Below are 56,829 nucleotides of genomic sequence, written 5' to 3' on the forward strand. Positions count from 1 at the left end.
GGTCACGACAATGCGCCCGCCCTTCGCTGCATTGCCGAATGCGTGCTTGAGCGAGTTGATGACAAGCTCGGTGACGATCAGTCCGAGATTCTCGGCCTTCCGACGGTCCGCGTTGCCCCCATTGCCAAGGACTTCAATCAAGATGGCCTGGTCATCGCCGATCATCGAACAGGAGATGGCCTCGCATAGATTCACCAAATAGGGGATCAATTCGACGGCCCCGCCCACGGTCGACACATGGAGGTACTTTTGCACGGCTGCGATCGACATGATCCTGTTATGCGCGTCCTCCAAAGCTCGCCTCGCTTCGGCCAAAGTGACCTTTCTGGCTTTCATGGAAATGATGCTTGCAATGATTTGCAGGCTGTTGGCCACGCGATGGTAGATTTCGTCGAGCAGAATGTCTTTCTGCCGGATCAACTCAGCGTTCTCGTGTTCCAGAAGACGCTTGCTTGTGACATCTTCAATGCTAAGAAAGATGTTCGCGGGGGACTCGCCCTTGTAAAATACTTCCCGCGCATTCAGCAGCATCGTTCGTCGCCCGAGCAGCCGAAAGTCATATTCGACTTCGTAATTCTCCATAGCTCCTTGCTCGGGTATGATTTGGCCCAGCAGCAAACGAAGCTGGGGGATGTCCCACTCCCCGCCTCCCAACTCATAAAGCGGCCTACCGAGGATATCGCCGATATCGAGCCTGAATGTCGTACAGAAGGCGCGGCTCGCGGCGATCAGCCTCAGATCCCGGTCGAGAACCAGCAGAGGTTCGCGAATGGTGTCGACAATTCCCTGGGCGACCGCTCTGGCGGCATCGTCCTCAACGAAGTCGGCCGGTTGCCAGGGTTTGTCCTTGGTGGTCGCCGCCAGAGCTGCCCGAATTTGCGGAATCATGTTCCATCTCCATGTTTTCCAACAGCGCCTACCAGCGCCTCCGCCATGCGCCGCCCCAGATTCCTCCCCATCGGCTTCTTCGGTGGACAAGCCTGATAATCAGAAGAAGCAATATCGCGCCGATCGCGGCATCAACGATCGCCGAAACAATGCCCGAGCCTAGATGGATTCCGAGCTGTGGAAGTATCCAGCTCGCAATGAAGGCGCCCGCGACTCCCACGATGAGATCGCCAAACAGGCCCAGACCTGTGCCTTCGACAATTTGGCCGGCGAGCCAGCCAGCCGCGATGCCGACAGCCAATATGACGACCAGACTATCGCCCGATATGTTCATTTTTGCGCCCTCACAATTGGACAATTCAGGCGGTAGCGCCATCGTAACAACGATAAACCTTGAGGCAGGATGGATACTGTGCAAAATTGCTCAGGTGCCGCTGGTTTATGCGACGTGCCGCTCACTAATAGGTGTTGACCACTTTGCGGAAAATCTGTGCAATTTTGTTCAGCGTGAACGATAATAACAGATAGGCTGCTGGGTGGATGCTCAGGCCTCGTGCGGCAAGTCCGATTGGCTTGACTGCCAGCAACGCAGATTCGTCCCGAAGATTTCACTTTGACCATCGGGACAACGCGGACAACCGCTTTGTTCAGTAGCTATTTCTGTTCATATCGGAATCTGAAGGCATTCCGCCGCCAGTGAATGTCGCCCTTCGCTGACAAAGAGCTGGACACGGGCCGTACGGTTTTGGGGATATGATACCTCGATTGAATATTCCTTTTTTGTCACCGTCGATGCTCTCAAGAGGGTGGAACCGCATCTCCGGTCTGACGAAGAAGGCTTTCTCTGTGCATTCGATGAGAATCGCGATCTGATTTGCCAGACGGCCGCAGCGGTGCATTCGCTGGATCGAAAGGGCCGCTACGAATTGGTGGGTGCGGATTTCAGCTAGATTCGTTCCGGACCTACCCGCCTCCATCACGACGGGCCGCCTGCCCAAAACGGGGTAGTTGATCTGTCAATCCAGCCCGGCAAGCTCATCGCGTGAAGGATTTCATGTGCATTTTCCGCGGGGCGAACATCAACACATAAGGCTATGCCAGCCGTCCGTTATGGCTATGCTGGTGGCAGATAGATCTGCACTTTCGCCCGAACGGAAGGCGCCAAGCATATGCTGAGCTGAAACACCAACCAGGCACCATCAACTTCATGCCAAAAGCCGCAAAGGGCTCGTTTGATCCAAAAGACTTTCTCGCCAAGGTTGGCGAGGGAAAAGTCATATTGAAATTTGACAAGAACCAAGTCGTTTTTTCGCAAGGCGATATCGCAGATACGGTTTTCTATATTCAAAAGGGAAAGATCAAGGTTTTCGTTGTCTCCGAACAGGGCAAGGAAGCCGTGGTCGGAATCATGGAGCCCGGACAATTCTTTGGCGAAGGATGCCTCAACGGCCATCCCGTGCGGATCTCTACAACCGTGGCTATGGAAGAGTGCCTGATTACCTCCATCGCCAAGAAGGCGATGCTGGCGACGATTCAAAGCGAGCCGAAGTTTGCAGAGCTGTTCATGGCGTATCTCCTGAGTCGGAACAGCCGCATCGAGGAGGATTTGATCGACCAGTTATTTAACTCAAGTGAGAGGCGGCTCGCGCGCCTCCTCCTGCTCCTGGCTAATTTCGGAAAGGAAGGCGCCCCGCAGCCGATTGCGGCACATATCAGCCAGGAAACGCTGGCGGAGATGATCGGTACAACGCGCTCCCGCGTCAGCTTTTTCATGAACAAATTTCGCAAGCTCGGCTTCATCACCTATAACGGGACGATCGAGGTTCATAGTTCGCTCTTGAACGCGGTCTTGTACGATAAGCCCGAAATAAAGCGGGACGAGTGAAGCTGCCGACGCCAAGCTGGTATCCAGCAGCAGATATTGTCCATCAGTCCGGTTTCATCGATCTTGCGTTTGCCAATTTATCCAAGAAGAAATACGCAAAACAGCACGGGCTGCGATACGCTGCGGCAATTGATGTCGAAATTATAGTTGCCGTTCCAGGCAACAAGCCCATCACAAGCGATAGCCACGGAACTTTTGTGCGGCGGACTCGTTGATGGTTATCACCGCGCCGTCCTTAGCTTCTACCGGTGACTGAGAGTGTTGTGCTCCCGCCTGATCAGGGACCGACACCGTGGCCATCTCACCGCATAATCCACCATTGAATGCGTCGTTTAACCCCAAGGCTTTTCTGGGTCAGGCTGGCCCTGGGAAAGTGCTCATAAAATGCAAGAAAAAAGAGGACATTTTCATTCAAGGGGATGTTGCGGAAACCATTTTCTATATTCAAAAAGGAAAAGTCAAAGTCACCGTGCTGTCCGAGCAGGGTAAGGAAGCGGTCGTTGGCATTTTGGCGCAAGGGCAGTTTTTTGGCGAAGGATGTCTTGATGGGGCAAAGCTACGCACCTCGACGACTCGTGCGATGGAGGAATGTCTTCTCACATCGATCACGAAAGCCATGATGATTGCCACACTCGAGACAGAGCCGAAGTTTTCCGCGTACTTCATGGCCTACCTCCTGTCCCGCAATAGCCGGATTGAAGACGATTTGATCGATCAGCTATTCAATTCGAGCGAAAGACGGCTCGCCCGGCTTCTCCTGCTTCTTGCGGATTTCGGCAAAGAGGGAGGCGCTCAACCTATCCCGGTCACCATCAGTCAGGAAATACTGGCGGACATGATCGGTACGACCCGGTCTCGCGTGAGCTTCTTTATGAACAAGTTTCGAAAGAAGGGCTTCATAAGCTACAACGGAAAAATAGAAGTTCACCGTTCGTTGCTGGACGCGGTCCTGCGTGACAAACCTCAAATCAAAGAAGACGAGTAACGAACGGAATCGTTCTTTGCGCGCGTAGCAAGCTGATGCAGCACCGGGCCGCCCGGATCGATGCAATGGTCGATGTCGAGAAAGTATTCCGATCAATCGCCCGGCAGAGTGGAAAACAAGACGCGCCGGCAGCAATGGCGCAACTCACGTCGCGGCCATGCTCATCCTCATAGCGGCCATCTGGCCGTCGCCGCAGAGGCTGTGCCGAAAGTGCTGCGGCAGGACAGCGCGCGATTGCTGCGGGAACGAACAGCGGCTCACCGCAGCAACGGCCGTCATATCGGATGATGAACGCCGCCTCACCAGGATTATTCGGCCGTCCAACCTCCGTCGACCATCAATGACGACCCCGTCATCAACGCCGATGCATCGCTTGCCAGGAAGACGATCGCGCCCATCAGATCCTCGATCGTCCCCAGTCGGCCGAGTTTTATTTTGGACAAGACCTCGGATCGGAAGTCCGGATTATCGAAGAACGGTTTCGTCATCGGCGTTTCGATGAAGGTCGGACAGAGCGTGTTGACGCGTATTCCGGAAGGCGCGAGTTCGATAGCCATCGCCCGCGTAAAGCCTTCCATCGCCCATTTGCTGGCGCAGTACAGCGACCTGCGTGCGCCGCCGACATGTCCCATCTGGGAGGACATGTTGATGATCGAGCCCGGCCGCTCCTCCGCCAGCAAGCGCCGGACCACAGCCTGCGTCAGGAAGTAGGCGGCGCGCACGTTCAGGTTCATGATGACGTCGAAGTCCTCATCGAGGACATCCGTCATCGGCTTCGGCCGGTTGGTTCCGGCGTTGTTGACCAGAATCTCGTAGGGCTCTCGCGCGCCGATCTGCCTTCTCATATCCGCAAGATCGGTGACGTCGAGCTGAAGCGTATCGACGGAATGCCCTTCCAGCCGGAGGGCCTCCGCAGCTTCCGCCAGTTCGCCCGCAGTCCTGGCGCAAAGGGTTACGTGTGCGCCCGCGGCGGCCAACGCGCCCGCGGCGCCGAGGCCGATACCGCGACCGGCCCCAGTCACGAGCGCTCTGCGCCCGTCGATTCGAAACGAAGGCGTCCTGAAGGGAATTGTCATCGATACCCCTGTTGCACCTGCCGGCTCGCGAGCCTGGTGAGCGTTGACGAAGACGATCTAGGTTCGGGCGGAGCTGCTCGCTGCCAACTCGACCTTGGAAGGCCGGGATTCGATTTCGCTTTCGATGGCTTCGATCGAGCGCCCCTTGGTCTCTATCCCGAAGATGATGAATGCGAGGCAGGCCAGCCCATACCAGGCGGCGAAGTAGAAAAACGCATTCTCAAACGAGACACCCGATGCGGCAGGTCCCGACGAGGTCGATGTGCCCACGATCAGTGCCAGTCCCATCGGACCGATGATCTTGCCGATGCCGCCGAAACCATAGGAGGCGCCCATGCCCGTTGCGCGAAGACGCATCGGCCAGACCTCGGCGGAATACGGCCCTACGATGGCAAATCCCCCTTCGCCGAAGAAGTAAGCCAGCATCAGCACCGCCAGGAACGCGACAAAGGATGCGGCGAGAGCTCCTCCGAACAGGGCGGCTACGACGAGCATCACGGTCGCTCCGACGGTGCAGAGAATGCCAGCCCGCCGTCGCCCGATCACTTCCGACAACAGTGAAAATGCTATTCGTCCCAGCAAGGCCGCCGCGGTCACAAAGATCATGTAGAAGGCCGCCTGGGTCGGCGGCACGCCCAGGAGCTGCACAAGCAGCGTGGGCGACCACAGCGTCAGGCCGTAATATCCCGTCTGCATCCCGAGATTCGAAATCCACGAAAGCGCGACGCTCTTGGGATAGTGGAACAGCTCGCTGAACTTCGGTTGACGTGCCTTGACATCCTCCGTCACAGCCGGAAGGCTCGCAGCATCGACCTGAAGCGCCCACGCGATCGATTTGCGTGCGTCGTCGGCGCGACCGTTATGGAGAAGCCAACGCGGCGACTCCGGAATCCACGCGCGAGCGGCAAGCGTGATCAAGCTCAGGCCGACGCACACCGCCATCAGTCCACGCCATCCGATCGATGGCGCCAGGAACGCGACCATGACCGAGCCGAGCAGGAATCCGATCGGCACCGCCGCCGTGACCAGGCCGCTGATCGAGCCGCGTTTCGATGTCGGCACGAACTCCTGGATCAGCGGCAGATCGACGCAATAGAGGCCGCCGGCGCCGAATCCGATCAAAAATCTGAAGAACGAAAGATAGATCCAGCCATAGGTGACGCTTTCCGGCGTGAAGATCAGCGCCCCGGTGCTGGCCGAGAACAATGCGATGGTCGAGATGAAGACCTTGCGTCGCCCTATCCTGTCGGCGAGCCAGCCGAAGAACGTGGCGCCGAGCATCGATCCGACGCCGGACGCCAGCAATATCACCGAAGACGTTCCGAAGGTGAGATGCCAGGGCTTGGCCAGGAAGGTGAGGACGAAACCGATCAGGAAATAATCGAGGAACTCGAGGATCAGGCCGAATGATCCGGCAAAAATGAGCTTCTTCTGATTGAGACTGAGGTGACGTTGACGGTCCAGGGCTGCGAACATGGGGTTTCCTCCGCTGTACAAGACAGCGCTCGCGCGATTGATCGCGCTGATTATTGGGGGCAATGGCCGGAGCGGACGATCCGCTCCGGTTTATCTGTTGACGGTGGCGACGGCCCTATTCGGCCGCGGCCCCGTAGGGAATGTTGCGGCCACCGTAGCGTCGCACCCGGATGTTGGCCTGCTCGGCATGCCCTACGAAACCTTCAAGCATGCAGAGTCGCGAGCAATACTCGCCGATCAGCGCGGAAGCCGCGTCCGTGGTCACACGCTGGTAGGTGACCGTCTTCAGGAATTTTCCGACCCAAAGACCGCCGGTGTACCGGGCCGCCTTGAGCGTCGGCAGCGTGTGATTGGTACCGATCACCTTGTCGCCGAACGCGACATTGGTGCGCGGCCCGAGGAACAGCGCGCCGTAGTTGGTCATATTTTTCAGAAAGTAGTCGGGATCGCGGGTCATGACCTGGACATGCTCCGATGCGATCCGGTCCGCTTCCTTGACCATCTCCTGTTCGCTTTCGCAGACGATCACTTCGCCGTATTCGTCCCACGCCTTGGCGGCGACTTCGCCGGTGGGAAGAATGGCGAGAATCCGCTGTATCTCGGACATCGTGTCGCGCGCCAGCTTCCTCGAATTAGTGAGCAGGATGGCGGGCGAATTCGGGCCGTGCTCCGCCTGCCCCAATAGATCGGTCGCGCACATCTCGCCGTCGACAGTCTCGTCGGCGATCACCAGGGTTTCGGTAGGTCCGGCGAACAGGTCGATCCCGACCCTCCCGAACAGCTGCCGCTTGGCTTCGGCGACGAATGCGTTACCGGGACCGACCAGCATGTCGACCGCCCCGATCGACTTGGTTCCGATCGCCATCGCTCCGATGGCCTGGACTCCGCCAAGACAGTAGATCTCGTCGGCGCCGGCGAGATGCTGCGCAGCGACGATGGCGGGCGCGGGCTTGCCGTGATAGGGCGGCGCGCAGGTCACGATACGGTCGACGCCGGCAACCTTCGCGGTGATGACCGACATGTGGGCCGAAGCGAGCAACGGATATTTCCCGCCCGGAACATAGCACCCCACCGAATTCACCGGGATGTGCTTGTGTCCCAGCGTCACGCCGGGGAGCGTTTCCACCTCGATGTCCAGCATGGAATTGCGCTGATGTTGAGCGAAATTGCGCACCTGCTCCTGCGCGAAGCGGATGTCCTCGATATCCCGCGAGGATAGCTGGCCGACGCAGTCCTTGATTTCGGACGAGGTCAGCCGGTAATCCTCACGGTCCCAGCCGTCGAACTTCACCGATAATTCGCGCACCGCGACATCACCGCGCAGTTCGATATCGCTCAAGATTCCCTCGACCGTAGCCCGGACCTTTGCCTGGTCCTCGGCACGCAACGCCGCGTCGCGCCCTCGCTTGAGATACTCGACCATACTGCTTCTCCCGCTTCTACTTGATTGCCTGAGGGTTGATCGGCGATCCGGCGCCTCCGGGCAAATGAAGCGGAGGCGCGGTGAAGAAGAATTCGTAGACGCCGTCCTCGGCGCAGTCCTGCGCCAATTCCTTCAGGTAGAAAATCTCCCCCATCGAGATCCCGAGAGCGGGAATGACGACCCAGTGCCATGGCTGATTGGCCTCGTTCGTTTCGTTGGGGCGCACTTCACACCCCCATGTGTCCGAACAGATGGCCGCGACGTCCTTCTCGCGAAGCCAATAGCAGGTCTCGAAAGCAAAGCCCGGTGCATCGCCGCCCGCGTATCCGTTCCAATCCTTTTTGGCGAGACAGCGCTCCTGGTGGCCGGTGCGCACAATTACGAAATCACCCTTGCGGACCTGCACCTTCTGCGCGGCAGCGCAGGCATTCAGATCGTCGATTGTAATGCCGTATCCATCGTCGAGCGAATCCACTCCCTTAAACCGGGCCACGTCAAGGAGAACGCCGCGTCCCACCATCTTGTCTCGGACCTGCTCGATGCCCAGCTTCCTCGCGCCGCGCGCGTCGACCAGCGACGCGTCGAAGCCATTGTACATCTTGTCGTCCAGGAAGATGTGGCAGAGTGCGTCCCATTGGGTCGACGCCTGGCAGGGCATATTGATCGCGTCATCGGCATAGCGCAGGTACGGTGCCGGCTCGTCCTGATTGCCGGACTTCGCGTCCGTGCCCGTCGCAAGCATCGTATGAATCGGATTCCAGCGGCCGCCGAAGAGACCAGATTGAATCGGCTCCTTCAGAGACAGCCCGAGCGCGAACACCCGCCCCTTCCGAATCAACCGCCCGGCACCGACGATGTCTTCCGGCGTCACGTTGTTCAAGGTACCGATCTGGTCGTCGGAACCCCATCGTCCCCAGTTCGAGAGTTTCTTTGCGGCTTCATAAATAGCGGCGCGGTCAACCTTCATGAGCTTCTTCCCTAACGTCCGTTGTTTATCGATTGATAACTTACATAGCTAGAAGCACATCATCAAGCTGAAATGTAGTGATGCACTGCACAATTTCACTTTCTGTGTCGTTATCGATTGATCAATTAAAAAGAAGAATGGCGGCCGGGGCCTCCGGCTGCATGCCGAGCCGTCCGACCGGGGATTGCCTGTGGATCTAGCCGGTCTAAGACGTTCGATCATACGAGACCGGCATCCGCTGCCGGAGAGCGGCCGGCCTCCATCGCACGGTTTGTCCTTGCGTCGGCCTGTGTGATAAAGGCCATATCTTTTCGGACTCGTGCGCCGCCTGCTCCGCGCAGACCATTCCAGCTAAGGATGCCGTTTAATGCGACGGACGTTGAAGGAATCGAAGAAGGCGCCGGAAAGAAGGCGCAATCCTTTGTCCGGCGGGAAAAGCAGCGGTGCCAAGCCGAGCGCTCGGTCCGCTTCGCAGAAGACCAAGCGTCTTCCCTTTGAACAACGTCGCAAGCTTATTGTAAGGAAAGCGGCCGAGTTCTTTGCGGAATCGGGCTTCGCGGCCACGACGCGCGAACTCGCCGACCATCTGGGAACGACCCAGCCGCTACTCTACAAGTACTTCAAAACCAAAAAGGACCTGGTAGACGAGGTGTATAAGAGCGTCTTCCTCGACGTATGGGATGATTCCTGGGACGACCTGCTGATCGATCGTTCGCGCCCTGTGGAAGAGCGGCTTGTCGAGTTCTACGCGCGCTATACCGATGTCATCATGAACCGCGGCTGGATGCGGATATATCTTTTCGCAGGCTTGAGGGACGTCGGAATCACGAGTTCATACATCAGGCTGCTGGAAGAGCGGATCATACGGAGGATCGCAGTCGAGATTTGTACGTTCTGCGGCATCGAGCTCACGACCGACAACGAATCCCATTACATCGAGATCGCCTGGAGCCTTCAAGGCAGCATCTTCTACTACGGCGTTCGCAAGTACGCTTACGGGCTGTCGCCGCGAACGGACAAGGATTTCGTCATCCGCAACATTGTCGGCATCTACGTGAAGGCATGGCCTCACGAGATGGTGGTGACGAGCCCTCCCCGCTCCGTCCAGCTTCTTTAGCTCCAGAATTGTTGCAGGCTGGTGCCTGTTTCAGGACGTGATGGGAGTTGGAGCTCTCTATCTTCCTCCAATTGGGCCGAGGGGGCGACCGGGCGATGTTCGCCGCGCTCCAAAATCTTCATCTCTGCTGAGCCACGGCTCGCTCACAAATCGAGCGTCATCTCCAGCCGCGCGCGTGATACACACGGCATGATGCGATCCTGCCGCTTCGACAAGGGCAGCACCTTGTCGCGATGGATGACCGAGCCCGATCGATAGCCGCATTCGCAGGAGCCGCAAACGCCGGCCTCACAGGAGGCCCGAATCTCGAAGCCATTTGTACGCAGCACATCGAGCAGCGACCGATCGGCCGGCACATGGAGGATCTGCCCGGTGGACGCGATATGCACATCGAACGGCTCCGGCTTAAAATTCTCGTCGGCCGTAGCCTGGAACGCTTCGACATGAACTTGCGAGGCTGGCCACTCGGCCTGCGTCAGCGCGGCTTCGACCGCCGCCGACAACGACTGCGGGCCGCAGGCATAGACATGCGTTCCATCGCGAGGCGATCCGAGCAGCCGCGGATCAAAGCGGCGCTGGTCCGCCGATGACCAAACCGAGAGGCGAGATCCGCAGATATCGCGCAACTCCGGCAGCAACGGAGCCCGGTCTTCCGACGGAACGCAGAAGTGAACCTCGAAATCCGCCTGTGCGGCTTTCAGGCTGCGCGCCATCGCGACAACGGGGGTAACGCCGATGCCCCCGGCGACAAGAACATGGCGGTATGCGGTGGCCGCCAATTCGAAATTGTTGCGCGGCGCAGACACATGCAGGATCGCCTCACTGGCGGCGCTCTCATGAACCCAGCGCGAGCCGCCACGCCCCTCCGCCTCGCGCTTGATCGCCACTTCATATCGACTGCAATCGGCGGGATCGCCGCAGAGCGAATATTGGCGAATGCGCCCGTCAGGTAGCCGCAGGTCGACATGCGCGCCGGCGGTCCATCGCGGAAGTGTGGGGCGCAGCGGATGCACCAATGTCAGGTGAAGCACGTCTGACGTCACGTGGCGGACCTCAGCCACGCGAAGCTTCATGATAATCCGAGCCGTCATTCGCCCCCGACCATTTCGATGACGTCGCCCGGCCGAATGGTTCCCCCCTTCTCGATCCCGCAGTTCAGCCCGGACCGGTTATAGAGAGGCAGAAACACCGGTGAGCCGAGCAATTCCTCCAAATAGCGGCAGGGAAAGTTGAGACGCCCGCCACGCAAGACCACATCGCCGATACGGAAACGGCGTCCGACGAGGTGGTTCAAGGGAACGCCGATGACAGTCAGATTGCGGCGATGGTCTTCCGGCGCCAAGCTAATGGGCCCGGACTGCAACGGCGGATCGTTGCGGGCTAGCGCATCGAGCGCTTCTTGTTCGATCAGGGTCACCTCGCGCACATCAGGCTTCGGCGAGTAGGTGCCGGTGCCGAGATAGTAGCGGTCGCCGACGATGCCGCGGCCCGCGACGCATTCGGCTTCCGTTAATTCTTCCATTTCGTAGCTTGCGGCGGGCGCAATATGGATATGCAGCAACCTTCCTTGCCAGCCATTGGCACCACCGGGCGTCTTTACGGCGACAGCCCCCGCAGGATGGTCGAATGCATCGACCATCCGAGGCACCGTCGTGGATGGTGGGTGGTAGTTCATGACGCGTCTTTCTCAACCCCTCAACGCGATGGCCTCGATTTCGACCAACGCATCCTTGGGAAGACGTGCCACTTCGATGGTTGAGCGCGCCGGCGGCGTATCCTTGAAATACTCCGCGTAGATGCCGTTCATCACGGCGAAGTCGTTCATGTTTTTGAGGAACACGGTTGTCTTCACCACGGTCGTGAACGACGCTCCGCCTTCCTCAAGCACCGCGGCGAGATTCGCGAGCGACTGACGCGTCTGCGCTTCGATGCCGTCCGGAAGATTCCCCGTCGCAGGGTCGATCGGGAGTTGTCCGGACGCGAAAACATGCGCGTCGGTCCTGATCGCTTGCGAATAGGGACCCGCCGCAGGAGCAGCCTTGGAGGTCTTTACAACTGTCTTTTCCATCATCGTTCCTCAGTTAATTAATGGGATATGCGTCGTCTCGGAGGTGATACGAAATGCTCTGGTCGGCTCCCTGAATTGTTCCGTTCTTCTTCGGACGCATGCGCACGTAGATCTGCAGCGCGATCAGCAGCACGGACAGCGCGATAAACACTGCACTGATCGGCCGCTCGACGAACACGCTGAGGTCACCGCGCGAGACCGTCATGGCACGGCGGAAATTTTCCTCGAAGCGCGGGCCCAGAACGAAGCCCAGCAGGATTGGCGCCGGGTGGAAGCCGAGCCGCAGCAGGACATAGCCCAGCAAGCCGATGACAGCCGTCTCGCCGACCTGGAATATGTCGTTGTTGGCGGCGTAGACGCCGATGCATACGAAGAATATCGCGCTGGGATAGAGGTACTTGTAGGGGATCGCGAGCAGCTTCACCCAAATTCCGATCAGCGGCACGTTGAGGATGACCAGCATAACGTTGCCGATCCAGAAGCTCGCGACCAGGCCCCAGAATATATCCGGATGCTCGTTGATGAGTTGCGGGCCCGGCACGATGCCCTGGATCATCAGCGCACCCAGCAAGAGCGCCATCACCGCATCGCCGGGAATGCCAAGGCTCATCGTCGGAATGAAATCGCCCTGCACCGAGGCATGCGTTGCAGCTTCCGGACAGACCACGCCTTCGATCATGCCGGTGCCAAACTTCTCAGGCGTCTTGGATATCTTCTTCTCGGTCGCATAAGCGACGAAGGACGCAATTGTCGGACCGGTGCCGGGAATCAGCGAGCACAGGCTTCCGATCAGCGTGCCGCGGAACATCGGCGCAATGGTGCGTCGCATCTCTTCCTTGGACGGCCGCATGTCCTTCAGCGTGACCTTGGCATATCCGGCATTGACGGCCGAGACCTGGTTGACGCTGTTCATGAACTCGCCGATGCCGAACAGGCCGAGCGCAAGCGCGATCAACTCGATGCCGTCGTCGAGATGTGTCATCCCGAAGGTGAAACGCTCGGAGCCTGTCTCGATATCGGTGCCGACGATACCCAGCATGAGGCCAAGCAGGGTCATCGCCACGCCCTTGAGCGGCGAGCCCCGCGCCAGCGTGGCTCCGGCAAGCAATCCGAGAAGCATCAGCGAACAGATTTCGGTCGGGCCGAATTGCAACGCTGCCTTCACCAGCACGGGTGCCAGGAAGATCATCTCGATGATACCCCAGGACGCACCGATGAAGGAGGCGAACACGGTGGCGCCAAGTGCCGCGCCGCCGCGGCCGGACTTGGTCATCGGAAAGCCGTCGAGACAGGTCACAGCGTGAGGCGGATGACACGGCAGGTTCAACAGGATCGAACAGATCGCCCCGCCATATTGCGCGCCATACATCACACCGGCGAGCATCAGAATGGCCCCGACCGGTTTGATGCCGTACGTCAACGGCAGAATGATCGAGATGGTGGCGAGCGGCCCCATGCCCGGCAGCACGCCCACCATGTTGCCGACCAGAACGCCGACGAGGCACCAGACGATGTTCTGCGGTTCGAGCGCGACGCCGAAACCGTACCAGAGATCGGCGAATGCGGTTCCGATCACAGCCCCCTCCACACGAAGACCGGCATCGGGATCTGCAAGGCGTAAGAGAAAAGGCCGACACCGAAGACAGTGATGGCCGTCGAGAGAATAAGGGTGCTTTTCAGCGTCGCCTCGCGAGCCCCCATCGCTGCAACGAACACGCAGGCGAAGGTGCCGGGAATCATGCCGAAATAGGTGCCAAACAGCATGAACGCGAACGGTGACGCGAGAATGCAAGCCCAGGCCCACCATTCGCGATGCTCAGGCAAGATGTCCTCATCCTCGCCCTCTGGCGAACGCAGGGCGGGTGCGGCGATCGCGATGCCGAGCCCCGCGAGGATGACGCCGAGAATCGTGGGCAGGAAGCCCGGCCCCATATGCGTCAAGGTTCCGAAACCGTAGCCCGGTCCCTTCAAAGCCATTATCAGGCCGAAGAGGATCATCAATCCACCGGCATAAAAATCGCGCTTGCGGACGAGATTACGCGCAAGCATGGCGAAAGTGTTGTGTCTATGAGTGACGCTCAGGGCCTTATCTCCGCTTGCTCAAGCTCAACCCGCCTCACGCATGAAGGCGGCGCCTGGCCTGCAACAACTCACGAAGCGCATTTCTTGAATCGCCGGGTACGTCACGTCTTCACATTGACCACGACACGGCCCCGTATCTGTCCCTCCAGGAGCTGACGGGCCGCAGTCACGACATCGCCTATCCCGATCTCGCTGACCGAGGCCTCCAGACCGGCCGGCTCGATCAGTTCGGCAAGCCGCTTCCACGCCGTGATGCGCTGCGGCTTCGGACGAGTGACACTGTTAATGCCAAGCAAGGCCACGCCTCGCAGGATGAATGGCGCAACCGATGCCGGAAGATCGAGGCCTTGAGCCATGCCACATGCCGCCACGGCGCCATCGGCCTTCAGGCCGGCGCAGACATTTGCCAATGTATGACTGCCAACCGAGTCGATGGCAGCAGCCCATCGCTCTTTTTGAAGTGGACGCCCGGGCTCCGACAACGTGGCGCGATCGATCACGTCCTTGGCGCCGAGACTTTCAAGATAGGGCCGTTCGTGCAGACGACCGGTCGCGGCCACCACCCGATAGCCCAGCCTGCTGAGAAGCATGATGGCGATGCCACCGACGCCCCCGCTGGCCCCCGTCACCAGCACATCGCCATCAGCCGGGGTGATGCCGTATTTTTCCAGCGCCATCACCGACAGCATCGCCGTGTAGCCGGCGGTGCCGATCATCATTGCCTGCCGCGTGGAGATGTCGTCAGGCAGCCGCACCAACCACTCGCCGCGCACGCGAGCCTTATTTGCCAATCCACCCCAATGCTGCTCGCCGACGCCCCATCCATTGAGAACGACGCGGTCGCCCGGCGAAAACTCCGGATGATCGCTCGCGCTGACGATACCGGCCAGATCGATGCCGGGCACCATCGGGAATTTGCGCACGACCGGACCGCGGCCGGTGATGGCGAGACCATCCTTATAATTCAGTGTGCTGTATTCAACGTCGACTGTGACGTCGCCCTCCGGCAGCCTGTCCCGGGGCAATGTGACGAGTTCGGCACGATAGCCCGGCTCGTCGTTCGAAATCAGAATCGCCTTCAACATCTCACTCGCCCACGCTTCACCTTCGGACACCGCGCATGATCAACGCGGAAGCCCGTTCACAAAACCCGCGATGAACGTGGCGAGCGGATCGCCGCTGCGCATCAGCCGGGCGCGCATCACTGCACCCTCCCAACCGATCCAGAAATATTCGGCAAGTTCCTCGCAGTCGACTTGCCGCCCGATTTCACCTGCCGCAACTGCCAGCTCCAGACAGCTCGCGACCCGCGTCTGCCAGCCTTGCAAGATACCGTTGAGCTGCACGCGATAGCCGTCCGGCAACGCCTCGACTTCCTGTCCCAGGTTGCCGACCAGACAACCGCGAGCGTAGCGATATTTCGCCATACCGGCCTTGGCATCCTCGACAAAATCGTGGAGCCGCTGCAGCGGCGCGCGCGCCTCGTTCGTCAATGCGCGATCGAGTTTGCGGCAGAAAAAGGCATCGTAAGCCTTCAAGACCTCGGCGCCGAATACCGCCTTGCTGGCGAAGTAATAATAGAAGGATCCCTTCGGCACGGTCGCGCGCTTCAACACCGCGTCGAGCCCCGTGGCAGTAAAGCCCTGCTCGGTGAGAATTTCCATTCCGCACCGGATCAGAACAGCTTTCGTTGCGACGTATCCGATCTCGTGCGAGGCACGATCGGCCGCGGCGCGTGACTGCGCTTTCTTGCTCATGTTTCCCTTCTAGACCGATCGTCTATAAAAACAAAGCTCATTGATCAGGCAAGAACTGACGCCGACGCGAAGCGGAAATGCCTATCGACTAACTCACAAGTACGCAAAATATGCAGATATTGCCGATATAATTCGCATATTGGAGCGAGAATATCATTGCATCGCTTGGGGTGCCTATGGGCGCACCGGGCCCGCTCAACATTCGATCACAGCGCATCCATGTTTCCCCGTTGACACAAGGTGTCATTGATTCCGATAGTCGGTCGCGCCGGTCAATTCAGTGAGGATTTAAATGCGATCACGACTTCTCATCGCGCTGTACATGGTCACGTCCCTGCTCGGCCTTGCTCCGGCACACGTCGTGGCGGCCGACAGCTATCCGTCCATGCCGATCAAGCTTTACGTCGGCTTCCCGCCGGGCGGTCCCACGGATATCATCGGCCGCGTGATCGGCCGAGAGCTGTCGAAACAGCTCGGACAGCCCGTGGTCATCGTCAACAACGGCGGCGCTGCCGGCATCATCGCGGCCACCACGGTGTCGAGAGCCGAACCTGACGGCTATTCCCTGCTCGTCAGCGTCGAATCCTCGCAAACGCGAGCCCAGGCGCTCTATGGGAAGCTGGCCTATGATCAGGAGAAGAGCTTCACCTTCCTGAGGAAGGTCGCCAAGCAGCACAGCCTGATCGTCGTGAACCCGCAGCTCCCGGTCCACAGCGTGGCTGAACTGATCGCCTACCTCAAGGCACATCCGGGCGAAGTGAACGTGGGCGAAACCTTCGGAACGTCGTCCCACATTGGCGGAACCCTCTTCGATATGGCCAACGACACCAAAGTGACATTCGTCAGCTATCCGGGCGGCGCGCAGCCCATCACCGACACGGTCGCAGGCACCGTTCAGCTTGGCTTCTTCACCGAAGCAACCGTTGCGCCGCTGGTGAAGGCGGGATCATTACGCGCGCTCGCTATTGCTGCGCCAGAGCGTTCCAAGGCGTTCCCCGATCTTCCGACCGCGACCGAAGCCGGGTCGAAGCCGTTTGATGCATCGCCGTGGTTCGGCGTCGTCGGCCCCGCAAACATGCCGCCGGACATCGTGAAAAAGCTCGGCGAGGCCCTCGATCGCATGACGGCGAGCAACGAATTCCAGACCGAGCTGGAAATACTCGGAGCCGTACCGATTCAGGGCACGACATCCGAGAGTTTCGCGCAAGATGTGGGACACGAAATCGTCGTCTGGAACCAATGGGCCAAGGACGTCAAAGCTCCGACCCTGCACTGACCGCACATGGATTTCTATCGCCAATACGACAGCCTGCTTTCCAGCGACGAGCTGTCCTTCGTCGAGAAAGCCCGTGCGTTCTGCACGGGCGCCTTTTCCGACCATCTGCTTCAAGCGCACATCGAGGGGATCCCGTTCGCGCGGGAATGGATCTCCCGATGGGCGGCCCTCGGCATGTTCGGGCTGCAAGCGCAGCGCGATCACGGCGGTCTGGGGGCGTCCTTTCTCTGCAAAGTTCGGGTCGCCCAAGAGATGGCGCAGCACGGCTTTGCCGCCGCCTTCTGCCTCAACCACCATCAGGGCAGCGTCACCCGGCTGTCTCAAACGGGAACACCGGCGCAGGCTCAGCGCCTGCTGCCAGACGCCCTGCGCGGGGAACGCCTCTACACGATCGCGATGACCGAACCCGGCGGTGGAAGCGATGCGGCCGGCATGTCGACCATCGCAACCAGGGTGCCGGATGGCTGGCGGCTCAACGGTAGCAAAAGCTGGCTGACCGACGGCCTGATCGTCGATGGGCTCATCCTGCTTGCCCGCGCAGCGAATGATACCGCCGATGACGGTGTCGCAAGCTTCTATGTCACGCTGGACGACGCGGCTACGTTCTCGCGCCGGGAAATCATGGTGCCGGGGGCGCGATCGTTTCGGCTGGCCGAGATTACGTTCAAGGACCATTTCATCCCCGACTGGGCGATGATCGCGGCGCCGGGACAGGCCCTGAAAGCCTCGATGGCGACCATCAACGCCGCACGGGTTCATGTCGCGGCAATGTGCGTCGCGACGCTGCGGGCTTCCTTAGCCGAAGCGGTGGCCTACTGCCAGGAGCGTCATACCTTCGGCAAATCACTGTTGCAGCATCAGGGACTGCGCTGGGAGCTGGCGAACGTCGCCACGCGCCTGGAGGCCGCTAATGCCCTGGTGTATCGGGCCGCCGAGCTGATTCAGCGCGGCGAGACGCCCGTGACCCTCGCCGCACAGTGCAAGGCGTTCGCCGTGGAGACCGCGATCTGGGGCGTCGACCAATGCATCCGCGCCATCGGCGCGACGGGAGCCAGCAGCGCCCATCGCCTCAACATGCACCTCGCCGAGATGCGAATGGCGGCCTACGCGGACGGCACCAACGAGATGTTGTTCGATCGCATCGGAAAGGGACTGGCGGCCGACTACCCGCTTCAGTCCGCAGCTCATTGATAAGGCAGGAGTTCTAATGCGCAACGTCGTTGTCGAAAACGCGCGCGAAGCTGTCGCCGGCATCAAGGACGGCGACACGGTGATGATGGGCGGCTTCGGCGGCGCGGGCCTACCGACCGGCGTGATCGAGGCGGTGCTCGACACCGGGGTGCGCGAACTCACCATCATCTCGAATAATGCCGGGGCGTCAGGCCCCGATCTCTCGCTGTGGTTTGCCGCGGGGATCGTGCGCAAGATCATCTGTTCCTATCCGCGCAATGCTGAAGCCTTCGCGCAGCGATACCGTGCCGGCGAAGTGGAGCTCGAACTCGTCCCCCAGGGCACGCTCGTCGAGCGGATCCGGGCCGGCGGCGCTGGACTTGGCGGCTTCCTCTCTCCCGTCGGAGTCGGCACCGTGTTTGCCGAGGGCAAGCGTGCGATCGACGTCGATGGCCGTGGCTATATTCTCGAGTTACCGCTGCGCGCCGATTTTTCGTTCGTGAAAGGACGCCAGGCGGATGCGCTCGGCAACGTCACCTACAACAAGACCGCACGCAACCATTGCGCCGTCATGGCCACCGCAGCGACGACCGTCGCCGTGGAGGTCGACGAGATCGTCGAGGTGGGGACCATGGACCCCGAGGCCATCGTCACCCCCTGCATCTTCGTCGATCGCGTCTATATGAGGAAGCCGCAATGAGTTCCTTGTCCCGCGACGCCCTCGCCCGCCTCGTCGCCGCGCATCTGCCGCAGCAGGGTTTTGTCAATCTCGGCATCGGCGCGCCATCCCATGTGGCAGATCATTTGCAGCCGGACAGCGGCGTTATCCTGCACAGCGAGAACGGTATTCTAAATATCGGGCCTCGCCCTCCGCAAGGCGAGGAAGATTGGGATCTCATCAACGCCAGCAAAATCCCGATCACAGCCAGGCCCGGCTGCTCTTATTTCGATTCCAGCCTGTCTTTTGCGATGATGCGCGGCGGTCACATCGACGTAGCCATCCTCGGCGCATTTCAGGTGTCGCAGAGCGGCGACCTCGCCAACTGGAGCACGGGCGAACGCAACGGATCGGTGCCGGGCATCGGCGGGGCGATCGATTTGGCTGTCGGTGCAAAGTCCATCTGGGTCATGATGGAACATACGACCCGCGATAAGGCCCCACGCATTGTCGACCGCTGCACCTATCCGCTGACAGCCGCCGGCGTGGTCAGCCGTATCTTCACGGATCTCGCCATTATCGACATCACACCGGATGGGCTGGTGGTCGATGCCCTGCTGGAATCCGCGTCGATCGAGACTCTCAAGGTCGTGACCGCAGCACCGCTGATCGCATCCGGCTCGATGCGGACCATCGGGCTTGACGGTACGATTGGCGGCATTTGATACGATCGATATCTTAGAGCATGCCCCTCTTGATCGCCGGGTATGCCCGCGCCTTCGATGAATTCGGGAAGGACATATTGACGCGTCCATGATTCCATTTACGAGCGCTTTGCCCCAATGCCTCTCAACCTGAAATTCCTGCGGCTCCAGCGCAGCATGACGCTTGAGCAGCTCTCAAGCCGAGCCGGCCTGACGCGCAGCTATCTGTCCAAGCTGGAACGCGGGCTCTCGGCGCCTTCGATCGGCTCCGCGATCCGGATATCCAACGCGCTGAGCATCAGCCTCGAGGAGATGTATGGGCAGGAGAAGGACCATGATCCCATCACGATCGTCAGGAGCAAAAACGGCAAGCCTGGCGATCCGGCCATGCACCTGTCCCTGGTGGCGGGAATCAATCCCGAGCGCGTCATGCGCGCCTTCATTATCCGTCCGAGCCGGACCGCCAAACGCGGGCGCATGATGAGCGAGCATGAGGGGGAGGAAATTCTATTCGTCCTGACCGGCAGGATCGAACTTGTGATCGGCAAGCGAAAAGAGGTGCTGAAGCCGGGTGACTGCGTGCAGTTTTCCTCGACGATGCCGCACAAGCTCACCGCCCTGACAAAAGAGCCGGCTTCCGCACTCGTCGTGATCGCCGTGAACGGCATTTTGTAGTCTTAGCTCGCCCAACTGCGCCCATTCGCTCCCGAAGCGCGATGACGTTTCACGTTGCCGCGGATGGAATCGGCGAGCGGCGTCTGCTCGCGACGGATGGCTCACAGCAGGGTCGCACCGAAATTGCGGTCGGGATCGATGTCCGATACCAGGCGGCCGGTCGGCTTCGCCGCCTCGCCTCCGGCGCGAGCGAGGAAGCGACCGGAGCCTGCTTCGACCGAACGCTTGCCGTCCGCGACGATGATGCGCCCGCGCGACAGCACGGTGACCGGCCAACCGCGCAGCCTGCGGCCGGCAAAAGGCGTGTAGCCGGCGAGGTCGTGCATCATCCCGTCGCCCAGCGTGATCTCGCGCTGCGGATCCCAGATCGCGATGTCCGCATCGGCGCCGACAGCAATCGAGCCCTTGCGCGGATGCAGATTGTAGATCTTTGCCGGCGCCGTCGCGGTCAGTTCAACAAATTTTTCGAGTCCCAGACGCCCCTTTGAAACCATCGCATCGAACAGCAGCGGCAAACGAACTTCCAGTCCCGGCAATCCATTCGCGATCTGCTTGAAATTGAGATTGGGACCAGCGCGCAATTTACCCGATACGTCAAACCGGTATGGCGCATGATCGGACGAAACAGTCTGGAGATCGCCGAGCGCGAGCGCCTGCCACAGCGCCTCCTGATCCGAGGCGCGGCGCGGCGGCGGGCTGCACATCCATTTCGCGCCTTCGACGCCCGGCTTGTCAAGATCGTCGGCGGTGAGAAAAAGATATTGCGGACAGGTCTCCGCGAACACCTTCAGGCCCTGCCCGCGCGCATCGCGGATCACCTTGGCGCCTTCGGCCGTCGACACGTGAAAGATCATGATCGGCTGATCGATCAGCGCGGCCATGCCGATCAGCCGGTTGAAGGCCTCCGCTTCCGAAACGCGGGCATGGCTGATGGCGTGATATTTGGGATCCGTATAGCCGCGCGCGAGCAGCCTCTTCACCATCCAGGAAATAATTCCGTGGTTCTCGGCATGGGCACAGAGCAGCGCGCCTCCGTCGCGGGCCGCCAGGAGAATGTCGAGCAGTGGCTCGTCCTCGATTTTCAGGCGATCATAGGTCATGAAAATCTTGATCGAGGCATGGCCCTGCTTGATCAGCGCCGGCAGATCGGTCTCCAACGTCTCCCTGGTCGGATCGGCGATGATCATGTGAAAGGCGTAGTCGATGACCGCGCCTTTTCGCGCGAGAGCATGATAATCTTCGAGCACCAGGGGCAGTTTCATGCCGACATGTTGAGCCGCGAACGAGATCACGGTGGTGGTGCCGCCGAAGGCTGCCGAAACGGTGGCGCTCTCGAACGTGTCGGCGTTCATGATGCCCGCGGCCGAAAGCTGCTCGATGTGAGCGTGGCTGTCGACCCCGCCCGGCAGAACCAGTTTGCCCCGCGCGTCGATCTCGCATGGTGCGCCCGCCAGCCCGCGGCCGATGGCGGCGATGGTCTCACCGGAAATGGCGACATCGGCCTCGAACAGGTCGCTCGCGGTGGCGACGCGCCCGCCGCGAATGATAAGGTCGTAAGCAGGCCCGGTCATGGCAAACTCCCAAATCCCGACTTCCAAGTCTTCGACTTGCGACAAGTCTTCACTGCAACAAGTCTTCGCTGCAAATTTTCGCTGCAAGCCTTCGCCGAATGGAAGCACAGATCGTGCCGTCACGCTCCCTTGCGCTGACGGAACAGGCAACGGCTCATGCCTCGTCGGATGGCACGGTCATTGCTTCCATTTCAGCTTCTGCCGATGCGTCATTCCGCAGGAAAGCACCATGTCCCGGCCGCGCATTCTCGTCATCAATCCGAATTCCAACCACCTGGTGACGCAAGGGCTGGAGCACGCCTTGAAGCCGCTTGCCTTCGAGGACGGGCCGGAGATTGTTTGCGAGACGCTGGCCGAAGGGCCTTACGGGATCGAGAGTCAGGCCGATGCCGACAGCGTGGCGATGCCTCTGCGCCGTCTCGTCGAGAGCGATAACCGCTCGGCGGCCTTCGTCATCGCCTGCTACAGTGATCCGGGCCTGCATGTCTGCCGCGAACAAACGGATCGGCCGGTTTTCGGCATCGCCGAATGCGGCGTGCTGACCGCGCTGGCGCGGGCGGAAACCTTCGGCGTTATCGCGATCGGCCAGCGCTCAATCCGTCGCCATAGCCGCTATCTGCGGCAGATGGGGTTGACGGGACGCCTGGCCGGAGAACGACCGCTCAATATCAGTGTGGCGGAGGCGGCGTCGGGCGAAGGAGCGCTGGCGAAGATGATCGAGGTCGGACGGCTGCTGAAGGACGACGACGGCGCCGGCGTCATCGTGATGGGATGCGCCGGGATGGCGCGCCATCGCAAACCGCTGGAGCAAGCGCTCGGCATTCCCGTGATCGATCCGACGCAGGCGGCGGTGACCATGGCGCTCGGCACCCTGCAGTTCACTCATCACTGATTTCCGTCGAACGGTTTACCCGCGCCGGACCGGTCATCTATAGCGTTTTCGAGCGAAGTGGATTCCGGTTCGCGTAAAGAAAACGGATCAAAACAAAACGGTAGAGCCCGGTTCTGATTCAATCAGAACCGATAAGGCTCTGATTGAATCAGAACCGATAAGGCTCTACGCTTCCGGCGGCGGCACCGCTCCGGTGCGGCTGGTGATCAGGCCGTAATGCTCGATGCGGCGGTGGCGGGCGAAGTTGAAGATCGTGCTCTTGCCGAAGACGGTCGCGTCGAGATCGCAAGGGTAAAGCAGAAGCTCGTCTTCTTCGGTCCTGGCCTCGGCGACAATTTCGCCGTCCGGGTTGACGATCAGGCTGCCGCCGATCAACGGAAAGCCATCCTCGATGCCGGCCTTGGCAACCGACACCACCCAGGTCGCGTTTTGATAGGCGCCGGCCTGCACGGACAGGCGATTGTGGAACAACCGCTTCTCGGGCCCCTCCTCGCTGCGCTGGGAATTGACCGAGGGCGTGTTGTAGCCGATCAGCACCATCTCGACGCCTTGCAGGCCCATGACGCGATAGGTTTCCGGCCAGCGGCGATCGTTGCACACCGCCATGCCAAAGATCCCGCCGAGGGTGCGCCATACGTTGAAGCCGAGATCGCCTGGCTCGAAGTATCGTTTCTCCAGGTGCTGAAAGGCGCGTTCCGTATCGAATTCCGAATGCCCCGGCAGATGAACCTTGCGGTATTTTCCGACGATTTTGGCGGATCTGTCGGTGAGGATGCAGGTGTTGAAATGATGCCCGTCCGGTGTCAGTTCGGCGTAGCCGAAACTCATTGCCATCTGGTATCGCGCGGCGCGCTCGAACAAAGGCTTCGTCGCCGCGTTCGGCATCTCCGGCTCGAACCAGCCATCGACCTCGGCCTGATCCTCCATGTACCAGCGTGGAAAAAAAGTGGTGAGGGCCAGCTCCGGATAGACAATCAGGTCGGCTTCCCCGGCCTTGGCTTCATCCATCAAAGCGATCATGCGCTTGACGACGGCTTCGCGGCTATCGGCCTTCTGGATCGGGCCCATCTGGGCGGCGGCGACGTTGATAACGCGCATGGAAAACTTTCCGGGTGCTTTTATTAGGCGTGTTGCATAAATATGGAGCAGCTTGAGGATGTTATTCCTCGGCATCCATTCCGGCTCAATCGGCGTCAGCAGTTAGAATTCTGGTTCACCGGGAGTCAATTCCCGGAGAACGCTGGCGGCTGGCATGCGTCTTTCACAGCCGGGCGATGACAGCGACGGGGCCGCCGCCGGCTGGGCCTTGATGCTCGGCTCCCCCTGAAACATAGACCGCGCCGGTTCCCGATAGGCCGGCGATCAGTCCGCCGACGGCGGCGCGGGCGTGCCGGGTCGCGCTGACATCCGTGTCCTCGAGCATGGTGTGACGAAATCCACGCACTCTGCCGCTTGGCGAGGCTTCCGCCTTGGCGAAAATATTGACCAGTTGACGGTTCGCCATCGGCTTGGAGCCCTCTCCGGCGCCGAGTCCGACGCATTTCAGCGCCTCGATCACCGCAGCGGAATCGATCGCGTCACGCATGACGGCGTGCCCGATCTCAAATGGACTCGCCGACGATGATGAATTGCCCAGCACGATGACCACATTATGCATGAGCTCTATCCCGGACGATGTGGACGCCACCGAGGAAAACAACTCGAAATTTCGCAGAACCTGCCCGTCGCCAATCTCGCCGTCGATCTCACCAAGCGCCATCGCGACCCCAAGCGCCGACGCGCCGCGCGAATACCCCATCGAACCGTAGGCGCTGCTTGTAACCGTCTTATTGCCGCGCGCGACCGCCGATTCGACGCGCTCACTCGTCAAAAGCGGACATTTGATCTGCACGAAATGAACGTCGTGTGGATCGGCAATGGCGGCATCGGCCATGGCCGTTGCCACGGCCTTTGCGGTCTCCTCGATCTGCGCGCTGCGGCCGAGTTCCTCGGGCAGGAAATCCCGCGTATGGGCGATCCCGATGCTGAGGCGTTTCCCGGAAATGCCCTCGGATGAACGATCGACACGCTCGGCGCGCGTAAAGACGGTGATATGCGGACTGAGCACGCCTTCCGTCCCGCCGGACATCACGAATGCGATCCGCTCTTCCACGCGATGTGGAGGCAGATCGACGTGAGGTGCCAGGGCTGCGCATAGCGCGGAAACGGCGTATTCCCGCGTGAAATCGTTGACGCCGCCATTGCCCTCGGTTTTTCCCAGGATCGCGAGGATCGCGCCCGGATCGATCTTGCCCGACTCGATGAGGCTCAGCAGGCCCGAGACATCGCCGGGGCCTTTTGTGGCGATGCGAACGACGTCCACCGATGTTGAGCGCATGCGATTCCCCTTCCCCGCGACGCCACGACCTCAACGGCCGCGAAAAACTTCACCGATCACCGGGGCTGACCACGGCAAGCGAGGTCGGCATCTTCGGGGTGAAGACAGGATATGGCAAGCCATGATGGCTCTGCCGTTTCGGGAGTCGCCCCGAGCGAATGCTTTGATCGTGCAGAGGCCGGCCATCGCCGACATCCGACACAGGACGCATTTTCGGCAACACTTCAATTATTTAAGCCCCTAAACCAAAGTCGCGCATCAACCGCATCAAACAATCGGGATTCGTTCGGTTTTCGGTACATTTGGCACATCTGTTGCATTTGCCTTCGCTGGACCTGCCGGCTCGCCCAGGTTGCCCGGATTCCCGGTAGACAATGCGGATTGATACAGATGACGACCACGGCGGCGCTAGAACTGGTGCAACTGACCAAACGATACGGCAGCGTGACCGCCGTCGACGCCATCGACCTCAAGATCCCGGCCGGCTCCTATTGTTGCCTGCTCGGGCCATCCGGCTGCGGCAAGACATCGACGTTGCGAATGATCGCCGGGCATGAATCCGCGACGTCAGGCGATATCATCGTCGGGCCGAAAAATGTGACGGATCTGCCGCCTGCCGCCCGCAACACGGCGATGATGTTCCAGTCCTATGCTTTATTCCCGCATCTCTCCGTTATCGACAATGTTGCCTTTGCCTTGAAGATGAAGGGCGTTGCCAAGGCACCACGCCATGCCGAAGCAAACAAACTGCTCGAGCTCGTCGATATGCAGGCTTATGCCGCAAGACTGCCGGCGCAGCTTTCCGGCGGCCAGCAACAACGCGTGGCCCTCGCCCGCGCCCTGATCACGTCTCCGCAGATCCTACTGCTGGACGAGCCGCTTTCGGCGCTCGATCCGTTTTTGCGGCTGCGCATGCGAACCGAACTGAAAAAGCTTCAACGCGAGCTCGGGATTTCCTTCATCCATGTCACGCACGGCCAGGACGAGGCGATGGCGCTGGCCGATATCGTGGTTTTGATGAACGGCGGACGAATCGAACAGCAAGGTTCTCCGCGCGAAATCTTCAACCACCCCCGGACGGAATTCACGGCGAAATTCATCGGCGGCCATAATGTCATTGCCGTCGGCGGCGAGACCTTCGCCGTTCGCAACGATCGCCTGCTGTTGAAAAAGCCGGGCGAGGCCGTCGCGGGTCCGTCGATCGCCGGTACCGTCAGCGAGGTCGAATACCAGGGAACCTATGTCCGCGTCGCGGTCGCCGCCGACGGCGGAGCCGACATCTCCGCCCAACTCACGGAAAGCCAGTTCGACGCCGCCAACTACATCGTCGGCGAACGTGTCCTCGCCACCTGGGATCCGGCGCTGGCGAGCCCGCTGAAGACCCGTAATCCTGTAACCGTCACGTCGTCCGAACAGGCGGCCTGACATCCTTGGAGACGAGCATGAGCAGTCGTTCGAAATCCCATAACGGTGTTAACCGTCGCGCCCTGCTGAAAGGCGCGGCCGGAGCGGTCGGTCTTGCGGCGGGTTCGGGTGCCATTACCGGCTTTCCCTATGTCTATTCGGCCGAGCCCAAAGTTCTGCGTTATCTCGGCACCGCGGTGAATGAAGGCGACGAGATCTCAAAGAAATGCCTGGAAGATACCGGGATCAAGATCGAATACATCACGGCAACGACCGACGATGTGACCAAGCGTGTGATCACCCAGCCCAACTCGTTCGACGTGCTCGATACCGAATATTTCTCACTGAAGAAACTGGTGCCGTCGGGAAATATTTTCGCGCTCGATGCCAAGAAGATCAAGGAATTCGACAACATCACCCCGGTCTTCACCAAGGGGCAGTTGCCGAACGGCAAGAAAATCGGCGATCAAGGCACGGCGCCGTGGAAGGTGCTTTATCTAGAAGGCCCGAACTCCAAGAAGTTCTCGACCACGCCAACCGAATTCGTGACGCTGATCCCGACGGTCTACAACGCCGATACGCTCGGCATCCGCCCCGATCTGATCAAGCGGCCGATTGAATCGTGGACCGAACTGCTCAATCCCGAGTTCAAGGGCAAGGCCTCGATCCTCAACATTCCCTCGATCGGCATCATGGACGCCGCGATGGTGGTCGAAGCCAGCGGCCAGCACAAATATACCGACAAGGGCAACATGACGAAGGCGGAGATTGATCTCACCATGAAGATCATGACCGAAGCCAAGAAGGCCGGTCAGTTCCGCGCCTTCTGGAAGGATTTCAACGAATCCGTCAACCTGATGGCCTCAGGCGAAACCGTTATCCAGTCGATGTGGTCCCCTGCGGTCACCAAAGTGCGCTCCATGGGAATCGCCTGCACCTTCCAGCCGCTCAAGGAAGGCTACCGTTCGTGGGCGTCAGGGTTCTGCGTGTCGAAGGCGGTTTCAGGACCGAAGCTCGATTGGGCCTATGAATTCGTGAACTGGTATCTGTCGGGCTGGGCCGGCGCTTATCTCAATCGCCAGGGCTATTATTCCGCGGTTCTGTCCACCGCCAAGGCCAACATGACGCCCGACGAATGGGGCTACTGGATGGAAGGCAAGCCGGCGGTCGGCGATATCAAGGCGCCGGACGGCACCGTCCTCGAAAAGGCCGGCGCCAAGCGTGACGGCGGTTCCTATGACGACCGCATGGGGGCCGTTGCCTGCTGGAACGCCGTCATGGACGAAAACGACTACATGGTCCGCAAGTGGAATGAATTCATCGCAGCCTGATGCCATCTCGGGACTTGCCGCGCAAAAACGGCGCGGCAAGTCCTTTTCCGGTGTGACCGAGATCGGCCTTTCCATGATTCAGGACCGCAAATCCTTCTTCGCGTGGCTTCAGGCCGCGCCGATGATGCTCGTCTTCGCACTGTTCTTTCTCTTGCCGCTCGTTTTCGTGACGATTGTCAGCGCGTGGGATTACAATGAATATGAAATGATCCCCGCCTTCAGCCTGCGCGGCTACACCGATACGTTCGAGGGCTGCGTCGCCGATCTGCCGGATCTGTGTACGATCCTGAAGACCTATCTGAAAACGTTGCAATTGTGCCTGATGACCTGGAGCCTGACGCTGCTGATCGGCTTTACGGTTGCCTATTTTCTCGCATTCCACATCCGGTCCAAAACCTGGCAGATCGTACTCACCCTGCTGTGTACCATTCCATTCTGGACCTCGAACGTGATCCGCATGATCGCGTGGATTCCGCTCCTTGGCCGCAACGGCCTGGTGAACAACGCCCTCGAGGGCATGGGCCTGATTCATCAGCCGCTGGAATGGCTGCTGTTCTCCGAATTTTCCGTCGTCCTCGCGCTCGTTCACCTGTTCACATTCTTCATGGTGGTGCCGATCTTCAATTCGATGATCCGGATCGACAAGCGGTTGATCGAGGCCGCCTATGATGCGGGAGCCACGGGATGGCAAACCCTGGTGAACGTCGTCATTCCCTTGTCGAAGCCCGGGATTGTCATCGGCTCGATCTTCGTGATCACGATCGTGATGGGCGATTTTGTCACGATCGGCGTGATGGGCGGTGAACAGATCGCATCCGCCGGAAAAATCATCGAGACGCGCCTCAACGCCCTGCAATTCCCGGCCGCCGCCGCCAATGCGGTCATCCTGCTCGGCATTACCATCCTGATCATTTCGGCGCTGACGCGGATCGTCGATATCCGCAAGGAGCTGTGAGATGGGTGAGAAGCGGTCGCGATCTTTCTATGTTCTCGCGGCGTTTTTTGCCGCCTATGTCCTGTTTCTGTACGGGCCGATGTTTGCGATCTACATCCTCTCGTTTCAGGGGCCAGACGGCGGCCTGACCTTTCCGATGAATGGCGTTTCCCTGCATTGGTTCAGCAAGGTCTTCTCCGGCACGGGCATCGTCGATATCGGCGCGGCTTTCAGGCGGTCGCTCGAGCTCGGCCTTGTCGTCATGGTGCTGACGGTCATATTGTCGGTTTCGGCCGGCATGGCCTTCCGCAAATCGTTCAGCGGCGCGACTTTCCTGTTTTACGTCGCCATCGCCAGTCTGATCATGCCGTCGATCATTACCTCGCTCGGCATCGCACTGGAATTCCGCCTGTTTGACGATTTCATGATCAAAAATGGCGCCGAGGGTTGGACCACGGCGATGGGACTTTTCACGTCGGGCCTTGGCGCTCACCTCACCTGGACCCTGCCGTTTGGGCTTTTGATCATGTTTGCGATTTTCAACCGCTTCGATAGCCGGCTTGAAGAGGCCGCGCGGGATCTCGGCGCGACTCCATGGCAGACATTTCGGCATGTCGTGCTGCCGATCATATTGCCGTCTGTCGTGGGTATCGGCCTGTTTGGCTTTACCTTATCGTGGGATGAACTCGCGCGTTCGAGTCAGGCCATCGGTTCCGTCAACACCCTGCCGCTTGAATTGCAGGGCCTAACGACAACGGTGACTAAACCGGACATCTATGCGCTTGGAACGCTGACCAGCGCGGTATCCTTTCTCGTCATTTTCCTGGCGTTGATCGTCATCCTCGTGCTCCAGGCGCGACAAAGGCGTCACGGGTCGGATGCCGGCAAGGGAATGGTCTAGGACCGTCCTCGCGCGCATTCGCGCGGTAATCCGAGAACCTTCAGCACAGCTTCAAGAGCGTCATGTCGTTCGACCTGAAATGTGGTCCGTAATAGGCCAGCATTTCTGACGTTTCCGACGTGTGGTCGGAGCTTCGAATAAATCAGCGAAGCGCGGCTTGAATTGCGTGCCGGTGCGGCGTCGCCCCCTCCGCAACTCGCCAACCTTCATCGCGAGCATTGCGGCCGCATTGGCATCACCGAATGGCCACACGGAAATCAGACGTTGACCGGATTTCGTCGATAGAATTCTTTGGTTTTTAAACCGGGAAAGGAATGACCATGCGAATCTTTACAGCATCTGTCATTGTTGCTGCACTCTCCCTCGGAACACCGGCTTTGGTGCAGGCGCAAGGAACGTCCTCACAACCCGGGGCGCAGACCCCGTCTGATCAATCCAGCACGATCATCCGGAGCATACAGGTCGTCAACCTCAAGGATCTCAAACCGAAAGTGCGGTCGAAGGTCGAAAACGTCGTCGCGCAGACCAGCGAAGACGACCTGCGATCACTCCGGAGTTCCATTGAATCGACGCCGGAGGCGGTGGCCGCCCTTAAGGCCAATGGCCTGAATTCATCACAAGTCGTCGCTATCAATATCGCTGACGGCGTCCTGACGATGTTCGCCAAGACGGCTTGAAACCAAGGCCGTCTGAGGCCGACAGCTTGAACACGATAGTTTGAAACGGTCTGTTGGCTCGACAGGCGAGACCGGTTCGGCATGAGCCGGCCCAAATTCAGCGATGCTCCGTTCGGATCTATTTATCCGTACGGTGTAAGTTGACGCTTGTCCGCGCGGGTGCGGACAGCACGTCCGCGCTCATTCGCGACAAAAATCAAATTCGACATTGATTTGAAGCCTCGCCTGCGGTTGGATGCTTTTTTCCGGGTTATCTTTTGTACCAGCCTCGTCGCTTGGCTTACCTCACCCGGCCATTTCGAAAAACGTTGGAGCAAAAATCCTAGATAAAAAAATCATGGGAGCGAAACGCGATGAAGCAGATAGTGCGCCGAATTGCTGCCAAAGGATACAGAGAGCTCATGTTGAGGGGCTATCTTCGCAATGTCTGGTATCCCCGCTACCAATTTCAATATTTTCCCAGACAGTTATGTTTTCTTGCAGATTGCCTGGATCGCACAGCCGACGTCGACGGTTCGGTCGTGGAAATCGGTTGCGCGCACGGCCTCACCACAACGTTCCTGTACGAGTACCTGGCTGACACCGGAATCCTCAAGGAATATATCTGCATCGACACCTTCTCAGGGTTCACTTCCGAGGACATTTCGATCGAGAAAAAGCAGCGCGGGAAAAACCACGACTACGGATGGGAATTCAAGAACAACAATGTTGAATGGTTCAAGGAGTCCCTCGCCCGAAGGCACATCACGGACATCAAGGTTCTCAAGGCTGATATTTCATCGCTGGACGACGCCCTCCTGCCCGATCGGGTCTCGTTTTGCCTGCTCGATGTTGACCTCTATCAACCGGTCAAGGTCGGTCTGGAACGGATATTCCCGCGGCTGAGTCCCGGAGGCATCATTGTGGTCGATGATTGCTGGTCGAAGTCCAGGCATATGTGGGTCGACGGCGTTGGCGAAGCGTATGACGGGGCCATGCAGGCCTATAAGGAATTCACTGCAAAGCAAGGCCTGCCGCAAAAATTCGCCGAAACGAAATTGGCATTAATTGAACGTCCCAAAACCTCGACATAGTCTTGGCCGCGATACGATTTCGGCCGCGCGCTGTTTCGCCGGCGATTCGGAAATTCTCTTTGTTTTCGCAAGGCTCATTTGAGCGCTGTAGGGAAAGAATGCCGGACCGGCGTCGACCGCACTGTTTTGCGTGCGGCCTGACGCCAGGTCCTTTCGCCGCGGTCGGTCACGACCAATAAGATATCGCGATCCGGATCGCGGATACCTCGCCGGTTCACGAAATTGCTGGAGGATTAGGCAGAAAATTCGAGAGTTTTGGCATTCAGGCGACATCGCTGCCGGGCGTAGGGTCCGTGGCGAGGCCTTGGAAGGCGATCGGGAAAAGCGACTGAAAGCGTCCCGTGAGCCACTAGCCAAAGGACAGTTCGTTGAAGACAGTCGTGATGGCCGGCAGCGCCTCCGGATTGGGCATAGTTGCCGCGCAACAGATCGCTCAGGCTTGCATGGTCGGCTTGTCTGAACTGGCCTGATGCCCTTCCTTGTCCCGAATCCCAGCTCGAACAGGGCGATCAGGCAAATCCGCAGATCTCATGCATGCGTGGCAGCAGGGCGCTTCCTTTGGAAAAGCGGCTCGATGTTCAAATTCCGCTCCACCGCCGCACTGATCTGCCTGGCCATCGGCCTTGTCGGCTGCGGCAGTCGATTCGTCGGCATCGATCCGGCGCTCGCGCCCGAGCAACGCGACCAAGCACAGCGCGATGCGCGGCGGCCGCCAATCGAGACCGATACGCGTTACGAGACGGTGACGGTGGAATCCGATCTTGCCATTCCACTCGATCGTTTCGTGAACTGGTTCACCACCATCGGCGCGCCGCAGTTTGCATCGTTCATGACGGGTACGCCGGCCGTGTCGGGCGCGGCACGCAGCGATCCGCTGATCGGGTCATGGCGCAAGGTAGGAGACCGGCGCCGGGTCGTCTTTGCCGACGGCAAGAGCGAGATCGAGGAGATTACCGCCGATCAGAAACCAGAGCTGTTCCAGTACGAGATGTGGAATCTGACAAACGATATGGGCCGATACATCACTTACGGTCTCGCGGATTTCAGCTTTGCCGGCCGCGAGTCAGGCACCCATATCCGGTGGACCTATTCGTTCCGCCCCTTGGCGTGGCCCGATGGCTGGTTCATCTCCCGCGTGGTTCATGAAGACTTCCGGCAATTCATGGAGACGACCCTCGCAGCCATGCAGGCAAGGGCACTGTCCGATCTGGCCAGAAAGTGAGCAAGCAATATGCACAAGATCCTTCTCTACGCGGCATTCGGGTGGCTTACGATCGCCGGTTTCCTGCATTTCATCATCGACGTTCTTTCCCAATATGTGCGCGGCAAGCGCCTGCCGGGAATTGAAACGAGCCTCTATTACGGCATGAACAGCGCCTACGCGCTCGGGCAAGTGTTGTTTGGTCTTCTGGGTCTCTGGCTTGCCTGGCGTGCGGTGGACGTTCTCGGCGAACGGCCGGTGATGGCTCTCTCGCTTGCCGGCGCCGCCGGCTGGCTGGTGATTGGCTTCATGTTCATCGAATATTGGGAGCCAAAATTCATCGCCGCGCTGTTCGCCGTCCTTATCATCGCTGCTGCTGCGACGGCCTGACGGTTTCGCCATACGGCTATCTGCGCCAACGTGTCACGTTCCTGGCAGATGATCATGCAGAGGCGCTAGCATGCGATCGACCGTCGGGCTGATCATCCGCTGCAACAGTCCGTTTGGCGTGACGCGGCTGATGAATTTCATCACATTGCTCATGCCCGGCCGGATTTCGAGCCGGTCCTTTCGAATCCCCTCGATCGCGCGCCGCGCCAACGTCTCGGCAGACATTACCGGGATTCCCTTGCGGTCCTCTTCATCGAACGCACCGGTAGCAAGCGGCGTCAAGGTAAGCGGCGGCGCCAGTTCGAAGACAATGACGTTGGTTCGTTTGAGTTGGACACGCAGGGAAATCGTGAACGAATGGACGGCAGCCTTGGTGGCACAATAGACCGGCGAGGCCGGGGCCGGAAGGAAAGCCAGCCCCGACGAAACGTTCATGATGGCCGCGCTTTTCTGAATCTTAAGATGCGGAAGAAACCGCGCGGCCATGCGGATCGACCCGGCGAGATTGATATCGATCTCGCGGGTGAGGTCTTCGAGCTTTCCGCCGGAATCATGCAGGTTGATCTGGCGCATGATGCCTGCGTTGTTGATCAGCACGTTGAGCGCCGGGAATAGTCCGGTGACCTGCTCATAAAGGTCCGCGATGGCCTTGGGATCGCTGACATCGCTCCGGAAGACATGGAGTCCTGGAAGCTTCCTGCGCGCTCCCTCGAGAGCGGACGGATCACGGCCCGTGACGATGACCGTATTTCCGAGCGCCAGGAACTGTTTGGCGAGTTCGAAGCCGATGCCCGACGTCCCGCCGGTAATGAGTATGGTGTTGCCCGAAACCTTCATCGATGCACCTCTGATCGTCCCTTAAAGGCGGCGCGTCAAAGGAACATGCCGCCGGAGGCTTCGATGCGCTGGCCAGTGACCCAGCGGTTGTCATCGGAAAGCAGTGAAGCGATCATCGGGCCGATATCGTCCGGGAGCCCTGCCCGGCCCATCGCCGTCACCGACGCGACGAACTTGTTGTATTCCGGGTTGTCGCGCACCGCGCCGCCGCCGAAATCGGTTGCGATCGCGCCGGGCGCCACGGCGTTGACGGCAATGCCGCGCGGGCCGAGTTCCTTTGCCAGATAGCGGGTCAGCACCTCGATCGCGCCTTTCATGGCGGCATAGACGGAAAGGCCCGGCAGGCTGAAACGCGCCAATCCGGAGGACAGGTTCACGATCCGGCCGCCATCGGCGATCAGCGGCAGCAGCTTCTGCGTCAGGAAGTAGACGCCCTTGAAATGGATGTTGCAGAGCCGGTCGAAATCGGCCTCCTTCGTTTCCGCAAAGGGCGCGCTATGGGCGATGCCGGCATTGTTCACGAGATAATCGAAACGCTCGCGGCCCCAGACATTCCTCAGAGCCTGCCGGACCTCGTCCGAAAAACCCTCGAAGGCTGATATGTCGCCGGTGTCGAGCCGGAAGGCGACGGCCTTGCGCCCGAGCGCCTCGATCTCGGCGATAGCGCTCTCTGCCTCGGCCCGGTTCGAGTGGTAGGTGATGATGAGATCGACGCCCTTGCGGGCGAGGCTCAGCGCGGTGTTGCGGCCGAGGCCGCGGCTCGCGCCGGTGACGATCGCCACTTTCGTTGTCGAAATCTGCTGTGCTTGGTCTGACATCGGACGACTCCCTGTTCGGTTGCGCCAAACATGGAGATCAAAGCCGTGGGCCGCTTGCCTGAAGCCTTAAATTTCTTGCCTGATCCTCCGACCCCTACTGGCAAAGTCCGTAATTCGGGCTAGATTCGTGCGTGATATTCCGCCTCCCCGGCGGCTAAGGGTTATCGGAGGAAAGCAATGTCGCCGGCCTTGAAAGCTGCTGTCGAGATCTACGTCGCCAGGAGCGGCAACGGAGACGGCCTTATCGCGACGCCGGTCGCCGACCTTGTCCTGATGAAGACCAGCAAGAGGCTGCTGCCGCACCACATGATCTACAAGCCCGCGCTCTGCGTCGTCGCGCAAGGAGCCAAGCAGATCACGCTCGGCGATGCCGTCTTTGATTATGCCGAGGGACAGGCGCTGGTCGTTGGCGTCGAACTTCCCGCCTTCGGCAGCGTCACCAGGGCGCCTTATCTCGGCATGACCCTTGAGTTCGATACCGCTGTCCTGCGCGAGGTTCTGGAAAAGCTCGATCCAATGCCGAGGCCTGCCGGCGAGGTTGGCCTCGGCCTCTTTGTCGAAACCTTGAACGAGCCACTCGCCGACGCCCTGCTGCGGCTCGTTCGCATGCTCGACGCGCCCCAAGCGGTCGCGGTCCTTTATCCCTCCCTCATGAGGGAGATCTGTTACTGGCTGCTGACCGGCCCCAATGGCGGCGAGATCTGCAAGCTTGCACTGGCGACGGGCCATGCCCAGCGCATCGCCGCCGCGATCCACCTGCTGCGGGATAATTTCGCACGCGCCATCCGCATCGAGGAACTAGCCGAGGCGGCATGCATGAGTCCGTCCTCGTTCCATCAGCACTTCAAGGCGCTTACGGCGATGACACCGCTGCAATACCAGAAACAGTTGCGCCTGCTGGAGGCGCGGCGCCTGATGGCGGCGGATGCCGCGAACGTCACGCACGCGGCTTTCCAGGTCGGCTATGAGAGCGCTTCCCAGTTCAGCCGGGAATATTCCCGCATGTTCGGAATCCCGCCGAAGCGCGATGCGATGAATATGAAGGCAATGCCTGAACCCGTTTAGAGGATATTGGATCAGGCACGATAGGCCTGATCCCGCTCCCGACCACATATTCGGCGCCGATTATGGCTTCTCCTCGTCCGGTCCGGCTCCCGCATCCGGTCCGGAAATTTCTTGGAATTCTAATCGCCCTGCTGGAACCATTGGACGGCGACGGAGTTGGTTCATTTGGCCCGATGGGGCGAGTTCCAACTTCTTTGCCGAACGGTCGTCCTCCCTTGATTTGGTATTCCGCCGCCGCTTCTATGTGGCAACCGGTTGCGCCCATGATGGATTCGGTGACGCCTTTGCTGAGGGAATACCATGAGCGATCTTGATCCCGGAGCCGTGTCACCGCCTCCTCATCCGATCTCCAAGCGCAAATCCGGAACGAATCCTGGACCGGATTCGTGGCAGGATCTGCTGCAAGCGCTTCAGGCGATGCGCAGCGGGGATTTTTCGGTCCGGATGAGCGGCGACTATCTCGGCATCGAAGGCAAGATCGCCGATACCTTCAACGAAATCATTGCCGCCAATCAGCGCATGGCGCAGCAGCTCGAGCGCGTCGGCCAGGGTGTCGGACGCGAAGGCAAGACGCGGCAGCGCGTCAGATTCGGTCTTGCCAGCGGGTCGTGGGCCGACATGGAAAGCTCGGTCAACACCTTGATCGACGACCTGCTATGGCCGACGCGCGAAGTGACGCGCGCCGTCGCCGCGGTCGCGCAAGGCGATCTGTTGCAGACCGTGCAGCTCGATGTCGACGGCCGCCCGCTCGGCGGCGAATTCCTGCAATCGGCCAACATCGTCAACACGATGATCCGGCAGCTTGGCGTGTTCACCTCCGAGGTGACGCGCGTGGCGCGCGAAGTCGGTACCGAAGGCAAGCTTGGCGGTCAGGCCCAGGTGCCCGAAGTGACCGGCGTGTGGAAGGATTTGACCGAGAGCGTCAACTCGATGGCCAATAACCTGACCGGCCAGGTCCGCAACATCGCCGAAGTGACGATCGCGGTCGCCAATGGCGATCTCTCCAAGAAGATCACGGTCGACGTGCGCGGCGAAATCCTTCAGCTGAAGGAAGCCATCAATACCATGGTGGATCAGCTTCGCTCTTTCGCCTCCGAAGTCACCCGCGTCGCCCGCGAAGTCGGCACCGACGGCAAGCTCGGCGGCCAGGCGATCGTGCCCGGCGTCGCCGGCACCTGGAAAGATCTCACCGACTCCGTGAACGCGATGTGCGGCAACCTGACCGCGCAGGTGCGCAACATCGCCAACGTCACCACGGCGGTGGCCCGTGGCGACCTCTCGCGCAAGATCACGGTGGATGTCCGCGGCGAAATTCTCGAGCTCAAGGACACCATCAACACGATGGTCGATCAGCTCAATGCCTTCGCCTCGGAAGTCACCCGCGTCGCCCGTGAAGTCGGCACCGAAGGCAAGCTCGGCGGCCAGGCCCAGGTGTCGGGCGTGGCCGGCACCTGGAAGGACCTCACCGACAACGTCAACTTCATGGCCTCCAACCTGACGGCCCAGGTCCGCAACATCGCCGATGTCGCAACCGCGATTGCCGGCGGCGACCTGTCCAAGAAGATCACGGTGAACGTATCCGGCGAAATCCTGCAATTGAAGGAAACGCTGAACACGATGGTCGACCAGCTCAATGCCTTTGCCGGCGAAGTCACGCGCGTCGCGCGCGAGGTTGGCACCGACGGCAAGCTCGGCGGCCAGGCCGAAGTGCCCGGCGTGGCGGGCACCTGGAAGGATCTCACCGACAGCGTCAACTCGATGGCCGGTAACCTCACCGCCCAGGTCCGCAACATCGCCGAAGTGACGACCGCCGTCGCCAATGGCGACCTGTCGAAGAAGATCACGGTGGATGTCCGCGGTGAAATTCTCGAGCTGAAGGACACCATCAACACGATGGTCGACCAGCTCAACGCCTTCGCCGGCGAAGTGACGCGCGTGGCGCGCGAAGTCGGCACCGAGGGCAAGCTGGGTGGCCAGGCGCTGGTGCGCGGCGTGGCCGGCACCTGGAAGGACCTGACCGACAGCGTCAACTCGATGGCGAGCAACCTGACCGGTCAAGTCCGCAACATCGCCGAGGTCGCAACCGCGGTGGCCGAGGGCGACCTGTCCAAGAAGATCACGGTGAACGTATCCGGCGAAATCCTTCAGCTCAAGGAAACGCTGAACACCATGGTCGACCAGCTCAACGCCTTCGCCGGCGAAGTGACGCGCGTGGCGCGCGAGGTCGGCACCGACGGCAAGCTCGGCGGCCAGGCCGAGGTGCCCGGCGTGGCCGGCACCTGGAAAGACCTCACCGACAGCGTCAATTCGATGGCCGGCAACCTCACCGCCCAGGTCCGCAACATCGCCGAAGTCGCAACCGCGATCGCCGGCGGCGATCTGTCGCGCAAGATCACCGTGGATGTCCGCGGCGAAATCCTTCAGCTCAAGGAAACGCTGAACACCATGGTCGACCAGCTCAACCGGTTCGCCGGTGAGGTGACGCGCGTGGCGCGCGAGGTCGGCACCGAAGGACGCCTGGGCGGCCAGGCCAACGTCCCCGGCGTCGCCGGCACCTGGAAGGATTTGACCGACAGTGTCAACTCGATGGCCGGCAACCTTACCGGCCAGGTCCGCAACATCGCCGAGGTCACGACGGCGGTGGCCAAAGGCGACCTGTCCAAGAAGATCACAGTGGACGTCAAAGGCGAGATCCTCGAGCTGAAAAACACCGTCAATACGATGGTCGACCAGCTCAATGCGTTCGCCTCGGAAGTGACGCGCGTGGCGCGCGAGGTCGGCACCGAAGGCAAGCTCGGCGGCCAGGCCGAGGTGCCGGAAGTCGCCGGCACCTGGAAGGACCTCACCGACAATGTCAACTTCATGGCGTCGAACCTGACCGCGCAGGTCCGAAACATCGCCGAGGTCGCGACCGCGATCGCCGGCGGCGACCTCTCCAAGAAGATCACGGTCGACGTCCGCGGCGAAATCCTGCTGCTCAAGGATACGCTGAACACCATGGTCGAGCAGCTTCGCTCCTTTGCGGCCGAAGTGACGCGCGTGGCCCGCGAAGTCGGCACCGAGGGCCGACTCGGCGGCCAGGCGGTGGTGCCGGGCGTCGGCGGCACCTGGAAGGACTTGACCGACAACGTCAACCTGCTCGCCGCCAACCTCACCACCCAGGTCCGCAACATCGCGGAAGTCACGACGGCGGTGGCGCGCGGCGACCTCTCGCGCAAGATCACAGTCGACGTGAAGGGCGAAATTCTCGAACTGAAGAACACCATCAACACCATGGTCGATCAGCTCAATGCCTTCGCCGGCGAGGTGACGCGCGTCGCGCGCGAGGTCGGCACCGAAGGCAAGCTCGGCGGCCAGGCCGAGGTGCGCGGCGTCGCCGGTACCTGGAAGGATCTCACCGATACCGTGAACTTCATGGCCGCCAACCTGACCGAGCAGGTGCGCGGCATCGTCAAGGTCGTGACGGCCGTGGCCAATGGCGATCTCAAACAGAGCCTGACGGTGAAATCGAAGGGCGAAGTCGCCGCCCTTGCCGACACCATCAACAACATGACCGAGACGCTGGCTATTTTCGCCGACCAGGTCACCAGCGTCGCCCGCGAGGTGGGGGTCGAAGGCCGGCTCGGCGGTCAGGCCAATGTGCCCGGCGCCTCCGGCACCTGGAAAGATCTGACCGGCAACGTCAACCTGCTGGCGGCGAACCTGACCTCACAGGTGCGCGCGATCGCGGAGGTGGCGACCGCCGTGACCAAGGGCGACCTCACCCGCACCATCCAGGTCGACGCCCGCGGCGAAGTGTCGGAGCTGAAAGACAACATCAACACGATGATCACCAATTTGAGGCTCACCACCGACCTCAATACCGAGCAGGACTGGCTGAAGACCAATCTCGCCAGGTTCACCAATATGCTTCAGGGCCAGCGCGACCTCGCCACGGTCGGACGGTTGCTGCTGTCCGAATTGAGCCCGCTGGTCAACGCGCAGATGGGCGTGATCTACCGGGTCGAGAACGAAGACCATCCGCAGTTGCGCCTGCTTTCGTCCTATGCCGGCGACGGCGCCTCCCCGCACCGGCAGATACTGCAATTCGGCGAGGGACTGGCGGGTCAATGCGCGATGGACAAGCGCCAGCAGCTATTGTCGGATATCCCGCCCGACGCGGTCCCGATCAGTTCGGCGCTGTTGCGCGTGGTTCCAAAGGACCTCGTGGTCCTGCCCGTCCTGTTCGAAAATCACGTCAAGGCCGTGATCGAGCTTGCCTCTGTCGGCACCTTCACGGCGTCGCAGATGACGTTTCTCGAGCAGCTCACCCACAGCATCGGAATCGTGCTAAACAGTATCGAAGCGACGATGCAGACCGAAGGGCTGTTGAAGCAGTCCCAGCAGCTTGCCGGTGAGTTGCAGACCCAGCAGAGAGAATTGCAACAGACCAACGAGCAGCTCGAGCAAAAAGCCCAGCAACTCGCCGAACGCAACGTCGAAGTGGAGCGCAAGAACCAGGAAATCGAGCAGGCCCGCCGCGCGCTCGAAGAAAAGGCGAGCGAGCTCGCGCTGACATCGAAATACAAATCCGAATTCCTGGCCAACATGTCGCATGAGCTGCGCACGCCGCTCAACAGCATCCTGATCCTGGGCCAGCAGCTCACCGAGAATCCGGACGGCAACCTGACCGGCAAGCAGGTCGAGTTTGCACGAACGATCCACGGTGCCGGAACCGACCTGCTCAACCTGATCAGCGACATCCTCGACCTCTCCAAGATTGAATCGGGAACGGTGACGGTAGATGCCGAGGAAATTCTCACCTCCAGTCTTTTGGACACGGTCGGCCGGCCGTTCCGGCACGAGGCCGAAAACCGTCAATTGACGTTCAATGTCGAGCTCGACCCGAATCTGGCGCGCAGCATCGTCACCGACTCCAAGCGCTTGCAGCAGGTGCTGAAGAACCTGTTGTCGAATGCATTCAAGTTCACCGCAGAGGGCGGTGTCAGCCTCAAGGTCGCGGCCGCCGTGGGCGGCTGGAGTCCCGAGCATCCGCTTCTCAATGCGGCGTCGGCCGTGATTGCTTTCGAAGTATCGGATACCGGGATCGGCATTCCCCTGGAAAAGCAGAAGCTGATCTTCGAGGCGTTCCAACAGGCGGATGCCGGCACGAGCCGCAAATATGGCGGCACCGGCTTGGGTCTGGCGATCAGCCGCGAGTTGGCGAACCTGCTCGGCGGCGAAATCCACCTTCACAGCACCCCCGGCAAGGGCAGCACCTTCACGCTTTATCTGCCGCTGAAATATTCCGGACCGACGGTGGCGCCGCGCACAAATGCCCCGCGGCCATACGGCGCTGTGCCGGCGCTGCCTGCCGCGACACCGGAGCGCGTGATCGAACAGGTGCCGGATGACAGGCTAAGCCTGGAACCTGGCGACACCATCCTCCTGATCGTCGAGGACGACCCCCATTACGCGCGGGTGCTGGTCGATCTGGCGCGCGACAAGGGTTTCAAGGTGCTGGTGGCCGCGCGCGGCGCCGAGGCGCTGGATCTCGCCAAACAATTCCAGCCGACCGCCATGTCGCTCGACGTGTTCCTGCCCGACATGCTCGGCTGGACGGTGCTGAACCAGCTCAAGCACAATCCCCTCACCCGCCATATCCCGGTCCAGATCATTACCCTGGACGAAGACCGTCAGCATGCGCTGGCGCGCGGCGCGTTCTCCTTTGTCAACAAGCCCACCACCACGGAAGGATTGAGCGCAGCGCTGTCGCAGATCAGGGAATATGCGCGGCCGCGCCGCAAGCGGCTGCTGGTTGTCGAAGACAACGCCGCCGAACAGCTCAGCATCCGGGAACTTCTCGATCATGACGATATCGAGATCACCACGGTCGAAACCGGCGCGGCTGCCCTTTCCGCGTTGCGCGACACCCCCTGCGATTGCATGGTGCTCGATCTGCGACTGCCCGACATGAGCGGATTCGAGGTGCTTGACCGGATCCGCCATGACAGCGAGCTGTCGAATGTACCCGTCGTGGTCTTTACCGGGCGGGAACTGTCCGCCGAAGAGGACGCGGAACTCCACGTCCTGGCACGCAGTATCGTGGTCAAGGGCGTGGAATCGCCGGAACGGCTGCTCGACGAAACATCACTGTTTTTGCACCGTGTGATCACGGAATTGCCGGCTGAGAAGCAGCGAATGCTGGAAAAGCTGAACAGTTCCGATGAGGATCTGATCGGCAAAACTGCGCTGCTGGTCGACGATGATGCCCGCAACATCTTCGCCTTGAGCAGCGTCCTTGAGCGGCGCGGCATGAAAGTCCTCACCGCGACCACCGGAAGCGAAGCGGTCGCTCTGGTCGAACAGAACCCGGAAATCGCGATCGTTTTGATGGATATCATGATGCCGCAAATGGACGGCTACCAGACCATCGGCGTCATCCGGCAAAACCCCGTGTTCTGCCGCCTTCCGATCATTGCATTGACGGCCAAGGCAATGAAGGGTGATCGGGAGAAATGCCTGGAGGCCGGCGCATCCGATTACCTCGCCAAGCCGGTCAATACCGAACAACTTCTCCTCGCCATCCGCATGTGGCTGCACCGCTGATCGGTTTTGTATGATGGACCATGAAAAGGTGAACATACTTCTGGTCGACGATCAGCCTGCCAAGCTGCTCGCCTATGAAGTCATCCTGAAGGATCTCGGCGAGAATCTCGTCGCGGCGGCCTCGGGACGGGAAGCACTCGAGATTCTGCTCAAGACCGAGATCGCGGTCATTCTGGTCGATGTCTGCATGCCGGAACTGGATGGCTTCGAACTTGCCGCCATGATCCGCGATCATCCGCGCTTCCAGAAAACGTCGATGATCTTCATCTCGGCTATCCAGGTCAGCGATTTCGATCGCTTGCGCGGCTATGAGATGGGCGCCGTCGATTACGTTCCGGTGCCCGTCGTGCCCGAGGTGTTACGGGCCAAGGTCAGGATCTTCGCGGAGCTCTACCGCAAGACCCGGCAATTAGAGCATTTGAACGCCGAGCTTGAAGATCGCGTCCGCGCCCGAACCGCCGAACTGGAGGAGTCGACCGCCCGGCTGATCGAAAGCGAGCAGCGCCGCAGCATGGCGCTCGCGGCGGGCCGGATGGGCTCCTGGGACTGGGATTGGGACAATGGCGACTGGATGTGGGACGAAGGCCAGTACCGGATTTTCGGTGTCGAGCCGCAACAGTTCGAGGTCAATTCGGCGAATATCCGAACCCTGCTGCACCCGGACGACGTCGAGGACCTCCGCAGGATGATCGAAGAATTCGCCAAGGGCGCGCAGTCGCATGAGGCGGAATTCCGGATCCATCGCCCGGATGGCGAGATGCGCTGGTGCGTCGGCACCGCGGCGGCGACCCTCGATAAAAACGGCCGCATCGTGCGGGTGAGCGGCGTGACGGTTGATATCACCGACCGCAAGCGCGCCGAGGAACGTCAGAACCTGCTGACCCGGGAAGTCGATCACCGCGCCAAGAATGCGCTGGCGCTGGCCCAATCCATCGTGCGCCTGACGCGCGCCGATAATGTCAAAACCTATGTCAACGCCGTGGAAGGCCGCATCAATGCGCTGGCCCGGGTTCACACCATTCTCTCGCTGTCGAGCTGGCAAGGCGCCGAAATAAGCAAGCTGGTCGATGAAGAAATCGCGGCCTATTCAATGGGCGGCCAGATCCGGCTTTCCGGCTCGGAAGTCCAGTTGCAGCCGGCAACCGCGCAAACGCTGGCGCTGGCCTTGCACGAGCTCATCACCAACTCGGCCAAATACGGAGCGCTCTCCACCCTGTCGGGACACTTGTCGATCGAATGGGACGTCGAGGATGATGTGCTCGCGCTGATATGGGAAGAGACCGGCGGTCCGCAGGTGCAGCCGCCGACCTCGCGCGGGTTCGGGACAAGGAGCCTGATGACCAGCGTCGAGTCCCAACTCGGGGGACAGGCGCTGTTCGACTGGCGCGCCGAAGGCCTGATCTGCCGGCTGCTGATTCCGCTGGCGAGAAAAAAGCCGATAGCGGAACTGCATGACAGACATGGCGCTGCCGCCAACCTCTCCCGTCAGCGTGCGTCCTGATAGGCCACACGCCGATATTTTAGCTTTCAGAGCAGCCGGGCGCGGCCGAACAACACGCGCAGGGCATCGGTTGCCTGCACCGTCAACATCGCGTTTTCGGAGGCATTCTGAAGCGCACGCAGGGCGTCTTCGTGCAGCGATTTGAATTCCATCCACTCGACCGAGCTGAGACTGGTGATGAATTGATAGGCTTGGCCGACGGTGCCGATGGAAAGCGTTCTGCCGTTCAATCTGATTTCGAACGTCGCGCGCAACGGTGTGCCGCAATGAGAGGCATCACTCATGTTTCGGTTGCGCCGCGCGGGCGGCGACCAAAGCCATTCCGCACTCTTCCATGCAGCGCATATGCCGGAAGGCCGCTTTGGTCAGCCGCGGCGGGCGTCAAGTCTGGGAGTCCGCCCGACGCGTATCCGGCGCGGTTATGTTCAGGCTCGGCACCACGACCAGATGACTGATTTCGCCATTCTTGTACGCGGCGAGAAAGCGGTCGTAGTTTCTGATCGACACGCAGCCGTTGGAATCGCCGTTGGGACCAAGCATAAAGCTGTGTGTCAGCAATCCGGTGCGGCCCAGCGTCGCGTTGCTGTCCTGCGGAATCATGCGGAGCGCTTCGACGCCGTGAAATATGTGTTCTCGCGGCTTCAAATCATAGGTCGCGGGCGGGGTCGCTCCGACATTGCGTTCGTTCACATGTTCCGGATCGTCCATCAGACGGCCCATTCCCGAATGGGCCTCGAGCTTCAAGCCGTTCGGCATGTAAACGACATGGGCAGATATGTCGTAAACAGCCGTGACTTTGTCGTAGCCGAGCGTCGTGAGATCCGGCCCGCCTTCCGAGATTCCGATTCCGGATTCGGGCGTAAGCGATGCCAGCTTGAGACCGCCTGCCGGCAACAGGGCGGATAGTTTTTGCAGCCATGTCCGGTCGTCAGGCCGCGCGGCGACAGCCGTGCCGGCAGCAGAAACGCTCGCGGCTTCGAAGCTCGCCTCGACCGGACGCGACCTCGGAATCGGAACGGCTGGAGCCGTTGCGGGCTTGGCGTCGTCGGCGGCGGCCGTCGACACGTCCGGAGCCGGATTTTGCTGCGGTGGATCCTGCTGCGACAGCTCCTGCGATGACTGCAATCCTTGTGACTGCAATCCTTCGGCAAGCCGGCTTTTGGCCTGATGTAATTTGAGATCGAGTTCCGAGGACCAGGCCTGGACCAGAAGGCGCGGCGACAAATGCGTCGGAGGGGTCTTGGAGACCGGCAGGAAGCGGTCATCAAACGTTAACGCCTCGCCCGCCACGGACGAGCCGATGCGCGACAGCAAAATACCCGGGTCAAAACCGGCGATCCAGGCTGTTGCGCCCGACGCAATAGCCAGCGTGGCAACGATCGGAGCGATCTTGCCAAAAGACCCCCTGCTGGGACCGGATGGAAACCGTCCATCGGTCATAGCAATATAAGCCATCCATCCCCCCGGTTCGGCACCCTGGGACTAGGATTCGCCCAAACCTGCCGAACTATGCGGACCCAACTACGGCATAATCGAGACAGAAACGGCGACCCCCTATAGTTCCGCCGCCCTGGACACTTTTAATCAATTGGACAATAGCCGATCCCGCGTTCCGCTTCCAGTATCGAAAGCTAACGGCTCCCCCTCCTTCCGGACCGCTTCATCAAGCCACGATAGGTTGGCGGTCACTTATCCAGCCTTCGAATCAGGCGTAGATGCCCGCAGAGGCACGGTAATTGGATACTTCGAGATTGCCGGGGTGACGGATGGGTTTTCGCCCCGCCGGCACGGGGCGGACGCCTCGACCTCATCCCGGACTTTGCGGATGAGCGGCTGCGTGTGGCGCTGCAACGAAGGTGATGCCGATGCGCTTGTGCTGAATCCAGGCAATCTGGCATTCGCGCACCAACGCGCCTTTCGACATCACCAGACGAAAGCGAGCAGGCACGAAAGCCGGGTTTTCGATATCGATGGCGGCGCCGTCCGGCGAAATGTTGCGGACGACACAACTCATGACCGAGCCGTCCGCCGACACATAGGCCGGTTCGTTGATTTCGGTCCGCTGGTACTTGCGCTTTTCTTCCATTGACTTCGATTCTGGAGGTCAACCAAGCCGGAGCATAACGCGAAATCATAAACGAATTGGGCAATGTGCATTGTCTTGGCCCCTGCGTGCGGCCAGACAAAGGCCGAACCGGCGAGACATCATGACCGGCGGTCTTCGGGTTAGCTCTGAGTTCGTCTTCGGCGGTGCCGCAAATGCGGATCCGCGATTTTCTTATTTATCGATCGATATCTCACTCTTCCGTTCGCCGCTTTGTCAGGGTAGCCTTCACGACATGGTGCGTTATGCGGGCGCAAAGCCCGCAAAAAATCAAACAAGCGCCAACGGAGAGAAACGCCATGTTCGAGATGCTCGACCGACGGACGAGTCTGACTCGTAATCAGATCAAGATCCTCGCCGCAGCCATTATCGGTGACGCGCTGGAATTCTTCGACTACTTCCTGATCGGCTTCGTACTCGCCTTCCTGATCGGGCCGTGGAAACTGACTTTCGGCCAATCCGCTACCGTGTTGATGAGTTCCGGCATCGGCGCCATTCTTGGCGCCTATACTTGGGGATGGCTCGCCGACCGGGTCGGCCGCCGCAAGGTGTTCATCGGCACCGTACTGAATTTCTCGGTCGCGACCGGACTTCTCTATTTCACGCCGGACAATGGCTGGGTCTATCTCTCCGTCATGCGCTTTTTCGTCGGCCTCGGCGTCGGCGGCCTCTATTGCGTCGACCTGCCGCTGGTGCAGGAATTCATGCCCTCCTCCAAGCGCGGCTGGGTCGGCGGCCTCGTGACCTGCGTCATTCCGCTGGGCACCGGGCTAGGTGCCGTGCTCGGCGCTTCCGTCGGTGGCGGCGACTGGCGGCTGCTGTTTGCCATCGGCGTGCTTCCCGCCATCCTCGTTCTGCTGGTTCGGCTGTGGGTGCCGGAATCGCCGCGCTGGCTCTGCCGCCAGGGCCGCTATGAAGAAGCGCGCGAATCGCTGGCCTGGGCGTTGCAGACCGATCCCTCGAACTTACCGATGCCGACGGCTGCCGATGCCGGCCCGGTGATCAAGTCGAACTGGCTCGACCTCTTCAAATATCCCCGCAGCCTGATGGTCTCCTGGCTCGGCAACGCCGGCGCCCAGACCGGCGTCTACGGCATTACACTCTGGGCGCCATCCTTGTTCGTGCTGCTGCTCAAGGTCACGCCGCAGGAAGCCGCCAAGATGATGATCCTGCTGACCGTGTTCGGTTTCTTTGGACGCATCTCCTTCGCCTTCTTTTCGGAACTGATGGGGCGGCGCAAGGCGGGAGGCCTGCTCGGCTTCGGCGCGGGCGTCCTCACCATCGTGGCCGGCTACAATTACGACACCATGGTCATGGGCGTGTCGGCGTTCTGGCTGATCCTGGCGCTCGGCTATTTCTTCGCGGATGGCGGTTTCGCCATCGTCGGACCTTACGGGGCCGAGGTCTGGCCCTCGCATCTCAGGACGTCCGGGATGGGCTCGGCCTACGGCTTCGGTGGCATCGGCAAGATCATTGGCCCGGTCGGGCTGGCGCTGATCGTGGGCTCCGGCAATTACCTCAAGCCGGACGTGCCTTTGCCGGAAATTCCGATCGCCTTCATCTATCTCGGCTGCTGGTTCCTGATGGCCGGTGCGATGTATTATTTCTTCGGAATTGAGACGCGGGGAAAATCGATCGAGCAGATCGACAGGGAACTGGCCGAGACGGCGGCAAGGTCCACAGTTTCCGCCACCACCGCAGTTCGGCAGGCCTAGCCATGAGCACGGTGATCCCAGATATGCCTTCCGTGACATCCGCCGATCTGGCCGGCGACCCGGCCGTCATCGCGCGGGCCGAAGCCGTCCGCTCCGCCGTCGGCGCTGCATCGATCGAGATCGAGCGCACGCGCCGGCTGCCGCCGGCCCTGCTCGACAAGCTCCATGAGGCCGGGCTGTTTCGTCTGCTGCTGCCCCGCTCGTCGAACGGGATCGAGACCGATCCCGTGACGTTTTTCCATGTCATCGAGGCGATCGCCCGCGATGATGCATCGACGGCCTGGTGCCTCAGTCAGGCCGGTGGCTGCGCGATGTCGGCGGCCTATCTCGACCTCCCGGTGTCGCATGAAATCTTCGGCGACGATCCGCGTGCGGTGCTGGCCTGGGGACCGGGCCCCAAGGTCAAGGCCATCGAATGCGACGACGGTTACCGGATCTCGGGTGTCTGGTCCTTTACCTCCGGCGGACGCCACGCCACCTGGCTCGGCGCGCACTGCCCGATCTACCGGGCCGACGGCTCGCCGAAGCTCGACGCCAATGGCGTCCAGCAGGAGCGCACCATGCTGGTGCGTAGCGAGGATGTCGTCTGGACCGATATCTGGAAAACGGTGGGCCTGCGCGGTACCGCCAGCGATCAATTCGCGCTGAACGATTACTTCGTTCGTTCAGATCATTCGATCACCCGCGAATTCGACCAGGAGTGCCGCGAGAGCGGTCCGCTTTACAGGATGGGTTCCGGCACCTGCTATCAGGTGGGCTTCGCCGGAGTCGCTTGCGGCGTCGCGCGCGGCGCACTCGACACTTTCATCGACATCGCCCGCAACAAGGTGCCGCGCGGTCAAAAAAGTCCACTGCGCGACAACGCCGTGGTGCAGTGCAGCCTCGCCCAGGCCGAGGTCAATCTGCGTGCCGCACGCGGCTTTGTGCTGCAATCGATGGCGGATGTCTGGAAAGCGCTTTCGGCCGGTTCACTGATCACGGTCGAGCAGCGCATCGTGATCCGGATGGCGGCCACCCATGCCATCCACAAGGCGCGCGAGGCCGTCGACTTCGCCTACCACGCCGCGGGCGCAACCGCGATCTTCGAGAACCATCCGCTCGAGCGCCGCTTCCGCGACATCCACACCGTGACCCAGCAATTGCAGGGCCGGATGAGCCATTTCGAAACCGTCGGCGCCTGGATGATGGGCGCGGACGCCGACCTCACTTTTGTCTAGGGAGAAGAACCATGCCACTTGGCGGACTGCAGCACTACACCATCGAACCGCAAGACCTCGAAAAGACCAAGGACTTCTATTGCGACGTGTTGGGATTGGAGAACGGCGATCGCCCGCCGCTCGATTTTCCCGGCTACTGGCTCTATTCGGGCGGCCAGGCCACGGTACACCTGATGGGCACCCGCAAGCCGCGCGAAGGCATCGTGGTGCGCGGCACCGAGAAGAAATTTGACGACACCGGCCGCCTCGACCATATCGCCTTTGCCGCGACCGACATCGAAAGCGTGCGCAAGCGGCTGCAATCGAAGAACGTCGAATTCCGCGAAAGCATCGTCCCGCGCACCGGCGATACGCAATTCTTTCTCTATGACCCGGACGGCGTCGGCGTGGAGCTGAATTTTCCGAAGCGCTAAGGCATTCGCCCATCGGCTATGTACGAGACCCGGCCAGCCCGCTGGCTGGGTTTTCTTTTCGCGCCTTACTCGTGACGAAACTGCCATGACGCCATCGGATGCCCATCGAGTCGAGCGCGACCCGGCATAATGCACCGCACAGAAGATATGGAAATTTTGTCGGATCTAATGTCAGATTTAGTTCGGCCTTGATCCGTTCGGACATCATGGTGCAGAGAAATGTCAGCACCACTTCCCCAAGTGCGCCGCGCACTCGCCATTGCCGACTTATTAGTTGGTCTTTCAGATTAATTGGTCTTTCAGACCGCTGACAGATCCCGCGATTCGACTTCATCTCTGCGGTCCAAGAAAGATCCTGATCGACAATTTCGTTGTGCGGCGCAGATCGGCCTGCGGCTCAATCGCGCACCCTTTGGCAATGCCGCGCGGTTCAAACACGTATGTGCAGCGCAGTATGCCTCTCGATTCCCGCAGCGATGCAATGCTTGTGCTATATCGCGATCGTCACCCGGCGCCCATAAACCGCAACGTTAGTTCTAGAGGGACGACGCATGTGATTTCTCGACAGGCGTCCGCAATTCTGATCTGATCACGGCAACGAGTATTCGCTGCGCGCTGTCGCCTAAACGGCCAAAGACCGGACGACGCCGCGGCCGAAGCAAAACAAGACTCACAACAACAAGAAATTCTATCTTGCCAAGATTGGTTCACCTGGGAGGGAACGCCATGTCACGGAGGAAGATTTCTCGTCGTCAATTCGTAGCAGCCACCGCCCTGTCATCCGCGGCGTTGATATCGGCGCCGTATATGCGAACGGCTTACGCGGCCGGCAAACTTACAATGGGCTTCTGGGATCACTGGGTACCCGGAGCCAATACGACCTGCACCGCGCTCGTCAACGAATGGGCCGCCAGGGAAAAAGTCGAAGTTTCGATCGACTATATCACCAGCCAAGGCAACAAGAACATCGTAACCATCGCGGCGGAAGCACAAGCGAATTCCGGACATGACATCTTCGCTTTGCCGACCTGGTGGCCACACGCCCACGCCGAACAGCTCGAGCCCGTCAACGACATCATGGAGTCGATCGTCAAGCAGAACGGCGAGGTGAACGGGACCGTCAAATATCTCGGACAGCTGGACGGCAAATGGCTTGGCGTCCCCGCCACCGTCGGCAGCCAGATCAAGGGCCCCTGCTCCCGCATCGACCTGATGAAGAAATTCACCAATATCGACGTGCAGGAAATGTATCCGGCCGGCGGCCCGCCCAAGGCGGAGAACTGGACGACGGACACCTTCCTGAAGGCGGCCGAGGCCTGCTACAAGGGCGGCTATCCTTTCGGCATCGGGCTTGGCGAAACATCCGACAATGTCGACGCAGCCGGCGCGTTCTTCCAGGCCTTTGGCGCCCAACTTGTCGACGCCAAGGGCAATCTTACGGTCAAGACCGACGAAGTGCGGCAAGTTCTCGAATTCTACAAGAGGCTGATCGCCTTCCTGCCGCCCGACGTTGCCGCATGGGACGACGCCTCCAACAACAAATGGCTGGTGTCGGGCAAGGGCGCGATGATCCTGAACCCGCCGAGTGCCTGGTTCGTCGCCAAGCGCGACGCCCCGCAAATCGCCGAACATCTGTGGACCCACGGCTTCCCCGCCGGGCCGAAGGGCCGGTTCGCGCCGTTCCTTCCCTTCTTCTGGAGCATCTGGAGTTTCTCCAAGAACAAGGAAGCCGCCAAGAGCCTGCTCGTTCATCTGTCGCAACCGGCATCGATCGAGAGACTGGTCGAAGCGAGCAGCGGTTATGACCTGCCGGCCTATGAGAAGATGACGACGCTGAAAGTGTGGGCCGAGCAAGGCCCGCCCAAGGGGACCATTTTCCACTATCCCAATCCGTACCACCACCAGACGCTGTCGATTGCGGCCTCGCCGGCGCCGCCGAAGATCGCCCAGCAGATCTACGCACAGGCCGTTCAGACCAAGATGTGCCTGCGCTACTTCCAGGGCGAGCCGATGGAAAAGACGCTGGCCTGGGCGGAAGGCGAGTGCGAAGGCTACATGCGGAGCTGACTCCGCAGCGGTTTTTCGCAAGCGACCGCAGCGATGCGTTGCACCAAGGCGAAGCGGAGCCGACATAAGCCGGCTCCGAAACCATCCGAAATCTCGTTCCTCTGAATCCAATTCGCGGGAGGAAGATGCATCATGGTCGATGTCGCATTTCAGCCGAACGGCGTCGTGGCGGCGCGCGCGACGCGAAAACGGTCGAGCCTGCGGACCGCGCTCAAGCGGAAATCGACGGCCGCTTTTCTGATGACGCTGCCGCTGATCCTCCTGATCGGCATTCTGGTGATCTACCCTGCGTTCTATTCCCTGCATCTGGCGACGCTGAACAAGTCGATGCAGCATTTCGTCGGCATCGGTAATTTCCAGTTCCTGTTCAATCGGGAAACGTTCTGGCTGGTGGTTGAACAGTCCTGCATTTTTGCGATCTCGGCCGTCATCTTCAAAGCGCTGATCGGCTTCATCGTCGCGCATTTCGTCCACAACATTCCGGCCAAAGGCCAGCGCAAGTGGCGCGGCATGCTGTTGGTGCCCTGGGTGATTCCGCCGGCGATGAGCACCCTGGCATGGCTTTGGCTGTTCGATCCGTCCTACAGCGCCTTCAATTACACGCTTTCCTTTTTCGGCCTCGGGCCGATCTCCTGGCTCGGCGATCCCAATTGGGCCCGCTTCTCGGTCATCCTGGTCAATATCTGGTACGGCGCCCCCTTCTTCATGATCATGTACCTGGCGTCGCTGAAATCGGTGCCTGAGCAGCTCTATGAAGCCGCCGCCATCGACGGCGCCAATTGGTGGCAGCGCATCTGGTACGTGACGCTGCCGATGATGCGCAACATCATCGCGATCACGACGCTGTTTTCGCTGATCGTGACCTTCGCCAATTTCGATATCACCCGCATCCTGACCGCTGGCGGTCCGCTCGACCACACCCATTTGTTCGCGACATGGGCCTTCAAGGTCGGCATCGAGGGCAGCGATCTTCCGCTGGGCGCCAGCGTGTCGCTGTTCATGGTCCCGATCCTGGCCATCGCGGCGGTCTTCATCCTGCGCGACATCAACAAACGCGGAAACGAAGCGTCATGACCAGCATGGTGATCGATAAGGGCGCCCCGACCCGCGCCGTCAAATATCGCAGCGTCAGCCGCGACCGCACATGGGCGTTGCGTTGGTCGTATTTCTTTCTGGTCCTGTTTGCGATCTTCTCGCTGGTGCCGCCGTTTTACATGCTGATCACCTCGCTCAAGGGCAGCACCGAGATTTCGGCCGCGACCAATCCCTGGTGGGTGTTTCATCCGACGCTGGAAAATTACGTCAAGCTCTTGACCTCGAACCAGTTCCTGATCTTCTTCCGGAACTCCGCGCTGGTCTCGATCCTGGTGGTGACGATCACCATGCTGATCAGCGTACCGGCGGCCTTTGCGCTGGCGCGAATGCGGTTCTGGGGTTCGGCCACGCTCGCAACCGGCGTATTCCTGACCTACCTGATTCCGGACTCGCTGTTGTTTCTGCCGCTGTTCAAGATGTTTGCGGTGTTCGACAACTTCACCGGGATTCAACTCATCAACAGATGGTACGCGCTGGTGATCGTCTATCCGACGCTCACGGTGCCGTTCTGCACCTGGATCATGATCGGCTATTTCGCATCGATCCCGAAGGAACTCGACGAAGCCGCCGTCATCGATGGCGCCTCCTGGTTCCAGACCCTGACGCGCATCTTCATTCCGGTCGCTTTACCCGGCCTGATCGCCGCCACCATCTTTGCTTTCACGGTCTCATGGGCGCAATTCCTTTACCCGCTGGTTTTCACGACCTCGACGGATCAGTTGGTACTTCCGGTCGGCATCATCACCACCCTGATCAAGGGCGACGTCTATAATTGGGGGCAGATCATGACCGGCGCGCTGCTCGGCGCCGCACCGCCCCTCATCATCTACGCTTTCCTGATGGACTATTACATCGCCGGGCTGACCGCCGGCGCGACAAAGGGTTGAAGCTCATGGCTGACGTTAGCTTGCGCAAGGTGATCAAGCGGTATGAAGATGTCGAGGCGGTGCGCGGCATTGACCTCGATATCGCCGATCACGAGTTCGTCGTGCTGGTGGGGCCGTCGGGCTGCGGAAAATCGACCACGCTGCGCATGATCGCGGGGCTTGAGGACATCACCGGCGGCGATATCATGATCGGCGGCGATCTCGTCAACGACGTGCCGCCGAAGGACCGCGACATCGCCATGGTGTTTCAGAATTACGCGCTCTATCCGCATATGACGGTCGCGGAGAACATGTCGTTCGGGCTGCGCCTCAAGCACTATCCCAAGGCAGAGATCAGGAGCCGGGTCGACGAGGCCGCGCGCATGCTCGATATCGCCGAGTTGATCGACCGCAAGCCGAAGCAGCTATCGGGCGGCCAGCGCCAGCGCGTGGCGATGGGGCGCGCCATCGTGCGCAATCCAAAAGTGTTCCTGTTCGACGAGCCGCTGTCGAATCTCGACGCCAAGCTCCGGGTCCAGATGCGGATCGAGATCAAGAAAGTGCATCAGAAGGTCCGCACCACGACGGTCTATGTGACCCACGACCAGGTCGAGGCGATGACGCTCGCCGACCGGGTCGTGGTCATGAACAAGGGCCGGATCGAACAGATCGGCACGCCCAACGATCTCTATCACCATCCGGCGACCCGCTTTGTCGCCGGGTTCATCGGCTCGCCGGCGATGAATTTCATCCCCTGCCGGCTGGAGGACAGCGGCGGCGGATTGAATATCCGGCTGACCGACCGCATCGCCTTCCCGTTGCCGCCGGCCCGCGCCGCCAGGTACCAGGGCGTGACCCGAACCGACAGGCTGCTGCTCGGGCTGCGGCCGGAGCATATCGCCGAGCTCAAAGCGCATCCGGAGCCCGGGATTGAACCGTTCGAAGCCGTGCTGGATGTCACCGAGCCGATGGGAATGGAGACGCTGGTTTATTTTACCCTCGAAGGCGCACAGATCTGCGGACGGGTCAGCCCCAACGCCGGTGCCCGCGCCGGCGAGCCGCTGCGATTGGCGGTGGACCTCAACAATATTCACCTGCTAAACGAGGTGACCGGCGCCGTCATTTGACGGCGCAAAAAAAAGAAAGGCGTGGGGCGGAATGGCGACCAACAAGAAGAAAATCCTCGTGACCGAAACCATGTCGCCGAAGGCACGGGCTCTCTTGATCGAACGGGACGACATCGAACTCGTCGAATTCCCCAATCTGATCTCGGCCGTTGATTTCGAGGCGTTGCTCAAGCAACAGGCGCCAATTCATGGCGTCGCGCTCGGCGCCACCCGCTTCGGCGAGCCGGAACTCGAGGCTTCCGGAGACATGAAGGTAGTGACCCGGATCGGCGTCGGCTACGACGCCGTCGATGTCCCGGCGCTCAGCCGCCGCAAGGTTCCGCTGATGATCGCGGGCAGCGCCAATTCCCCGTCCGTCGCCGAACAGGCACTGTTCATGATGCTGACGCTCGCCAAGCGCGCCGTCGAATTGCACATGCTGGTGAAAGACGGCGCCTGGGCCACCCGGCTCGGCAAACTGCCTTACGACCTGTACGGCAAGACGGTTCTGATCATCGGCTTCGGCCGCATCGGCACGCGCACCGCCAAACGCTGTCTGGCGATGGAAATGAACGTGCTGGTCTATGATCCCTACACTCCGGCCGCCGAAATCAAGGCCGCCGGTTGCGAACCGGTCGCCGATCTCGATGCGGCGTTGCCGCGTGCCGACTTCGTCAGCATCCACTGCCCGAAGACGCCGGAGACGGTCGGAATGTTCAACGCGGCGCGCTTGAAGCGCATGAAGCAGACGGCCTACCTCATCAACACCGCGCGCGGCGGCATTGTCGAGGAAGCCGCACTCTACGATGCGCTGAAATCCGGCAGGCTGGCCGGCGCCGGCCTCGATGTGTTCGAGCAGGAACCGCCGCCATTCGGTCATCCGCTGTTCGAGCTTCCCAACGTGATCATCGCGCCGCATGTCGCCGGCGTGACCCGGGAAGCGGTCGAACGCATGAGCGAGCAAACCGCGCGCAACATTCTGAGCGTGCTGGACGGCGAGCCGATCCGGCAGAACGTCATCAACCCGGATGTGCTCGGCTGATCCGGACGCGGCTTACATCCGCCGGTGATCGAACAGGTGTCGTCGAACTTAATTCGATGACGGAATGTTCACAGGCAGCATTAATCTTCCCGCAATTATAGCCGGGGAACCCCTCGTTTATCGTCCGTCGGCCGGTCAACGAGGCCGGTTCCACCGGTATGATCGTATATCAAGCCGAGCTAATAATATTGCGCTATTCTCCGAGATGCGTTTTGCTGTCGTCGATCTTGTGTTTTGGAGATTGATTATTGAGTCAAATTGATCCGATGGATCACGCGCTGGCCACGATCGCCAGCATCCTCGATCATCCGGAGCCGTATCTCGCGCCGGAAGCTGTTGCCGGCGAAGAAAAGCCTGCGACCTCCGCGCCGGCTGACGCTGCCGGCTATTCGAAAATCGGCCCGGGCCCGATGGCCGCGATCCGCTTCAAATGGACCGTGCGGCGTGCGGATGATGGCGACTATTATGTCGACGAGACGATTGGCGAGAATTCCCTTCCGATCACGGCGGGACCGATGTCCGGAGAGGCTGCGGTCAGGCTGGTCGATGATCGCGAACGCGAAGCGCTGCTGCGGTTTGCGCGGCTCAAAACCGAAATGATCGAAAGAAGCACGGCCGCGAATGCGGCGGCCAGACCTGAAGCCGGTTAAACGGGAGCTTCGGTTCTGATTGATTCAGAATCGAAGCTCTGGATTTTTGTTGTGACGCGTTTTCTTCACGCGAACCAGCATCCACTTCGCTCGAAAACGCTCTAACCGGCCGCAGGTTCCTCTTTGCCGCCTCGTTTTATCGCAAACCAGATGACGTGACGCGCGCCGCTGCGCTTCGAGGTCGCACGCACGCCGACCTCGTTGACCTCGAAATCCGCGGCGCGCAATCGCTTCGTGAACGCAGCGTTCGGATCCGACGACCAGACCGCCAGCACGCCGCCCGGCCGCAGCGCCCGCCGGATCGCCTGCAATCCCCCGAGATCGTAGAGCGCGTCATTGGCCTTGCGAATGAGCGCTTCCGGTCCGTTGTCGACGTCGAGCAGGATCGCGTCATACGCCGACGGTGACGACCGGATCACATCGGCGACGTCGGCCTCGCGGATATCGGTGCGCGGATCGGAAAGGCTGTCACCGAACAGTTCGGCCATCGGCCCGCGCGCCCAGGCGATGACGGCGGGCACGAGTTCGGCAACGGTGACACGTGCCTCCGTGCCGAGCACCGCGAGCGCAGCGCGCAGCGTGAATCCCATGCCGAGCCCGCCGATCAGCATATGCGGACGCCTGACGCTTTCGATTCGCTTGCAGGCAAGCGTAGCCAGCGCCTCCTCCGACCCGCTGAGGCGGCTGTTCATCAGTTCGTTTGCGCCGAGCCTCATCGAGAACTCGGCGCCTCTCTGCATCAGGCGAAGTTCGACATCGGCGCCGGGCACTGGCGTCTTGTCGATCT

Annotated in this window: 53 protein-coding genes (2 of these 53 running past the window's edge); 31 read left to right on the plus strand and 22 right to left on the minus strand. The window is 60.5% G+C overall.

Features of this window, described 5'->3' with window-relative positions; genetic code table 11:
- Window positions 1-888, minus strand: partial view of a sensor histidine kinase gene (locus tag HB630_RS27165; protein ID WP_213775798.1) — the 5' portion only. It extends 204 nt beyond the left edge of the window; 888 of the gene's 1,092 nt are visible here — the first part of the coding sequence; the start codon lies at window positions 886-888; the stop codon falls past the left edge of the window.
- Window positions 889-916: 28 nt separating this feature from the next.
- Window positions 917-1,222, minus strand: coding sequence for a GlsB/YeaQ/YmgE family stress response membrane protein (locus HB630_RS27170; RefSeq protein WP_213775799.1), 306 nt, complete (start codon window positions 1,220-1,222; stop codon window positions 917-919).
- A gap of 379 nt (window positions 1,223-1,601) precedes the next feature.
- On the opposite strand from HB630_RS27170, the gene HB630_RS27175 reads away from it, so the two are divergent.
- From HB630_RS27175 to HB630_RS27190, 4 genes are all read left to right on the plus strand, one after another.
- Window positions 1,602-1,838 (plus strand): DUF1488 family protein, encoded by a 237-nt coding sequence (locus tag HB630_RS27175; RefSeq protein WP_213775871.1) that lies wholly within the window; start codon window positions 1,602-1,604, stop codon window positions 1,836-1,838.
- A gap of 257 nt (window positions 1,839-2,095) precedes the next feature.
- Window positions 2,096-2,773 carry a Crp/Fnr family transcriptional regulator gene (locus HB630_RS27180; RefSeq protein WP_213775800.1) on the plus strand — a complete coding sequence of 226 codons (678 nt, stop codon included), beginning with the start codon at window positions 2,096-2,098 and terminating at the stop codon, window positions 2,771-2,773.
- On the plus strand, window positions 2,770-2,988 hold the full coding sequence (locus tag HB630_RS27185) for a hypothetical protein (RefSeq protein WP_213775801.1): 219 nt from the start codon (window positions 2,770-2,772) through the stop codon (window positions 2,986-2,988). The genes HB630_RS27180 and HB630_RS27185 overlap by 4 nt, the downstream gene beginning before the upstream one ends.
- Before the next feature lie 77 nt (window positions 2,989-3,065).
- Window positions 3,066-3,758 carry a Crp/Fnr family transcriptional regulator gene (locus tag HB630_RS27190; RefSeq protein ID WP_346656143.1) on the plus strand — a complete coding sequence of 231 codons (693 nt, stop codon included), beginning with the start codon at window positions 3,066-3,068 and terminating at the stop codon, window positions 3,756-3,758.
- 308 nt (window positions 3,759-4,066) lie between these two features.
- Here HB630_RS27190 and HB630_RS27195 read toward each other — a convergent pair whose 3' ends face one another.
- The 4 genes from HB630_RS27195 to HB630_RS27210 all read right to left on the minus strand — a co-directional run bounded on the left by HB630_RS27195 (window position 4,067) and on the right by HB630_RS27210 (window position 8,700).
- Window positions 4,067-4,834 carry an SDR family oxidoreductase gene (locus tag HB630_RS27195; protein ID WP_213775802.1) on the minus strand — a complete coding sequence of 256 codons (768 nt, stop codon included), beginning with the start codon at window positions 4,832-4,834 and terminating at the stop codon, window positions 4,067-4,069.
- Between the two features lie 57 nt (window positions 4,835-4,891).
- Window positions 4,892-6,310, minus strand: coding sequence for an MFS transporter (locus HB630_RS27200; protein WP_213775803.1), 1,419 nt, complete (start codon window positions 6,308-6,310; stop codon window positions 4,892-4,894).
- Between the two features lie 115 nt (window positions 6,311-6,425).
- Window positions 6,426-7,733, minus strand: coding sequence for a histidinol dehydrogenase (hisD, locus tag HB630_RS27205; RefSeq protein WP_213775804.1), 1,308 nt, complete (start codon window positions 7,731-7,733; stop codon window positions 6,426-6,428).
- Between the two features lie 16 nt (window positions 7,734-7,749).
- Window positions 7,750-8,700, minus strand: a complete 951-nt coding sequence (locus tag HB630_RS27210) for a cyclase family protein (RefSeq protein WP_213775805.1) — start codon at window positions 8,698-8,700, stop codon at window positions 7,750-7,752.
- Window positions 8,701-9,067: 367 nt separating this feature from the next.
- Between HB630_RS27210 and HB630_RS27215 the strand changes: the two genes are divergently transcribed.
- Window positions 9,068-9,817: a TetR/AcrR family transcriptional regulator gene (locus HB630_RS27215; protein ID WP_213775806.1), complete on the plus strand. Its 750-nt coding sequence runs from the start codon at window positions 9,068-9,070 to the stop codon at window positions 9,815-9,817.
- 143 nt (window positions 9,818-9,960) lie between these two features.
- On the opposite strand, the gene HB630_RS27220 is transcribed toward HB630_RS27215, so the two are convergent.
- The 7 genes from HB630_RS27220 to HB630_RS27250 all read right to left on the minus strand — a co-directional run bounded on the left by HB630_RS27220 (window position 9,961) and on the right by HB630_RS27250 (window position 15,631).
- Window positions 9,961-10,878 carry a PDR/VanB family oxidoreductase gene (locus HB630_RS27220; RefSeq protein ID WP_346656144.1) on the minus strand — a complete coding sequence of 306 codons (918 nt, stop codon included), beginning with the start codon at window positions 10,876-10,878 and terminating at the stop codon, window positions 9,961-9,963.
- Between the two features lie 26 nt (window positions 10,879-10,904).
- On the minus strand, window positions 10,905-11,456 hold the full coding sequence (locus HB630_RS27225; RefSeq protein ID WP_249781076.1) for an MOSC domain-containing protein: 552 nt from the start codon (window positions 11,454-11,456) through the stop codon (window positions 10,905-10,907).
- Between the two features lie 48 nt (window positions 11,457-11,504).
- Window positions 11,505-11,885 carry a RidA family protein gene (locus HB630_RS27230; RefSeq protein ID WP_213775809.1) on the minus strand — a complete coding sequence of 127 codons (381 nt, stop codon included), beginning with the start codon at window positions 11,883-11,885 and terminating at the stop codon, window positions 11,505-11,507.
- A gap of 13 nt (window positions 11,886-11,898) precedes the next feature.
- A complete protein-coding gene (locus HB630_RS27235) occupies window positions 11,899-13,461 on the minus strand; it encodes a tripartite tricarboxylate transporter permease (RefSeq protein WP_213775810.1) in 1,563 nt (520 codons plus the stop codon).
- The gene (locus HB630_RS27240) at window positions 13,458-13,883 is read right to left on the minus strand and encodes a tripartite tricarboxylate transporter TctB family protein (RefSeq protein ID WP_213775811.1); all 426 of its coding nucleotides are present in this window, start codon (window positions 13,881-13,883) and stop codon (window positions 13,458-13,460) included. Before HB630_RS27240 ends, HB630_RS27235 begins: the two co-directional genes overlap by 4 nt.
- A gap of 185 nt (window positions 13,884-14,068) precedes the next feature.
- Window positions 14,069-15,052 carry an MDR family oxidoreductase gene (locus tag HB630_RS27245; RefSeq protein WP_213775812.1) on the minus strand — a complete coding sequence of 328 codons (984 nt, stop codon included), beginning with the start codon at window positions 15,050-15,052 and terminating at the stop codon, window positions 14,069-14,071.
- A 39-nt stretch (window positions 15,053-15,091) separates the two neighbouring features.
- Window positions 15,092-15,631, minus strand: coding sequence for a TetR/AcrR family transcriptional regulator (locus tag HB630_RS27250; protein ID WP_249781077.1), 540 nt, complete (start codon window positions 15,629-15,631; stop codon window positions 15,092-15,094).
- A gap of 385 nt (window positions 15,632-16,016) precedes the next feature.
- On the opposite strand from HB630_RS27250, the gene HB630_RS27255 reads away from it, so the two are divergent.
- The 5 genes from HB630_RS27255 (at window position 16,017) to HB630_RS27275 (ending at window position 20,207) form a co-directional block, all read left to right on the plus strand.
- Entirely contained in the window at window positions 16,017-17,000 is a 984-nt protein-coding gene (locus HB630_RS27255) for a tripartite tricarboxylate transporter substrate binding protein (protein WP_213775814.1), read from the plus strand.
- A 6-nt stretch (window positions 17,001-17,006) separates the two neighbouring features.
- Window positions 17,007-18,191: an acyl-CoA dehydrogenase family protein gene (locus HB630_RS27260; protein WP_213775815.1), complete on the plus strand. Its 1,185-nt coding sequence runs from the start codon at window positions 17,007-17,009 to the stop codon at window positions 18,189-18,191.
- Window positions 18,192-18,207: 16 nt separating this feature from the next.
- A complete protein-coding gene (locus HB630_RS27265; protein WP_213775816.1) occupies window positions 18,208-18,870 on the plus strand; it encodes a 3-oxoacid CoA-transferase subunit A in 663 nt (220 codons plus the stop codon).
- On the plus strand, window positions 18,867-19,553 hold the full coding sequence (locus tag HB630_RS27270) for a 3-oxoacid CoA-transferase subunit B (protein WP_213775817.1): 687 nt from the start codon (window positions 18,867-18,869) through the stop codon (window positions 19,551-19,553). The genes HB630_RS27265 and HB630_RS27270 overlap by 4 nt, the downstream gene beginning before the upstream one ends.
- Before the next feature lie 117 nt (window positions 19,554-19,670).
- Window positions 19,671-20,207: an XRE family transcriptional regulator gene (locus HB630_RS27275; RefSeq protein WP_213775818.1), complete on the plus strand. Its 537-nt coding sequence runs from the start codon at window positions 19,671-19,673 to the stop codon at window positions 20,205-20,207.
- Between the two features lie 101 nt (window positions 20,208-20,308).
- Here HB630_RS27275 and hydA read toward each other — a convergent pair whose 3' ends face one another.
- A complete protein-coding gene (hydA, locus tag HB630_RS27280) occupies window positions 20,309-21,778 on the minus strand; it encodes a dihydropyrimidinase (RefSeq protein WP_213775819.1) in 1,470 nt (489 codons plus the stop codon).
- 229 nt (window positions 21,779-22,007) lie between these two features.
- Here hydA and HB630_RS27285 point away from each other — a divergent pair, with 229 nt between their 5' ends.
- A complete protein-coding gene (locus tag HB630_RS27285; RefSeq protein WP_213775820.1) occupies window positions 22,008-22,670 on the plus strand; it encodes an aspartate/glutamate racemase family protein in 663 nt (220 codons plus the stop codon).
- A 165-nt stretch (window positions 22,671-22,835) separates the two neighbouring features.
- On the opposite strand, the gene HB630_RS27290 is transcribed toward HB630_RS27285, so the two are convergent.
- Entirely contained in the window at window positions 22,836-23,768 is a 933-nt protein-coding gene (locus tag HB630_RS27290) for an N-carbamoyl-D-amino-acid hydrolase (protein WP_213775821.1), read from the minus strand.
- A gap of 163 nt (window positions 23,769-23,931) precedes the next feature.
- Entirely contained in the window at window positions 23,932-25,047 is a 1,116-nt protein-coding gene (locus HB630_RS27295) for a ring-opening amidohydrolase (RefSeq protein WP_213775822.1), read from the minus strand.
- A 390-nt stretch (window positions 25,048-25,437) separates the two neighbouring features.
- On the opposite strand from HB630_RS27295, the gene HB630_RS27300 reads away from it, so the two are divergent.
- The 8 genes from HB630_RS27300 to HB630_RS27335 all read left to right on the plus strand — a co-directional run bounded on the left by HB630_RS27300 (window position 25,438) and on the right by HB630_RS27335 (window position 32,958).
- Complete coding sequence (locus tag HB630_RS27300) at window positions 25,438-26,472, plus strand: ABC transporter ATP-binding protein (protein ID WP_213775823.1); 1,035 nt, start codon at window positions 25,438-25,440, stop codon at window positions 26,470-26,472.
- A gap of 17 nt (window positions 26,473-26,489) precedes the next feature.
- Window positions 26,490-27,782 carry an extracellular solute-binding protein gene (locus tag HB630_RS27305; protein WP_213775824.1) on the plus strand — a complete coding sequence of 431 codons (1,293 nt, stop codon included), beginning with the start codon at window positions 26,490-26,492 and terminating at the stop codon, window positions 27,780-27,782.
- Window positions 27,783-27,855: 73 nt separating this feature from the next.
- Window positions 27,856-28,737 carry an ABC transporter permease gene (locus HB630_RS27310; protein WP_249781081.1) on the plus strand — a complete coding sequence of 294 codons (882 nt, stop codon included), beginning with the start codon at window positions 27,856-27,858 and terminating at the stop codon, window positions 28,735-28,737.
- Window position 28,738: 1 nt separating this feature from the next.
- Window positions 28,739-29,617: an ABC transporter permease gene (locus tag HB630_RS27315; protein WP_213775826.1), complete on the plus strand. Its 879-nt coding sequence runs from the start codon at window positions 28,739-28,741 to the stop codon at window positions 29,615-29,617.
- Window positions 29,618-29,931: 314 nt separating this feature from the next.
- Window positions 29,932-30,294 (plus strand): hypothetical protein, encoded by a 363-nt coding sequence (locus HB630_RS27320; protein WP_213775827.1) that lies wholly within the window; start codon window positions 29,932-29,934, stop codon window positions 30,292-30,294.
- Between the two features lie 353 nt (window positions 30,295-30,647).
- Window positions 30,648-31,367: a class I SAM-dependent methyltransferase gene (locus tag HB630_RS27325; protein WP_213775828.1), complete on the plus strand. Its 720-nt coding sequence runs from the start codon at window positions 30,648-30,650 to the stop codon at window positions 31,365-31,367.
- Between the two features lie 574 nt (window positions 31,368-31,941).
- The gene (locus HB630_RS27330; protein ID WP_213775829.1) at window positions 31,942-32,589 is read left to right on the plus strand and encodes an SRPBCC family protein; all 648 of its coding nucleotides are present in this window, start codon (window positions 31,942-31,944) and stop codon (window positions 32,587-32,589) included.
- A 9-nt stretch (window positions 32,590-32,598) separates the two neighbouring features.
- Window positions 32,599-32,958, plus strand: coding sequence for a hypothetical protein (locus tag HB630_RS27335; protein ID WP_213775830.1), 360 nt, complete (start codon window positions 32,599-32,601; stop codon window positions 32,956-32,958).
- 33 nt (window positions 32,959-32,991) lie between these two features.
- On the opposite strand, the gene HB630_RS27340 is transcribed toward HB630_RS27335, so the two are convergent.
- Window positions 32,992-33,795: an SDR family NAD(P)-dependent oxidoreductase gene (locus tag HB630_RS27340; RefSeq protein WP_213775831.1), complete on the minus strand. Its 804-nt coding sequence runs from the start codon at window positions 33,793-33,795 to the stop codon at window positions 32,992-32,994.
- A gap of 35 nt (window positions 33,796-33,830) precedes the next feature.
- Window positions 33,831-34,613, minus strand: coding sequence for an SDR family oxidoreductase (locus tag HB630_RS27345; RefSeq protein ID WP_213775832.1), 783 nt, complete (start codon window positions 34,611-34,613; stop codon window positions 33,831-33,833).
- A 177-nt stretch (window positions 34,614-34,790) separates the two neighbouring features.
- Here HB630_RS27345 and HB630_RS27350 point away from each other — a divergent pair, with 177 nt between their 5' ends.
- The 3 genes from HB630_RS27350 (at window position 34,791) to HB630_RS27360 (ending at window position 43,767) form a co-directional block, all read left to right on the plus strand.
- Window positions 34,791-35,678, plus strand: a complete 888-nt coding sequence (locus HB630_RS27350) for an AraC family transcriptional regulator (RefSeq protein ID WP_213775833.1) — start codon at window positions 34,791-34,793, stop codon at window positions 35,676-35,678.
- Between the two features lie 300 nt (window positions 35,679-35,978).
- Window positions 35,979-42,266 carry a HAMP domain-containing protein gene (locus HB630_RS27355; RefSeq protein ID WP_213775834.1) on the plus strand — a complete coding sequence of 2,096 codons (6,288 nt, stop codon included), beginning with the start codon at window positions 35,979-35,981 and terminating at the stop codon, window positions 42,264-42,266.
- Window positions 42,267-42,279: 13 nt separating this feature from the next.
- On the plus strand, window positions 42,280-43,767 hold the full coding sequence (locus tag HB630_RS27360; protein WP_213775835.1) for an HWE histidine kinase domain-containing protein: 1,488 nt from the start codon (window positions 42,280-42,282) through the stop codon (window positions 43,765-43,767).
- Between the two features lie 26 nt (window positions 43,768-43,793).
- On the opposite strand, the gene HB630_RS27365 is transcribed toward HB630_RS27360, so the two are convergent.
- From HB630_RS27365 to HB630_RS27375, 3 genes are all read right to left on the minus strand, one after another.
- The gene (locus tag HB630_RS27365; RefSeq protein WP_213775836.1) at window positions 43,794-44,051 is read right to left on the minus strand and encodes a hypothetical protein; all 258 of its coding nucleotides are present in this window, start codon (window positions 44,049-44,051) and stop codon (window positions 43,794-43,796) included.
- A 97-nt stretch (window positions 44,052-44,148) separates the two neighbouring features.
- Entirely contained in the window at window positions 44,149-45,222 is a 1,074-nt protein-coding gene (locus HB630_RS27370) for a DUF2778 domain-containing protein (protein WP_249781078.1), read from the minus strand.
- A gap of 352 nt (window positions 45,223-45,574) precedes the next feature.
- Window positions 45,575-45,853: a PilZ domain-containing protein gene (locus tag HB630_RS27375; RefSeq protein WP_213775837.1), complete on the minus strand. Its 279-nt coding sequence runs from the start codon at window positions 45,851-45,853 to the stop codon at window positions 45,575-45,577.
- Window positions 45,854-46,170: 317 nt separating this feature from the next.
- Here HB630_RS27375 and HB630_RS27380 point away from each other — a divergent pair, with 317 nt between their 5' ends.
- The 9 genes from HB630_RS27380 to HB630_RS27420 all read left to right on the plus strand — a co-directional run bounded on the left by HB630_RS27380 (window position 46,171) and on the right by HB630_RS27420 (window position 56,042).
- Window positions 46,171-47,586 (plus strand): MFS transporter, encoded by a 1,416-nt coding sequence (locus tag HB630_RS27380; protein ID WP_213775838.1) that lies wholly within the window; start codon window positions 46,171-46,173, stop codon window positions 47,584-47,586.
- Window positions 47,587-47,588: 2 nt separating this feature from the next.
- Complete coding sequence (locus tag HB630_RS27385) at window positions 47,589-48,803, plus strand: acyl-CoA dehydrogenase family protein (RefSeq protein WP_213775839.1); 1,215 nt, start codon at window positions 47,589-47,591, stop codon at window positions 48,801-48,803.
- An 11-nt stretch (window positions 48,804-48,814) separates the two neighbouring features.
- Window positions 48,815-49,216 carry a VOC family protein gene (locus tag HB630_RS27390; protein ID WP_213775840.1) on the plus strand — a complete coding sequence of 134 codons (402 nt, stop codon included), beginning with the start codon at window positions 48,815-48,817 and terminating at the stop codon, window positions 49,214-49,216.
- Window positions 49,217-49,942: 726 nt separating this feature from the next.
- Complete coding sequence (locus HB630_RS27395; RefSeq protein ID WP_213775841.1) at window positions 49,943-51,283, plus strand: extracellular solute-binding protein; 1,341 nt, start codon at window positions 49,943-49,945, stop codon at window positions 51,281-51,283.
- A 132-nt stretch (window positions 51,284-51,415) separates the two neighbouring features.
- Window positions 51,416-52,357, plus strand: coding sequence for a sugar ABC transporter permease (locus HB630_RS27400; protein ID WP_213775842.1), 942 nt, complete (start codon window positions 51,416-51,418; stop codon window positions 52,355-52,357).
- Window positions 52,354-53,265, plus strand: coding sequence for a carbohydrate ABC transporter permease (locus tag HB630_RS27405; protein WP_213775843.1), 912 nt, complete (start codon window positions 52,354-52,356; stop codon window positions 53,263-53,265). The genes HB630_RS27400 and HB630_RS27405 overlap by 4 nt, the downstream gene beginning before the upstream one ends.
- 5 nt (window positions 53,266-53,270) lie before the next feature.
- The gene (gene ugpC / locus HB630_RS27410; RefSeq protein ID WP_213775844.1) at window positions 53,271-54,371 is read left to right on the plus strand and encodes a sn-glycerol-3-phosphate ABC transporter ATP-binding protein UgpC; all 1,101 of its coding nucleotides are present in this window, start codon (window positions 53,271-53,273) and stop codon (window positions 54,369-54,371) included.
- 31 nt (window positions 54,372-54,402) lie between these two features.
- A complete protein-coding gene (locus tag HB630_RS27415; RefSeq protein WP_213775845.1) occupies window positions 54,403-55,392 on the plus strand; it encodes a hydroxyacid dehydrogenase in 990 nt (329 codons plus the stop codon).
- Between the two features lie 248 nt (window positions 55,393-55,640).
- On the plus strand, window positions 55,641-56,042 hold the full coding sequence (locus HB630_RS27420; protein ID WP_213775846.1) for a hypothetical protein: 402 nt from the start codon (window positions 55,641-55,643) through the stop codon (window positions 56,040-56,042).
- Window positions 56,043-56,143: 101 nt separating this feature from the next.
- Here the strand turns inward: HB630_RS27420 and HB630_RS27425 are convergent, their stop codons facing one another.
- Window positions 56,144-56,829: the 3' portion of a spermidine synthase gene (locus HB630_RS27425; protein WP_213775874.1), read on the minus strand. Its footprint extends 16 nt past the window's final position; the window shows 686 of its 702 coding nt (coding positions 17-702); its start codon lies off the right edge, out of view — the gene reads right to left on this strand; its stop codon occupies window positions 56,144-56,146.

This window comes from Bradyrhizobium sp. dw_78, assembly GCF_018449525.1.
Classification (GTDB): Bacteria; Pseudomonadota; Alphaproteobacteria; order Rhizobiales; family Xanthobacteraceae; genus Bradyrhizobium.

What these genes read in the sequence shown, in the direction of transcription:
- HB630_RS27200 (WP_213775803.1), bottom strand. Translation starts at nt 6,310, where the DNA reads ATGTTCGCAGCCCTGGACCGTCAACGTCACCTCAGTCTCAATCAGAAG.
- HB630_RS27355 (WP_213775834.1), top strand. Translation starts at nt 35,979, where the DNA reads ATGAGCGATCTTGATCCCGGAGCCGTGTCACCGCCTCCTCATCCGATC.
- HB630_RS27310 (WP_249781081.1), top strand. Translation starts at nt 27,856, where the DNA reads ATGATTCAGGACCGCAAATCCTTCTTCGCGTGGCTTCAGGCCGCGCCG.
- HB630_RS27225 (WP_249781076.1), bottom strand. Translation starts at nt 11,456, where the DNA reads ATGGTCGATGCATTCGACCATCCTGCGGGGGCTGTCGCCGTAAAGACG.
- HB630_RS27375 (WP_213775837.1), bottom strand. Translation starts at nt 45,853, where the DNA reads ATGGAAGAAAAGCGCAAGTACCAGCGGACCGAAATCAACGAACCGGCC.
- HB630_RS27300 (WP_213775823.1), top strand. Translation starts at nt 25,438, where the DNA reads ATGACGACCACGGCGGCGCTAGAACTGGTGCAACTGACCAAACGATAC.
- HB630_RS27390 (WP_213775840.1), top strand. Translation starts at nt 48,815, where the DNA reads ATGCCACTTGGCGGACTGCAGCACTACACCATCGAACCGCAAGACCTC.
- HB630_RS27250 (WP_249781077.1), bottom strand. Translation starts at nt 15,631, where the DNA reads ATGGAAATTCTCACCGAGCAGGGCTTTACTGCCACGGGGCTCGACGCG.
- HB630_RS27345 (WP_213775832.1), bottom strand. Translation starts at nt 34,613, where the DNA reads ATGTCAGACCAAGCACAGCAGATTTCGACAACGAAAGTGGCGATCGTC.
- HB630_RS27195 (WP_213775802.1), bottom strand. Translation starts at nt 4,834, where the DNA reads ATGACAATTCCCTTCAGGACGCCTTCGTTTCGAATCGACGGGCGCAGA.
- HB630_RS27335 (WP_213775830.1), top strand. Translation starts at nt 32,599, where the DNA reads ATGCACAAGATCCTTCTCTACGCGGCATTCGGGTGGCTTACGATCGCC.
- hydA (WP_213775819.1), bottom strand. Translation starts at nt 21,778, where the DNA reads ATGACCGGGCCTGCTTACGACCTTATCATTCGCGGCGGGCGCGTCGCC.
- HB630_RS27305 (WP_213775824.1), top strand. Translation starts at nt 26,490, where the DNA reads ATGAGCAGTCGTTCGAAATCCCATAACGGTGTTAACCGTCGCGCCCTG.
- ugpC (WP_213775844.1), top strand. Translation starts at nt 53,271, where the DNA reads ATGGCTGACGTTAGCTTGCGCAAGGTGATCAAGCGGTATGAAGATGTC.
- HB630_RS27270 (WP_213775817.1), top strand. Translation starts at nt 18,867, where the DNA reads ATGAGTTCCTTGTCCCGCGACGCCCTCGCCCGCCTCGTCGCCGCGCAT.
- HB630_RS27210 (WP_213775805.1), bottom strand. Translation starts at nt 8,700, where the DNA reads ATGAAGGTTGACCGCGCCGCTATTTATGAAGCCGCAAAGAAACTCTCG.
- HB630_RS27330 (WP_213775829.1), top strand. Translation starts at nt 31,942, where the DNA reads ATGTTCAAATTCCGCTCCACCGCCGCACTGATCTGCCTGGCCATCGGC.
- HB630_RS27380 (WP_213775838.1), top strand. Translation starts at nt 46,171, where the DNA reads ATGTTCGAGATGCTCGACCGACGGACGAGTCTGACTCGTAATCAGATC.
- HB630_RS27365 (WP_213775836.1), bottom strand. Translation starts at nt 44,051, where the DNA reads ATGAGTGATGCCTCTCATTGCGGCACACCGTTGCGCGCGACGTTCGAA.
- HB630_RS27350 (WP_213775833.1), top strand. Translation starts at nt 34,791, where the DNA reads ATGTCGCCGGCCTTGAAAGCTGCTGTCGAGATCTACGTCGCCAGGAGC.
- HB630_RS27240 (WP_213775811.1), bottom strand. Translation starts at nt 13,883, where the DNA reads ATGATCCTCTTCGGCCTGATAATGGCTTTGAAGGGACCGGGCTACGGT.
- HB630_RS27325 (WP_213775828.1), top strand. Translation starts at nt 30,648, where the DNA reads ATGAAGCAGATAGTGCGCCGAATTGCTGCCAAAGGATACAGAGAGCTC.
- HB630_RS27285 (WP_213775820.1), top strand. Translation starts at nt 22,008, where the DNA reads ATGTCCCGGCCGCGCATTCTCGTCATCAATCCGAATTCCAACCACCTG.
- HB630_RS27370 (WP_249781078.1), bottom strand. Translation starts at nt 45,222, where the DNA reads ATGGCTTATATTGCTATGACCGATGGACGGTTTCCATCCGGTCCCAGC.
- HB630_RS27415 (WP_213775845.1), top strand. Translation starts at nt 54,403, where the DNA reads ATGGCGACCAACAAGAAGAAAATCCTCGTGACCGAAACCATGTCGCCG.
- HB630_RS27340 (WP_213775831.1), bottom strand. Translation starts at nt 33,795, where the DNA reads ATGAAGGTTTCGGGCAACACCATACTCATTACCGGCGGGACGTCGGGC.
- HB630_RS27170 (WP_213775799.1), bottom strand. Translation starts at nt 1,222, where the DNA reads ATGAACATATCGGGCGATAGTCTGGTCGTCATATTGGCTGTCGGCATC.
- HB630_RS27360 (WP_213775835.1), top strand. Translation starts at nt 42,280, where the DNA reads ATGGACCATGAAAAGGTGAACATACTTCTGGTCGACGATCAGCCTGCC.
- HB630_RS27265 (WP_213775816.1), top strand. Translation starts at nt 18,208, where the DNA reads ATGCGCAACGTCGTTGTCGAAAACGCGCGCGAAGCTGTCGCCGGCATC.
- HB630_RS27255 (WP_213775814.1), top strand. Translation starts at nt 16,017, where the DNA reads ATGCGATCACGACTTCTCATCGCGCTGTACATGGTCACGTCCCTGCTC.
- HB630_RS27395 (WP_213775841.1), top strand. Translation starts at nt 49,943, where the DNA reads ATGTCACGGAGGAAGATTTCTCGTCGTCAATTCGTAGCAGCCACCGCC.
- HB630_RS27405 (WP_213775843.1), top strand. Translation starts at nt 52,354, where the DNA reads ATGACCAGCATGGTGATCGATAAGGGCGCCCCGACCCGCGCCGTCAAA.
- HB630_RS27260 (WP_213775815.1), top strand. Translation starts at nt 17,007, where the DNA reads ATGGATTTCTATCGCCAATACGACAGCCTGCTTTCCAGCGACGAGCTG.
- HB630_RS27315 (WP_213775826.1), top strand. Translation starts at nt 28,739, where the DNA reads ATGGGTGAGAAGCGGTCGCGATCTTTCTATGTTCTCGCGGCGTTTTTT.
- HB630_RS27230 (WP_213775809.1), bottom strand. Translation starts at nt 11,885, where the DNA reads ATGGAAAAGACAGTTGTAAAGACCTCCAAGGCTGCTCCTGCGGCGGGT.
- HB630_RS27245 (WP_213775812.1), bottom strand. Translation starts at nt 15,052, where the DNA reads ATGTTGAAGGCGATTCTGATTTCGAACGACGAGCCGGGCTATCGTGCC.
- HB630_RS27290 (WP_213775821.1), bottom strand. Translation starts at nt 23,768, where the DNA reads ATGCGCGTTATCAACGTCGCCGCCGCCCAGATGGGCCCGATCCAGAAG.
- hisD (WP_213775804.1), bottom strand. Translation starts at nt 7,733, where the DNA reads ATGGTCGAGTATCTCAAGCGAGGGCGCGACGCGGCGTTGCGTGCCGAG.
- HB630_RS27385 (WP_213775839.1), top strand. Translation starts at nt 47,589, where the DNA reads ATGAGCACGGTGATCCCAGATATGCCTTCCGTGACATCCGCCGATCTG.
- HB630_RS27400 (WP_213775842.1), top strand. Translation starts at nt 51,416, where the DNA reads ATGGTCGATGTCGCATTTCAGCCGAACGGCGTCGTGGCGGCGCGCGCG.
- HB630_RS27295 (WP_213775822.1), bottom strand. Translation starts at nt 25,047, where the DNA reads ATGCGCTCAACATCGGTGGACGTCGTTCGCATCGCCACAAAAGGCCCC.
- HB630_RS27180 (WP_213775800.1), top strand. Translation starts at nt 2,096, where the DNA reads ATGCCAAAAGCCGCAAAGGGCTCGTTTGATCCAAAAGACTTTCTCGCC.
- HB630_RS27275 (WP_213775818.1), top strand. Translation starts at nt 19,671, where the DNA reads ATGCCTCTCAACCTGAAATTCCTGCGGCTCCAGCGCAGCATGACGCTT.
- HB630_RS27215 (WP_213775806.1), top strand. Translation starts at nt 9,068, where the DNA reads ATGCGACGGACGTTGAAGGAATCGAAGAAGGCGCCGGAAAGAAGGCGC.
- HB630_RS27320 (WP_213775827.1), top strand. Translation starts at nt 29,932, where the DNA reads ATGACCATGCGAATCTTTACAGCATCTGTCATTGTTGCTGCACTCTCC.